The sequence below is a fragment of the uncultured Nostoc sp. genome (assembly GCF_964247315.1).
In the GTDB taxonomy this organism is placed as follows: Bacteria; Cyanobacteriota; Cyanobacteriia; order Cyanobacteriales; family Nostocaceae; genus Nostoc.
This window is the reverse complement of record NZ_CAXTTT010000021.1, coordinates 1-57671: the sequence shown is the minus strand read 5'-3', so window position 1 is coordinate 57671 and position 57671 is coordinate 1. Positions and strand designations below refer to the sequence as shown.

The following is a 57671-nucleotide window of genomic DNA, read 5'->3' as shown; positions in this document are numbered from 1 at the left end:
GAGGCGATCGCCTAATGATGTTTCCTCTGGCAATTTTAGTGATGCCTGTTTATTCACCGCTTCCGCTTCACCAGTCAATGCCGACTCACACACTTGTAAATTAGACTCTTCTATCAAGCGTCCATCTGCGGCTATCTGCATCCCAGCTTCCAGCTGCATTACATCCCCTGGAACTAGTTCCTTGGCTGCTATCTCCACCAGTCTGCCGTCGCGGATTACCCGCACTAGGGGAGAGGTCATTTTTTTCAGAGCTGCCAATGCTTTTTCGGCACGACTTTCTTGGACATAGCCGAGTATGCCATTGAGGATGACAATTGCTAAGATAGCGATGGTATCTTTGAATGGCACTTCACCAGGCTTCAAACGACCCTCCCGCAAAGCCATCAGGTCTAGAAACCCAGAAATGAGAGCTACGCCAATCAGCATCAACAACATAATGTTCTTGAACTGATCCAGCAGAATTTCCCAAGCACTACGGCCAGCAGTTTCTTCAAGCTCATTGGGGCCGTATTTTTTTAATCTCTGTTGAATTTCTTGGGGTGTTAAGCCGCTGTCTGCGTTACTATCAAGCAGGTCTAGCGCTTTATCAACTTCTAAACTATGCCAAACGGCGGCACCTTCAGGCAGAGAATTAGCAGACATCGTGTAGGTCACAGCAAATGGTTACAAAATTCGATCATAATTTAGTGATGGCAGGAATTCCATCTTCTAAAGTTACATTAAGCCGATCGCCCAGTTGTATGAGTGTATATGTAATTCTTAATATTTGTAAATTCCTCCTCTTTTGACATAGTATTATTTCTCACGAAAGAGTTTATCGGAACATATTGTACCGATAATTATTAGTACCTCGCGTAAACGTGGCGATCGAGAACCACTAATTGATGTACTTGGTAAGAGCAACGCCCATTGTGGGCAGTCTTTTAACTCAGCACTCTTCATCCACCCCAATCGGGTGAGCCATTGCTCGACTAGGATTTTTCCATCTCAAGCAATTGGTGTTACCACGCTAAAACCGTTTGAGTCATGTTTCCTCCCCTACCTAAAGGTGAGGGTTTTTTACACTTACCATAAGGTTTTATGAGTTTTGCACTCCCCACTTTGACCGTTAGCCAGATGTTTGGGCAAAGAACAATTCGACCGCTTACTGCTGCTGCCCTGTGTGGCATTACTTTCATTAAAGATAGACTGATTGCCATTGACAGTATTAAAGGGCATCTACTGGAGATCGATCCCACCTCTGACAACAGCAAAATTCTCAATCCCCATCAAGTTGAAGAATTTATCGATGTCACTGGTCTAGCGGTGTGGGATGATACCCTGTGGGTAAGCCGAGAAAATAGTGTTTATTTGTGCAAGCTCAATGCTTTGGATCTGGAACATTTTGTAACATTGCCTTATGCAGCTGATGGCGTTGCTGTTTGGGAAACAACAGTTTATATCAGTTGTCAAAGGCTGGGCTACATCCTGGTTTTTGACCGGGAAACGCGAAAAGAGATTACTAAATTTTATGCCCCTGGAGTTGGGATAGAGAATTTGGCAGTCAACCAAGAAATGCTCTGGATTTGCGATCGCATTGAACAATCAGTTTACGCGATGGACAGAGCCACGGGAGAGCTGCAATTCAGCGTCCTGACACCCTTTGAATGTCCCACAGGCATAACGATACATAAAAATGCCGAAACAGGCAAAGAAAGTATTTACGTTGCCTACGCCTCAGAGGAGCCTTATATTCGGGATAACCCCAATGCCGATCCGAGTCATGAGCTAACATTCCGCGATCGCACTTTTATTCATCCTCTGTATTATCATTACCAGCCAGATAAGCGTTACGCCCTTTCCAATGGCTATCTGATTGAAATGTCATACGCAGAGGAAATTGCACCTCTAGACGAGGTTTATTTACCTGATGTGGAATGGCGCATCGCCCTACCATCGGAAACTGAGCGTCAAAAGGTGAAACACGTTGAACCTATTGGTATACCTTTTACTGAAGAAGTGATAGAGGGGCAACGTGTAGCAGTCTTTAAATTTGATTCTCTTGCACCAGGAGAACGGCATATATTTGGCTGGAAAGCACTTTTGGAAGTTCGAGGTATTAAGTATCGTATAACACCCAAAGATGTAGAAAATATACCTAAAATATCCCCAGAATTACAAACACGCTACCTAGTGGATGACGACGATTTAGCAATGGATACTACCATTGTTCGCCGTTCTGCCAGAGAAGCGATTGGTTCTGAAACCAATGTGCTGCGGAAAATGCACAGCATCCGCAACTATGTTTATGATGAGTTATCCTACGGTATTAAACCTTACATTGATGCGCCAGATACAGTTTTAGAACGGGGCGTTGGTTCCTGTGGCGAATATGTCGGTGTTTTACTTGCCCTATCTCGTTTAAATGGCATCCCTTGCCGCACCGTAGGTAGGTACAAATGTCCTGCCCATAGTGACTTACAAGGAGTACCGCTACAACCTGACTTTAATCATGTTTGGTTGGAGTTCTACGTCCCGAATTTTGGCTGGTTGCCAATGGAATCAAATCCTGACGATGTAGCTGAAGGTGGCCCTTATCCGACGCGCTTTTTTATGGGCTTATGCTGGTATCACATTGAAATTGGCAAAGGCATCACCTTTGAAACCGTGACAAGTCAAGGTGCGCGGCTAACCAAACAAGATATCCCCATCGGTGATTTGGCGATTAATCATATTCGGTTCACAATTCTTAAAGAATTACCACCTTTTTAAATTAGGGTATTGGGAATTCGGGAAAGACGATGAGAAAGTGAGTAGGGTGTGTTAATGCCGTAGGCTAACGCACCTTAATACTCTCTTTTTAACCACAATTTTCGTCTACTTCTGAACTCTTGTTCTTATTCAAGTATTCTTCAAACAATTCAAAAAATTTCTGTAGTGCCTCATGCTCATCTACAGAATAGAAAAGGATTATCTTAGCCCATGACTGACTTGAGTTAATTCCATATTTTTCTTCAATCCATGATTGAAACCCGTCAAATTCCCTTTCTGGCTCGGTTGGAGGTACGCCAACTTCTCTTCGAGCCAGACTATATCCTCGCAGAAGCATATCAAGTCTAGTAATTGAACTTCTGCCTAAATACATTCCTGGTCTTTTCTTTATATTACTTGGAATCTCGTTGTAAATATCAAACCCAGGAAACATCAAATCCTGATGAAGCCTTAAAATGTCTTCACTTTCTTGAGTTTTTGACTGATTTTTCTGTTTTCTAAACTTTTCAAATAGTTCAAAAAAAATATAGAAAGCATTTCTATCGCTACCACCACAGGAAAATATAAGTATTTCGGCCCATGATATTGAAAGATTAGTTTTTTCTCCTTCTTGTATCCATTCTTGAAATCCTTCCATTGGGTAGCCTTCTGGAGTTAATCCTAAGTTACTTAGTTGACTTAAATACCCACCTACAAAAAAATCAAGGCAAGTAATTGATGGCTTATCTATATACATGACGGGATTTTCTTTAATCTTTTGGAGAAGCGTAGAAAGATTCATCATATTGATTACTTCAATTTAATTTAGGGACTGGGGTGTGTTATGACGTAAGCTAATGCACTTTAATACTCCCTGCTTAACCACTAATTTCGTCTACTTCTAAACTCTTATTCCTATTCAAGTATTCTTCAAACAATTCAAAAAATTTATGTAATGCCTCATACTCGTCTACAGAATAGAAAAGAATTATTTTAGACCATGACTGACCTGAGTTAATTCCATATTTTTCTTCAATCCATGATTGAAACCCCTCAAATTCCCTTTCTGGCTCGCTTGGAGATACGCCAACTTCTCTTCGAGACAGACTATATCCTCGCAAAAGCATATCTAGTTCTGTGATTGGACTAATTCTTAAGTACATACCCGGTCTTTTCTTTATGCCCTTTAGAATATCGTTGTAAATATCAAATTGACGAAACTTTGAATTATCTTCAGTAGGGCTAGCTTTTTCTTCACTTTCTGGAATTTTGGAATCATCTTTGTGTTTTAGAAACTGCTCATATTCTTCAAAAAATCTGTAGAAGGCATTTCTCTCAGTCCGACAAAGAAACAGAATTATCTCAGTCCATGATCGTGAAACTGTAGTTTTTGCTCTTTCTTGCATCCACTCGTCAAATCCTTGCATTGGGTAACCTTCTGGATTGAATCCGAAGTGATTTATTTGACTGAAATACCACCCACTTACAAAGGAACTAAGGTGAGTAATTGATGGCTTATCTATATACATGACTGGATTTTCTTTAATATCTTGGAGAAGTCTAGATAGATTCCTCATATTGATTACTCCAATTTAATTTAGCGAGTCGGGTATGTTAGGCTACGGCATAACACACCTTACTATTCTCTGCTTATTACCGATTTTTTTGAAGAACAAAACTGCCGTAAATTATAGATAGTTCAAAGATGTCTGTGGTAATTACAGCAGCTTTCTTATGGGATTCTGCACCGATAGAAAAGCCGATGAGATCAGCTTCTAGTTCATGTACTTCCTCTGAGTCATGCACACTCCACCTTATGTCATGACACTCCTGAAAAACTAGCACATAAGGCAAGCGATCCTCGGTAGGATCGTACACACATTCAACTGATACTTCGTTTCCCCATAGAGACACATTTACACTTGTAATTAGCGATGTCAAACCACCAAGTTTAAGTAAATGGTAATCGTCTGGCATATTAATTTAGCCCCAAAGGATATCTCTATTGCAAAGCTATAGCTGCGATACTTTGCTTCTGCCACTACCCGCTTCCTCTGAACCAAAACTAGGCTTTGTGTCAAGGTACTTCTGGCATATCCCTTCCGCGGCAAAGGGCTTCAATGGCATCAATTCCAGAGTTCCCTACATGAATCAATGTGTCATCGTAGCCTGCGTATACTTTACCATCTTGAGCCATCACTAAAGTCATATGATAGCTGAAAGCCTCGCCGATTATGCAAAGCGGAGCACCTACCCGCTCACTGTAATCTTCAACCCTTTCAGGATAGATATGTGAAGCAGTAACCGTTGGATTAATGTAAAATTCGTCCTTTTCTTCTCTAAGGCGATGATGTGGGTGTACCACTCGTAAGCCCCCAAACTGCCTTAGAAAATCCACTACAACTGCATGAATAGGATACCCTTCTGACTGCAAGCTTTTCTCGTATTCGCTTGTATTCACACAACGGTCTTCGCTCCATCCTGCCTGCTGTAGCAATTCTCTTGTTTCTACTGAAAATACTACCATAAGTAATTGTTTCTTTTCCTATGTCCAAGTTGTTTGTCATTAATTAATCAACGGGCTAGGGGTCGCTAGTCACATTTGCACCATCAATAGTTTTTCAGCAATTTCTACATCGGGGATATGCTTGACCTGATTTAGTCCTAACCGTATGGACTTCTAAATCCCTCATGTTGGCTCCATCTAATGGCGCCTCATTGACTAGGGAAAACTCCTTCAAGGATAAAAAGTAAAAGAAGAGTCCAAATTACAAATAATTTAGATATACTTTTCTTTGTCTTTAATAGCACTGGTTTTAAGTCCTCACAACCAAAGATAAACATGGGTACAATTTACATCTAGGTTGTCTGACATGAGTGGAGAATGAGGTCAGTAAAAATACGCAGGGCGAACGCACGGTATTTCTGAAACCCTTGCTGAACAAGGATATTGACGAAAAAATAGGCTAAATTTAAAAACGCCGAAACCCTTGCTATTAAAGGATTCTTATACTTTAGATGCGTTTGCCCTGTAAAAATACGAGGATTTAGCGGATGTTTATTAGATATTTAAGAATATAAAAACGTAAATCAGACACATTAAAGTTCATGATTATAAATACTTATCAGACAATATTTTCAGGTGTTTACTTGGAATACGATGTCTACGAAAAGCGAACATTGTAAATTATTTCTCCCTTTCCCTATTAGCTATTAACTCTTAAACTAGGTAATGGAGATGATTGATGCTGCTTAAAATCGGCAAACTCACAGATGGAATTAAATGGACAAAAACGGCAGTGAGAACCAGGATTAGGAGGAAATATTTTACTAAAATTAGTAGTTTATTGCTGATATTTTTGCAAATCGTGCTGGTGCTTATGGGCAATATTCGCTAACTCAAACTTTAATGATTCTAACTCACTATTGTTAATACTAATTAACTCTGATTTTTTACATATTTCTAAATTATAAAATGATGCAACAGCTTCCCGTCCAGGGTAAAGATAACGAGCAGCTAACAAGTAAACTAATGCCTGTCGTTTGTCAAAAGCGGACTTACCAGTTTTGAAATCCAAAATATGTAAAGTGCTATCAGACTCAATAAAAACGCAGTCCATAGCCGCGTATAAGCGAAAGCAATAATCTTCTTGTTCAACTACTATCGGTTTGGGAAAGCCTTCATCACCCGGAGTCAATTGGATAATATCTTTATCCAAAAGCAACGGAGCATCGTGATATTTTTGCAAAATTTGCAGCACGCGTTGCTGGACTTGAACGCTTGAGTTGCCTAATTTCAGTAGCTGGGCAACTCTTTCTACGCCATCTGCTTGCTTCAACAGATACCTGTGATGATGAAACTCATAAATGCCTTTTTGCGCTAGTATGCCAATCCGCTGGGGCGCGGTGGCTTGCGTTAAAAGCGCTTTGACTTGTGGTTCGTGTTGCCGTGCTTTGATAAACCCCCGTCTCATCTGGCAATGCCAGCGTTCTTGCCCAGTCGCTGGGGCAACTAGAGACCAAAGGTGATAACTGGCAAAAGGTCGATCGGGGGTTGACATTGCTCAGAAACAGTGAGAGAAAATACGATGGGGAGAAGTTTAAGCTAAGGCTTCCTTAGAAAAGAACTTCGGAGGATACTTGCTGCTACACACGCTTTGCGGGAAGCTTTTATAGTACTGATAATGTACCGGAGCAAGTGGCAAAAATGTCTAGCAAGATAAAATTTGGTACCGATGGATGGCGAGGGATTATTGCCGATGACTTTACTTTTCCCAACGTGAGAAAAGTAACAAGGGCAATCGCCACTTACTTAGAAACAGCCTACACAAAAGATAGACCAGTACTTATTGCCTACGATACTCGCTTTTTAGCTGACCAGTTTGCCCAAACAGCGGCCCAAGTACTAGCAGACTTGGGTTGGACTGTGAAAATTACCGATCGGGATTGTCCCACACCAGTAATTGCCTACAATGCCCGTCACCTAAATTCCGCTGGGGCGTTAATGTTTACTGCTAGCCATAATCCAGCACCCTACTGTGGAATTAAATATATACCCGATTATGCTGGGCCCGCCACTCCAGAGATTACTGATACTATTGTGGCAAATATAGAAGGTGCATCGGATGAGTTGCCTGGGAGCAACCCATCAGGTTCAATTTCAATTTTCGATCCCAAACCAGATTATCTGCAATTTATCTACACTCTACTTGATGTAGAAAAGATCAAAAGCGCTAATTTAAAGGTGAAGTACGATGCTTTGTATTCTACCTCTCGCGGCTATTTAGATGAAGTTTTGCAACATAGTGGCGTTCAGTTAGAAAGTTTCCACGATTGGAGAGATGTGTTATTTGGGGGTGGAATGCCAGAACCCAAAGGAGAACAATTAGTTGAGTTAGTGGAAGCAGTAGTTCGCGATCAAGCTGATTTGGGCTTGGCAACGGATGGAGATAGCGATCGCTTTGGTATCGTTGATGAACAAGGAAACGTCCTGACTCCGAATACTGTGCTGCTACTCCTAGCACGTCATTTAATCAAAAACAAAGGTAAAACTGGCGCGATAGTCCGCACTGTCGCTACCACCCACCTGTTGGATAATTTCGCTGCTAAAAATGGGCTGCAAATTTACGAAACAGCAGTTGGTTTTAAATACATCGGCGAAAAAATGCGCGAAACTGCCGTATTAATCGGTGGAGAGGAATCAGGTGGTTTGAGTGTTATTGGGCATATTCCTGAAAAAGACGGAGTATTAGCCGATATGCTGGTGGCAGAAGCGATCGCTTATGAAGGCAAACCGTTAAGTCAACTTGTCAAAGAAGCGATCGCCGAAGCCGATGGCCCACTTTATAACAACCGCCTAGACTTGCACCTCACAGAGGCGCACAAAACCGCCGTCATCGACTCCTTTACTAAAAATCCACCTACAGAGGTAGCAGGCATTAAAGTCAAGGAAGTGGGGCGTAAAGACGGGATTAAGCTCTATTTAGAAGAAGGTAGCTGGGTTTTACTACGTCCTTCTGGTACAGAACCACTGGTACGCGTCTACCTAGAAACCAACACTCCCGAAAAACTCACCAAAATCGCCCAAGAGTTAGAAAGTGCCATTACTAAATTAGAGGCAGTAGCAGTTTAATCTGTCAGAGTTAGGAATTAAAAGTTAAGAGTTATGAATTAGGAGTTAAGAATTATTAATTTACAATTCTTAACTCCTGATTTCTCTTTTTGAGCAAAATATAACTGCTAACTTCTCACTTCAATCAAAGTATGAAAACTCTTGCTCCTTTTTTGACATCTCTAGTTGTAGCGATTTGGGTAATCGCGATCGCAATTATTTCAGTCCAAAATGCCACACCTGTATCGTTAAAATTCTTAACATTCCAATCGATTCAGATACCAATGGGTTTGGTGTTAGCTTTTAGTGCCGTTGTCGGGTTAATTGGCATGGCAGTGCTGCAACCTCTGTGGGGACTTGCTGGTATTAGACAGGGTAATTCTAGATTGGAAGACGATGCCGAATTTTTTGTTGATGATGAAGATTTTTAAGGTTTGAATAGCTGTGCAGTACCAAAACATTATTACAATCGAACCAGGAAAACGAGGTGGTAAGCCTTGTATTCGAGGAATGCGAATTACTGTATACGATGTTTTATCTTATCTTGCCTCTGGGATGACCTACGAGGAAGTGCTTAATGACTTTTCTTACTTGACACAAGAGGATATTTTGGCTTGCCTAAGCTATGTGGCTGATCGAGAACGGCTATGAGCGCAACTTATAAAGCAGATTTTAATTTGTGGATTGAACAGACAGCCCAATTATTGCGATCGCATCGCTGGCATCTTCAAAACTTAATACTAGTATCGTTAAAATTTTTAATATTCCAATCAATTCAACTCTCAGCAGTTTTAGTGTTAGCTTTCAATCCTGGTACCGGGTTAATTGGCAATTTAAACTAAAATCATAAAAAGTGAGTGACAGACTTAAATGTATATTAAAAATTTACAGATTCAGAATTACGGCCCTATAGATAATATAAGCTTAAATTTTGAACTTGATAACAATTCCTATCCAATCCCTCCCCTAATATTTCTTGGTAAAAATGGTACAGGTAAAACCTTAATATTATCCTTTATTGTTGATGGAATTATAGAACTAAAAAGAAGTAAATATGGTAAATTACAGGAAGTAGAAGAAAATCACTTTTTCAAAAAAGGCAAAAAGGATTATATAAAAGCTTATAAAGACTTTAGTTATGTAAATATTGATTTTGAAACACATGGCAAAATATTAAGTTATACAGAATTAGTTACTAATTTGTCATTTTCTGCATTTAATTCAAATTATTCGGCAAAAGTATTTTTGAATTTTGATGTTAATGAAAACATATTCCAAGAACATGGTTTTTATAAAAAAACATCTCCAATAAATGAAGTTAAAGAAACTTTAGAAAATAATATTTTTTTATATTTTCCACCAACTAGATATGAAAACCCGGCATGGTTAGGGAAGAGTGCTAACATTGATTTTCAATTTTCGGAAAAAATTGTAGGAGTATCCGATAGGAATATAGTAAAAAACAATGTTTTGAAAAAGATAGAAGCATGGATTTTAAATCTTTTACTAGATCAAGCAATTTATGAAAAAAGAATCCAGCCAAGAATTACACCATTAGGCTTGGTGGAACAATTATGGTTAGGTTATTCTGGCAAGAATACGGATATACTTGAACTGATTAATAAATTACTAACAATAATTTACAAAGTAAAAAATAAAAATATTGAGCATGTTAGAATAGGCGTAAGTGAAAAAAATCAAAGAAATATAGCTATAATAATAAAAAATGAAAATGAAAATGAAATAAATATATCACCTTCATTTTCTCATCTTTCTTCAGGAGAAATAATGCTATTAGCATTATTTGCTTCAATCCTCGAAGAATATGATTATATTAATAATACTCAAGCTCATGACACATCTAATATATCAGGAATTGTATTAATAGATGAAATAGATTTACATCTTCATATAGAACTACAAAAAGAAATACTTCCACAGTTATTAAAGTTATTTCCTAAAATACAATTTATTATTACTACCCATTCTCCGTTTTTTATTTTAGGATTAGACGCAGTTTATAATAATCAAGTTAAACTAATTGATTTACCTATAGGTAATGAAATCACAATTACAGAGTTTAGCGAATTTCAAAAAGCATATGACATATTTGTTGAAAAAAATGAGCAATTTAAGACTTTATATAAGACTCTTAGTCAAGAAATATTAGTATTGAGAAAGCCAAGAATTATCACAGAGGGAAAGACTGATTGGAAGCATCTAAAAACAGCATTAATAAAATTACAGAAACAAGGAAAATTTAAGCAACTAGATGTAGAATTTCTGGAATATGAAAATGAAATACAAATGGGAGATGGTGAATTAATTAAAATGTGCGAACAATTTGCCAAAACACTACATGAGAAAAAAGTAATATTTGTTTTTGATAGAGATAGTCAGGATATTATAAAAAAAGCCAATGGCAATAACATATTTAGGGATTGGGGTAATAATGTTTTTTCTTTTTGTATACCAGTTCCATCACATAGAATAAAGTATTCAAATATTTCTATTGAATTTTATTATAAAGATGACGAAATTAAAACTATAGATAACTTAGGAAAAAAACTTTATTTTTCTAATGAAATCGATATTGTTACTAAACAAAGTGCGACCAATAAATCAGTAGAAAAGCATATTAATGCATTAAATAATCCTAAACTAAATGAAGAATATGATAAAAAAATATATGACCAAGATGTAGATAAAATTCAAAATGACACTGGGAACTTAGTAGCTTTATCCAAAAGTAATTTTGCAAATAATATTTATAATGATAAAGATGGTTTTAAAGAGTTTGAAATAATTGAGTTTGAGAAAATATTTGAGATAATTGAACAAATATTATGCTCATAAAAGTAGGATTTGTGAATATAATTTATACACTAATGCGAGCGCATTATCATCGCACCTTTGGGAGGCTAACAGCTCAATGCAATGGACAAGTGCTCGCACTCGGCTTGACGCTAGAATATTAGTCGCAATCTTGTGGAGATGATTGGCGATGAAAATTAAAGCAGTTATCTGGCAAGAAGACAGTGTGTGGTGTGGTTCTGTACCTTCCCTACCAGGATGTCACACTTGGGGAGACAGCTACGAACATCTATTAGAAATGCTGCAAGATGCGATTCCAGTTTGGTTAGAAGTTGCCAGTCAACGAGAAGATCACCTTGATTTAGGATCATTCTCGTTTCAGTACGCAGCTTCAATTTTCCCTGAAAGTGAAGAGACAGTTTACTGACATTCAATCCCGGTGATATAGTCACAGTTGATTTTCCCGGTGTCACTGTTATGAGTTGAGCAATTTACTCATGAACTACTGCTAATTTCTACAATTGCTTCTCCTTGCCGCAGTCGTTCTATTGCATCAGGTAAAGTGATAGCAAGTAGCCGCTGCAAATTGCGATTTGTGACATTCCCACAGGTCAGCCAAAGGATTTGAGGTGGTATTCCTAACCGACAGGCCAAGTCAACAAAATCGCTGTCTTTGGTCATGATTACCGCCTTGGCAACTCGTGCTGCCTCAAAAATTTCCACATCTTTAGCATCTCGTAATCCAAACTCTCGTAGGGCAGTAGCCTCTATGTCAAAAATCTCAGTCAGCCAAAGTGCTAATGTGGGAGGCAACTGAGCATCAATCCAAATTTTCATGCTATCAGTCGAGGAAAGTCTGTTCGCCGTGCTGCAAACAATAGACAGGCTTGGATATCTTCGAGTTCGAGATCGGGAAAATCCTCTAAAATCTCAGAAACACTGACATTCTCAGCCAACATTTCTAAAATGTCAGTCACACGAATTCTCATGCCTCGAATACAAGGACGACCACCACACTGACCAGGAGTTTGAGTAATGCGAGTCAACAAATCAACCCTTGAGTTCATGCAAGTATTTTAATATCAGGTACTTTTATTTAACTCTAATTCTGCGATCGCAATTATTCCAGCCTAGCAGCTGGGTGTAGCAAAAGGGCAATCGCAGTCATCGCACACTAATACAACAGCAGCTAAGTTGGGCAATTTTAGGTTACTTGTAGCTTTAGGTAATCAATGAAGTCTAGAATTTCTGTATCAGTAAGTTGTAGACGCGATCACTTGCCATATTTCTGCTGCAAATAATCCCTTCCCTGCTCTGGAGTCCAATTTAATTGGGCTAAATATGTGTCACTTTGAGCTATCAAACAATTATTGAATTCACAGGTATTTTATTGGTAGGTATTTGTATTTGTTCTTGATTTAAATTATGATTCTCGTTAATTTTTAAACTTACTTTTTGCCCTAGAGTTTGCCAGTCAATTTTCCTATGTCCATCCCAGCTAACACCTATAGAGCGATAACTGACTGGATCGTAAATATTACAAAAAACTACATTACTATTCCCTGGGCTAACAGCGATCGTCAGTGGATTACGCAGTTGCTCAGAAGTAAGGATATCTAAAGATAATAACAAACTTTTAGAAAAGTAAGATTCACTTCCTGAACGGATTATATAAGGTTTGTCCGCCAAAATATATAAATCATTTTTTTCAACTTCATTAAACGTAGTTTTAACTTTTTTATTAACTTCTATTCCTGTTATCACTCCAGTCAAAGCTTTTTCATTAATTGGTATGCGTCTTCTATCTTCTGCAAGTATATACCAACAATGATCAGGTTCTCTGCTAACAAAAACATATTGAGGTCTTGGGGTTTGTCCAAATCCTAATTTAACTTCCATATTTTTGATGAATATTTTTGTAACCGAATTTGTTTAGCAACAAGCTTTTCCTATTTGTACTATCAAGCTATGAGTTACTTTATATATAATTCCCTAACCAGCAAGCTAATTAACGTTAAGGCAGAGAAAGTTGCGAAATTTAGTTAATCTATGACCCTCAAAGAATTAGAAACACAACTCCTAGCATTAACTCCTACCGAGAAGGCTGAAGCCATACAGATTTTGACCCAAACCTTAAGTCAAAGTTCACATGGAATTAGAAAAACTCCTGGTGTATGTGGCGGTGATGCCTGTATTGCAAATACTCACATCTCAGTTTGGCTACTGATAGAATCTCGTCGTTTTGGTATCAGTGAAGCACAACTTTTAGTCGATTATCCTGATCTGATTGCTGCTGACTTAGTAAATGCTTGGGCTTATGCAAATGCTCACCCTACGGAAATTGAAGAAGCAATCCGAAAAAATGAGTTTGAGCAAGTGCAGTGGTGGTATGTAGTCGGTACTGATTACGACGATGGCAAAAGTTTAGTTTTTGGCCCATGCCTGGAAGAAGCTGAAGCAACCACGCTAATGCACCGAGCAAACAACATACTTTTCTTGCTCAAGCTGCGGGGCATTAATCTAGTTTTAGATGGACTTGTCTTGAGCGTTGAGCGATTGCCGACTTGCAAACCTGGATGGATAACTGAATGGATACAGAGAGAGGGAATCAAATGAACATTATTACTTTATTGCAAAAAATAGATTTATTTTCTCCTTTAACCAGAGCAATCAAAATTTCAAGCCAAAGTTTCTGGATCGACACCTAGCGCATTCAACCTTTCAATTAACATTTTCACCTGTTGTTCTGCTGCGACACGTTGCTGTTCTTCAAAAGCTGCGAGTTCTTCCGCTTCCCTGATGCGTTCTTCTGGTGTCAGGAATCTTTGCCCTTCTTCGTCATACCAGTACAGCCACTCCCGCACTATACCTTGATAAATTCCCCGTTCCTGCCCAATTCCTAAACCAATTTCTGGTAGCCAAACAGGATTTCCTGACATTAAGATATATTCCCCATCAACTAAGCGATACACTTCCAAAGGCGACTTTTTACACCGAAGGGGACTATACACAACGTAGTACAAAATTCCTAATTCTTTGGCATAAAATTCTTTCTTGATGTTATATTCTTCTCGATATATTTGGGAAACAACTTCTAGCGCTAAAATTGGCAGTTTATTTTCTTCCCACAGTACATAACTCAGGCGTAAGTCCTCATCAATGAAGCGTTTAACTCCTAAGCTGAGAAACCCATCAGGGACAATGGCCGGTTTGTCTGGGTGATAATAAATACCCATATCAACACCAAAAAACCAATCCCAGCGATCGCACCAAACTAAAGCTAGTATCGTTTTTAGCAAGCCGGGAATTAAATTTTGGAGTTCATTATCCACAGCAGTATCATCTGAGTCGGGTAATTCTTCGGAAGATGGCAAACAATGCAGTGGATCGTAGTTTAACATGAGCGGTTTTGCTAAATCTGATTCTAGATAAATTGTACGTAATCTATTGATGTGCGATCGCATAGCAAAAATCAAAAACCATTTTTAGCGTAGGCGTAGCCTGTCGTAGACATCGCCTTGTGTCTTGCTTATCAGTACTTCTGTACTCATAAATGTAAAATATTTCTATTAAATAAATGTTTTTTCGGTACTGACTACTAGAGTGTCTAACTGACAATAGCAAAAAAGGGTGGATTTTGGTTGAGATTCCAATTTGGTAAAGTTGTAAACTAGCTACTACAAATGTTGCGACTCTATCCAGAATTTGATGCTACTTTGGGCAAATGACAAATGATATGATCAATGTTAGCGATCGCGCTGATTTTGATAGTCCTTGAAAATAAATTATATAAGCTTATTTTCCCCAAGCAAAGCGCAACCCAACCTACAATTTTTCACAAAGCCAACCGTATTGCATCTCATCATTTACCAATGCAAAATTTTTTAACTCAGGTCGATGATTTGTTTTTTACTTTACAGAATTAAAAATTACGAGTGAGTAATAAAAAGGGCAGGTACAAAACCCGCCCTCAAAGTAATCAATATTTAAACTCGCAACTTAATTAGCGATTTGAGGCGCACTCAAAGAAACCTTTAGTGCATCGTCTTTTTGCTGTGCTAATGTCGGCACGGAATCACGCAATCTTGCGGTCAATTGTACAGTTGTAGCGTCGTACATCTGAGTCAGCAATTTTGGATAGAAACCAATACCAATAATTGGAATTAACAAACAGGCAATGATAAATACTTCACGGGGTTCGGCATCTATCAAAGCTTGGTGAGAAACTAATTCCTCGTTCTCTTTACCGTAAAAAATTTCTCGCAACATCGACAGCAGATAAATCGGAGTTAAAATCACTCCCACTGCCATCAAAAACACCACGATAACTTTGAAGGTAGAGCTATAAGCATCGCTAGTAGCAAAGCCCACAAATACCATTAATTCTGCCACGAAACCGCTCATCCCTGGCAATGCCAAAGAAGCCATTGAACAGGTGGTGAACATAGCGAAAATCTTCGGCATTCTCTTAGCAACACCGCCCATTTCATCCAACATCAGGGTGTGTGTGCGATCGTAAGTTGCTCCTACAAGGAAGAACAAACTTGCCCCAATTAACCCGTGGGAAACCATTTGTAATACTGCCCCACTCAATCCCAAATCGGTGAAGGAGGCGATACCAATCATCACAAAGCCCATGTGAGAAATTGAGGAGTAGGCAATTTTTCGCTTCAGGTTACGTTGGGCAAAGGATGTCAAGGCAGCGTAGATGATATTAACTACCCCCAAAACTACGAACACTGGTGCAAAATAAGCGTGGGCATCAGGGAGCATTTGGGCATTCATCCGAACTAAGGCGTAACCGCCCATTTTCAAGAGAATACCTGCCAATAACATGTGTACTGGGGCTGTAGCTTCACCGTGGGCATCAGGTAGCCAGGTGTGCAAGGGAATAATCGGCAACTTGACGGCGTAAGCAATCAGGAAGCCAGCATAGAGGGCAAGTTGGAAATTGAGGGCGAAATCTTTTAAGGCGAGCGATCGCATATCGAATGTCACCGTATCGCCGTAAAATCCCATTGTCAGGGCAGACAGCAAAATAAACAGCGAACCGCCAGCGGTGTATAAAATAAATTTGGTTGCTGCATATTGCCGCCTTTTGCCTCCCCAAATCGACAGCAGAAAGTATATCGGTACTAGTTCCAGTTCCCAGACCAGGAAAAACAACAGCATATCCTGGACAGCGAACACGGCAATCTGACCGCCATACATCGCCAAAATCAAGAAGTAAAATAGCTTCGGCTTGAAGGTAACAGGCCAAGCTGCTAAAATCGCCAGCGTAGTAATGAATCCAGTCAAAATAATTAGGGGCATGGACAAGCCATCTGCCCCTACTGACCAATTCAAACCCAATTGTGGTACCCAGGGGTAACTCTCCACTAACTGCAAATCTGGATTGGAAAAATCATACCCAGTATAAAAAGCGTAAACAATTAGTGCAAAATCTATCAGCCCCACGATCAGGGAGTACCAGCGCACTGTTTTGCCTTCTTTGTCAGGGATGATGGGAAGAAGTAGCGACGCCGCTATCGGAAACAGAATAATCGTCGTCAGCCACGGGAAATTAGCTGTATTCATCACAATTCGTCTGCTATCAAAATCATGTTTGGCAAAAAGTCACTAGTTATTAAGTAACAGCTTTTTGGGGATTTCGTCTTCCTCGTTAGGTTGATTTAATTAAATTAGCAATCCCCCATTTCTTTTCTTGGGAGTCTTTTTTGACATTTGGGGGTGCAGAATGTGCGTTGTGATACTCCAAGTCTTGTCAAAAATTTACCCTAAAAACTGTACGTTCGCTTATTTTGAGATGGCAAAAGGAATTAATACCTTGAGAGGAAAGGAATAGGACAATTTTCTAACCGAATCGCATAATGCCTCTCATTTCTCAGTAATGTGGAGAAAAACAATAGGGCAATTCTTGGATAAAAGCGATCGGTTCACTCCTAAACTTTGAATGACTTCGCTTTATGTAGAGGATTCACTCAGTTTGAATTTATCACCATGCTTCCTGGGTCGGCCCTTACCAGCTTATCAACTCACTATGAGTCATTCGTTGGTTTAAATAAACCCAGTACCATATTAGACTTGTCACGCTAATATCTGTTTTCTACCTCTGTTTGGAACTTGCTAGTTTATCTGCAAGTTTGACATTGGCTGGCGACCCTTCCTCAAAAATCGAGCCAACGATCGCATGATCTAGACGCAATCGCACCTTTGCTAGCAAATTATCTGGCAAAGGAACGTAGCCACTTTCTGAGATTAAGGAACGGTTAGCAGCATTTAGGTGGTAATCTGCAAAAACTTTGACGGCAGGATTTTCTTTAAGAGCTGTCTTGCTGACGTATATAAATAGAGGACGGGAAAGGGGATTATAGCTGCTGTTGGCGATCGTTTCTGGGCTTGGCTGTACGCATTTACCTTCCTTGTTCTCAATAGCAAGAGCTTTGAGAATGTTCTGATTTTTTAGGTAGCGGGAAAAGGCTGTAAAGCCAAGACCTCCCGGCTCAGACGCTACTGTCTGAACAGTTACGCTTTCCTCTTCACTGGTTTTGTAGTCGTTGCGGATTTTCCCACTTTTGCCAATTATCACCTCACTAAAATAGTCTACAGTACCAGTGCCTACAGCAGGGCCAGCCAGTATTAGGGGATATTGATCGGGGTAATCATTACGAACTTGGTTCCAGTTAACGATTTTGCCTGATGCCGCAGACTCCCATATTTTGCTCAGTTCTTGAGGTTTGAGGCAAGTAGCCCAAGTGTTGGTGCGATTGACTACAAGGGAGATGCCATCAAGGGCGAGGGGCAATTCAACGAATTCAATGTTGTTTTTTTGGCAGGCTTCAATCTCTGACTTTTTTATCGGACGGGCTGCCATTGAGATATCAGTTACGCCAAGGCAAAACCTTGTAAAACCGTCTCCAGTACCGTTCTTCCCAATAGCTATTCTTACATTGGGGTTTACTTTTCTAAATTGTTCTTTCATTGCTTCACTAATGACAGAAACCGTACCCGAACCGTCAATCAGTACATTTTTACTTGCATCTAAGGCAGTATTGCCACTTACTCTGCTGTCTAGTGGCGTATAAACTTGCCTTTGCTCGCTGGTACAAGCAGTCAAACTCACCAATAAGATAGTTGCTAAAAAACACTTAATATGTATCATTATTTTAACTATAAATAGATACAGCCAATTTATATGTAGATTATATGGAAAAGTGTCAGAATACTTTACGAGAAAATTTATTTACGCTTTTGATAAATGGCATTCATGGAAAAGAATAAAAAGCAAAAAATACTATTCTTTGCATTACTAACCCTTTGTGGTATCACTCTTGCATTAGCTCTATTTGGGTTTTACACCTATTGGCACACTGCACAGCAGAGACTTCAAAAAGCTAAAAACCAAGCCCAGCGAGAAGCTGTGCTAACGACTCTGGAAATCGAGAACGAACTGCGTAACACTCAAGATAATTCTCTTGCTCTTGCTAACTCCCTCACAACAGGTGAAATCAACGATAAGCAACTATCAGCGCAACTCCAACAAAAAATCGAAAAAAACCCTTATCTTGCTACCTTCGGTGCAGCTTATGAAGCTGGTGTTAGTAGAAGCAAATCCCAAAAGCTAGATGCACCTGTCTATTTCAGGGTAAATAACAGTGTGCAATTAGAGCAACAAGAGAAGAATGATGACAACACAAAATATCCCTGGTATCGCAAGACGTTGCAGGATGGAGCATCTTGGGGAGAACCGTACCGCAGGTCACAGCAGTCTCTCTTGACTGAACCCGTAGTGGGATTTTATGCTCCGTTCTATCGTTTGCAGGGCAAACAAAAATTGCCGCAAGGAGTGCTTTTTAGTGAATATTCCTTAAGTCAAATACAACAGTTGATTGATTCCTTAAAACTGGAATTGGGAAAAACGGGCTACGCCTTTGTTCTTTCTAAAAATGGAACTTTTGTCTATCATACGATTACTGATAATGTAAAACAGCAAAACAACTTGGTTGAAATTGCTGCCAAGCAGAACAACAAACAACTCTTAGCATTAGTTAAACAGGCGCTTCAAGGTAAGGAAGGCGAAGCGGAGTTGTTCGATGAAACCACAGGTCAAAATTCTTGGTTTTTCCTGCAACCAACTAAGCTGAATAATTGGGTGGTGGGAGTGGTCTTTCTCAAACAAGAAGTTTTGCTAGATGACCAAACTAAGCGGCAAACGCTAATCTTAAGCTGTTTAGCCTTGGTCTGGTTTTTCATTTGTTTGTCAGTTCTAATGTTGCGGGCTTATGAGTTTCGTGCTAGCCGAGTGTGGATAGTGTCGTCAATCTCTAGTATCTTGTTTGCCACAGAAATCGGAATGATTTGGAAATTAGCTTTGGGCGATCGCAATTATATAGCCAATCACAACGTCCTGCTTAATCAAGCACAAGTTGATAAATTATTGGCTCCCCAAGTCAAGTTAAATAAAAACTTAAACCGAAAGCCGCCGTTATATGTGCCTACTGGAATTTTCATTCAGTCCTTAGAATTTGAAAGTGCTAAAAAAGTTTTTATGACGGGTTACATCTGGCAGAAGTATACCAAAGGCATTCACGATGGGTTGACTCGCGGTTTTATTATGCCGGATGCTGTCAGTGTCAACGATGTACAAGTGAAGGAAGCTTACCATTATACCCAAGGAAATGTTGAGGTTATTGGCTGGTATGTGGAAGCTACAGTGCTGCAAAATTTGGATTACTCTCACTATCCCTTTGACTACAAAGATATTCAAATTCGGCTATGGCACAGCGATTTTAACGCTCAAAGTAATTTAAACCGCCAAGTATTTCTCACGCCCGATTTTGAGAGTTATAAAATTATTAACCCCAGCGCCCATCCTGGTTTGGATAAGAGACTAGTCTTGGATGGCTGGCAGATTGAAGATAGTTTTTTTGAATATCTTTATGCAACATACGATAGCAATTTTGGGATACAAAATACTATTTTTAAAACAAATGTTCCTGAACTGAATTTTAATATTACTACCAAACGCCAAGTTATCAGTATTTTTATCTCCAGAATCGGCCCACTGTTTGTAGTCGTTGTCATGCTGTTTGCCATGCTGGTGATTGCCGATAGAGATAAGGCTATGGAGGTTTTGGCAGCTTGTGCTGGTTTTATTTTTATTGTCATTCTTGACCAAGTTTCGCTTAGGGAACAAGTCCTTGCTAAAGAACTTGTTTATTTCGAGTTTTTCTACTTAGTTATTTATTTCTACATTTTCTTGATAACTATTAACGCTGTTTTAATGCTCGTAAAACCGGATTTAAAGCTGTTACAGTATAAAGATAACTTGATAGCTAAAATTTTTTACTGGCCTTCTCTTCTGAAGCTGTTGCTGTTAATTACTATTTTTATATTTTTCTAAAGCAATTTGTTAGAGAAGCCTATTATGTTATTCCTGAAATTAGAGACTTGAGCAAAGATTTAAAAATCCTTCTCCCAAAGGCAGCTTGTAAATTTCGATTCACGGGTATTGTTTTGAAAAGAATCGTCAAATGACTTACCAGAAATCTTGATGAGATATCTCATTAACGTGAAAATGCCTAAATCACAAAATTCAAAAAATAATGTAGAGGCAAAGGGGCAGACAGCCGCCCCTTTGCTCCTATGAAAATCAGGTAACACCAAAGACAATCACTAAGCCCAAAACCGCCCCAAATACAATCAAGGCATAAAATTGAGCGCGACCGTTTTCTAGGTACTTCAGACCTTCACCGCTAACAAGGGTAAAAAAGCCTGTGAGGTTAACAGCACCATCTACAACACGGAAGTCAACTTCCATAACTTGTCTAGCTACGCGACGCAAGCCGAGGACAAAAACCCGATGATAAATGTCATCAAAGTACCACTTGTTGAGAGATAACTCGTAAAGTGGTTCGATTTTAGCAGCGATCGCAGCCGGATCAATTTTACGGCGCAAATACATCAGCGAAGCCAGGGTAATCGCAATCAAAGAAATTCCAACTGAGGCACCCGCCATGATGTAGAATTCCGTCGGATTGAACTCGGAAGTCTTTTCTATAACTTCGGAGAGAGTTTCGCTAGGAGGAAAGATAAACTCTTCAAAATAATTGGCGTAGGGAGTTCCCACCAAACCAATCAAAATCGAAGGCACAGCCAACAGTGCCAACGGCAGCGTCATCGTCCACGGCGATTCATGAGGAGAGTCGCTGTGATGCCCGTGAGAGTCATGGGAGTCATGGGAGTCATGGTGTTCACCAGTGGCAGCCAATTCTCCTTTTTTCATTGCCCCAGGCCCAAAATTCGGGGCTAGTTCTTCTGACTCTAATTCCAGGACAATTGTCGCCGCAGCCTTCTTGAGTTTTTCCTTGATTTTCTCGTCAGTACCCTGGAATTTGCCTTCAAATGTCATGAAATACATTCTAAACATATAGAAAGCTGTAATCCCGGCAGTTAGCCAGCCGATAAACCAAAGGAGTGGGTTAGCCTCAAAAGCATTCCCTAAAATTTCATCTTTTGACCAGAAACCAGCAAAGGGTGGAATACCAGAAATTGCCAAGCAACCAATCAAAAAGGTAGTTGCTGTGACAGGCATATACTTTCGCAGTCCACCCATCAAGCGCATATCTTGCGCTAAGGCGGGGTTGTGTCCAACGACACCTTCCATACCATGAATTACTGAACCTGAACCCAAGAACAGCATCGCTTTGAAATAGGCGTGGGTCATCAGGTGGAATAGTCCAGCACTGTAGGAACCTATTCCCATTGCCATCACCATGTAACCAAGTTGGGAAATGGTGGAGTAAGCCAAGCCTTTTTTGATGTCGTTTTGGGTAATGGCAATGCTAGCCCCCAAAAACGCCGTAAACGCCCCAGTAAAGGCAATGACATTCATTGCGGCTGGAACGTCTTCAAATACTGGGTACATCCGGGCAATCAGGAAAACACCCGCCGCCACCATCGTTGCTGCGTGAATCAAGGCAGAAATGGGGGTGGGGCCTTCCATTGCGTCTGGTAGCCAGACGTGGAGGGGGAATTGGGCTGATTTCGCTACTGGCCCTAAGAAAACTAAAATCGCAAACAGGACAGCGAGAAAATTGCTGATCGAACCTGATTCGACAAGTTGGGCGAGGCGATCGCCCATGATATTAAAATCAAAGCTTCCTGTTGCCCAGAACAGCCCCAAAATACCGAGTAACAAACCAAAGTCGCCTACGCGGTTGGTCACAAAAGCTTTTTGCGCGGCATCGGCTGCTGACTTGCGATCGTACCAAAAGCCGACCAGCAAGTAAGAACACATCCCCACAAGTTCCCAGAAGATATAAATCTGTACTAGGTTGGGGCTGACCACCAGACCTAACATTGAGGAGCCAAACAAACTGAGATAAGCGTAAAACCTCACGTAACCGGGATCGTGAGCCATGTAGCCATCGGTGTAAACCATGACTAAACAGGCTACCGTTGTGACAATCACCAGCATTAGGGCTGTCAGGTGGTCAATAGTGTAGCCCATGCTCAAGTGAAAATTACCTGCTGCCGCCCACTCAAAGGTGCGAAGATAAGGCGCGTGTCCTTGAATTTGACTCCATAACAAGGCAAACGACAGCCCCATAGCTGCTGCCATCATGGAGATAATCACCACAGCGTTAAGCTGCCGTAGGCGGTTTGTCACCTGATTCAACGAGATTAACCCTAGACCGACCAGCATTGCCCCAAAAAGAGGGAACACCGGAATCAGCCAGGCATACTGATAGATTACTTCCATCACTGACGCCTACTTTTAGAATTCTTGATTAGCGTGTCTAAACTGTTAATAATTGTGACACACACCCTTTAGGATAAAATAACCCACCCAAGGCTGATTGGGTGGGGTATTAAGCATGGTTTTAGATTTGGTCATTAGTCATTGGTCATTAGTCATTGGTCATTGGTCATTAGCCCCATGCCCTATGCCCTATGCCCCATGCTCAATATCCATCAAGCTGACCGACACTCTAAGTCCACTGTTTTTGAACTTTTGTAGATTTTGGGGTAACTGCTGTAGCTGGCTTTAATCTCTTCTAAAGCTAGACGTAAATCTTCTCTGCCACGAAAGCATTCCAAGCGATGGCGAATAGTGCCATTTTCAATCAATAGTAAAGTGGGTAGTGATTTTAGCCTATAGGTAGTAGACAATTTAAAATTTTGATCGGCGTTAACCCCGACTAATTTAATTTCATCCCCGCACTGGGCTTGAAATTGCAACAATAGTGGGTGAATAACTCGACACAAGCCACACCAAGGTGCTTCAAAGTTAACTAAAACAGGAATAGGAGATTCTAAAACTTCTTCAGTAAATGTCCGCTCACTAACCGACAACACCATGACGCCTCTTGGATTATAAGGTTTTTATTTTTATATCAAACTAGCTATCAGTACTGAATTAAGTAGTACTGAGTCCGAGTTCTGGTTGCTGAGTAGAAGTCCATAACTAAAGTTAGCGGATTGAATGAGGAACTCGTTTATTTTGCTTTTAGAGTTAAACCGGGGATTGGGATCAATTACCAAGCTGTGAATACTAAGTTATTTGCTTTTACTCAGGACTCAGGACTCAGCTACTGCTTCAGAGGAGGGTTGGCAAGTCGCTAACTGCCGATAGATGCTTTCAGGACACAGAATAATTGGCAAAAATTGAGCGCGTTAATGTGTCTCTGACTCAAAAGCGACCTTAGAAGTCGCGTTGGCTTTTTTTAGATGTTAAACTCCTGATTGCCGTGACCGCCTGGGGATTTGACTGAATCTGCCACTTTCTTTCAAGGAAAGGCAACTGACCAACGACTACCAATATAAAATCTCAAGCTGACTGAACGCACCCCCCACTGATAGATGTTTGAATTTATCCTACATTGATTTGGAGCAATTGATAAGCTGAAATTTCCATCTATTTCGGATTTTCTGCTGACACTGGGGATCGTCTAAGATTACCATCCTATGCTACTAGTTGCTTCCAGTAACAGAGGGTGCGACCACCAAAGCAAAGCTATAAAAATGGTAACTCCCAAATAGGCAGGGCGGAGAAATTCCCGCCATCTGAGAGATTGACGCCCGTCAATAATTGCTTTAAAGGGAATAATTGAAGTCCGCTGTCTGGCAATTTCAAAAGCTTCTCCATAACGATCGCTCAAACGGCGATCCCCATGCCAAACCCCAAACAAGTGATGCAATATTAATCCAATGGAAGTCACAAGGGTAAAGGTAGTACCCAGCCAGAGAGTATGGGCAACACACCAAATTATTTGTCCTACCATCTGGGGATGACGGGTAATCCGAATAATTCCTGTTTCGTAGAGATGAACTTGGGGCTTTTGAATAGCAGCAATTTCTAGTAGATTGAAGGTAGCAGGATATAAAAACAAAAACGAGATTGCTGATAGCAGCCAAACAAATTCTCGAACTCCTGGCACCCCTTGTACCTGCCAAATTTGCAAACCATCATAACGGTGCCCAAAAAAGTAAATAATTAATATCACAGCCAACAGTAGGCTGACTAATGCAAAGAGAATGCGATAAAACCTTGGGCCAATGTATTTTTCTGCCCAAGGGCGTAAAGCAGCGCCTCCACTGTGAGCGATCGCAAAAACTATTTGTAACCCTAGTATGACAAAATGACTGGGTGTCAACCAAGAAATCAGCAGCATATACACAGGTGAAGTAATTTAAAGAAAACTGAATTCAGTACAACCAATACCACAAAGTATTCAAAAGGGGACTTTAGTCAAGATGTTGTGCTACTGTCTTTTTCGAGTCAATCCTTCAAGTTTAATATGCAATAAATCATGTCCGGCTGATTGCTGCCAAACCGGATTTATTACGTGCATCTACTCCTTTAAAAGTTTGTGGGTTGAGCCTTATGTCTGACCTTCCTTTCACTTTAGATCAGTTACGTATCCTGAAAGCGATCGCCCAAGAAGGAAGCTTCAAGCGTGCCGCTGATAGTCTTTACGTCTCCCAGCCTGCCGTCAGTTTGCAAGTCCAAAATCTTGAACGGCAACTCGATGTCCCCTTATTCGATCGTGGAGGACGACGCGCCCAATTAACCGAAGCTGGGCATCTACTCTTAAACTATGGTGAAAAAATCCTCAGTCTCTGTCAGGAAACTTGCCGCGCGATCGAGGATTTACAAAATCTCCAAGGTGGTACTTTAATTGTCGGTGCTTCTCAAACCACTGGCACTTATCTTTTGCCCAGAATGATCGGTATGTTCCGACAAAAATATCCAGATGTGGCAGTGCAATTACACGTCCACTCTACCCGGCGGACTGCTTGGAGTGTCGCTAACGGACAAGTCGATCTGGCGATTATCGGTGGTGAAATTCCTGGTGAACTGTCAGAATCTTTAGAAGTTATTCCTTACGCTGAGGATGAACTAGCGCTGATTTTACCTGTCTTTCATCCTTTTACCAAACTTGAAAAAATCCAGAAAGAAGACCTATATAAATTACAATTCATTGCTTTAGATTCCCAATCAACTATCCGCAAAGTAATTGACCAAGTGTTAGCACGTTGTGAAATCGATACCAGACGTTTTAAAGTTGAAATGGAATTGAATTCCATTGAAGCGATTAAAAATGCTGTGCAATCTGGTTTAGGAGCTGCCTTTGTTTCAACTAGTGCGATCGCTAAAGAGTTACAAATGGGCGTTCTACACCGTACTCCCATTGAAGGCGTTGTCGTCAAAAGGACGCTGTGGCTGATTTGTAATCCCAATCGCTATAGATCCAAGGCCGCAGAAGCCTTTAGTCAAGAAATTTTGCCCCAGTTTGCTAACCCAGGATGGAATCAAAATGTGTTAAAATTAACACAAAAAAGTTTAGTGTTAACTACATTGGAGGTAGCAACACCCACCTCATCTGGCGAAGACTAAAATCAGGTTATTAGTCCCTTGTCATTTGTCCTTTGTTTTTTGTAAATGACCAAATAATTCGTAATGACGCTTCTCTGTCGCTAACTTAATTCGTAATTATTAACCCATTGTGTTCGTGCAGGGTGCTGTAGACAAGCCAAGGGTTTGACATCAGGAAAAAAATTTCCTGTTCCTTATTAACAAATTTAGTTACTCTGTAACCAGAACTAATTACGAATTACGTAGCTTGCTTCTTGCCATTGGCGTAGCATCTCGTAGAGAAGGCGAGTATTATCAATTGCGAATTATTTTGACTAATCACGAAAATGGAAGTTTACTGCACTCGTCCACGTTGTCCACGCCCACAAAACTATTTTGCCGATTTAGATGATGTTACGACACTGAAAACAACCCAGCAAAAGTATTGCACTACCTGTGGTATGCCATTGATGCTAGATGGTCGATACGTGCCAACAAAACTGCTGGGAAGGGGCGGGTTTGGAGCAGCATTTTTGGCACGCGATCGCCGAATACCGGGAATGCGTCAATGCGTGGTTAAACAGTTTCAACCAGCGGGAAATTTAACCTTAACTCAACTGCAACAAGCGCAGTTAATGTTTGAAAGAGAAGCAGAAGTTTTAGCACAGCTTGGTAACGATCACGAGCAAATTCCTGATTTATTTGCCTTCTTCCCAGTGATAGTTAATAGCTTGCAACCAGGAGAGCAAGACCAATTTTTTTACTTAGTGCAAGAATACATTGACGGGCAAACCTTAGAGGAAGAATTAATTCAACAGGGCAAATTTTCTGAACAGCAAGTGTTAGAGGTATTGCAAGGAATTCTGCGGGTTCTAGAGTTTGTCCATGATAGAGGCATTATCCACAGAGACATTAAACCTTCAAACATCATGCGTCGTCGTGATGGGAAACTTTTCTTACTAGACTTTGGCGCAGTCAAGCAAGTAACAAATGTTGCACTTTGTTCTGCGGCTTCTTCCACAGGAATTTATTCTATGGGATTTGCACCGCCTGAACAAATGGCTGGTGGGCAAGTATTTCCATCTACAGATTTATACGCTTTAGCTGTAACTCTGATTACCTTGTTAACAAACCAGGAAGCAATTCAACTATTTGATGCCTATAGCAACCAGTGGAAATGGCGAACTCAAGTGAGTGTCAACCCTCACCTTGCTGACATTTTAGACAAGATGTTGCTACCTGCGGCTAATCAGCGCTTCCAGTCAGCCCAGGAGGTTCTACGCGCACTTAACTCACAGGAGGCTCAAGCCCCTACACAACTTCATTCGCCCTCTGTAACCCTCCCGCCACAACCACCCCAAGGTTTTAGCCCTGTTGTTCCCCGTCGTCCACCAACTCAGCCAGCGTTTTCTACATTGGAATTATTGGGTGGGGCGGCATTTAGTGGATTTGAGGGTGCATTGATCGCGATCGCCCTGTTCAGTCTAGTCAAATCACCAATAGTTACTTTGATTATTTCCGCCCTAATTTTAGGTATACTTATTTTTGCCCAAACTCGGCGATGGATTGAAAAGTTCGATTTATTAATTATTCCTACAATTACTTTTGCAATTATTTTTTTTATCCCCTTTTTACGCGGAGGTATTGACCTTCCGTCAATGGTAATTTTAGCAGTTGGGGCAGGCTTAGTAGCTATTTCATTGACAGCTGTATTTCGACTTATTTATAAATTGCTATCTCTCTTACTTTAAAAAATTTCTGAATTCAAATTTGTTCATGTCACAAAAGAATGAAACTGCAATTTTAGCCTTGGCCCTGCTGCTGACAGTTGGTATAGTTGGCGGTGGTTTTTGGTGGTTTACTAACAATGGGGTCAAAATTGGTAATACCAACATTCAAAATCAACAACCAGGCAACAATTCATCCTTACAAGACCGCATTAGTTTTGGAGAAAAAGCCTTTACTCCGGGTGACATTTCTGCTGTGAAAAAAGAAGGAGTACAGGCGATCGCAGCTAAAAATTACGAGCGAGCGATCGCCAATTTCACAGCTGCCCTAAAACTCAACCGTAACGATCCAGAAGCATTAATTTTTCTTAACAATGCCCGCATCGGTTCTTCCAAGAGCTATACCATTGTGGCTTCTGTACCATTTGGCACTGACCCCAATGTTTCTTTAGAAATTTTACGTGGGATAGCCCAAGCCCAAAATCAAGTTAATAGCTCTGGAGGAGTCAAGGGAGTATCGTTGAGGGTAGGGATAGCTAGCGATGACGACAATCCAGAAATAGCCAAGCAAATCGCTTCTGGCCTAGTCAGTAATTCCGAAGTATTGGGTGTAGTTGGGCCGAATACCAGCGATTCCACCTTAGCCGCAGGTGCTATCTATACTTCTGGACAACTTGTAGCCATATCTCCCACCAGTACATCTGTCAAAATTTCTAACTTTAGCCGCTACGTTTTTCGCACAGTTCCCAGTGATTTTATGGCTGCGAGAACTTTAGCCAACTATATGGTGAGAACCTTGCAGAAAAAAAATGCAGTGGTTTTCTTTAATTCCCAGAGTAACTATAGCCAGTCTTTAAAATCAGAGTTTGTCTCATCCGTTTCCTTAGAGGGTGGACAGGTAGCCAGCGAATTTGACTTATCCAGGGCGGATTTTAGTGCGGCTAAAAGCGTAGAACAAGCAACTAAACAAGGTACAGAAGTGGTGATGTTAGCTGCTAACACTGAAACTCTCGATAAAGCGCTGCAAGTAATTCAGATTAACCAGAAAAAGTTAACTCTGTTGGCGGGAGATGATGTTTACACCGCTAAAACTTTGGAAATTGGCAGAGAACAAGCTGTGGGGATGGTATTAGCAGTTCCCTGGCATATTGATAGCGATCCAAAGTCAGATTTTCCCCAGAAATCGCGGCAATTATGGGGCGCTGATGTGAGTTGGCGAAGTGCCCTCAGTTATGATGCCACTGTCGCTCTAATTGCGGCATTAGAACGCAATCCCACGCGAGCTGGAGTCCAACAAGCACTCTTGTCATCTGACTTTTCTGCCGCTGGTGCTTCTGGTACAATTCGGTTTTTAGCATCAGGCGATCGCAATGCGCCAGTCCAACTTGTAAAAATTGTTCCTGGTTCTCGCTCTCGCACTGGTTATGACTTTGAACCAGTGCGTTAACCAGTAATAAAAAATTAAAAGTTAACCAATTGTTAACCTGGAAAAACCCTGAAGATGAGAAATTAAGCTTTATGGGGAAAAATCTTAGTATCAACTAACAATTTATCCTCACCAATACTCAAGCCTTGAGAAAACAGACGAATAATCCAGGGGAAATTTATTATACCTTGGGTTTTAAAGTAGTCAGAAGTGAGGGTTTGTCAGCATTTTTAGTAAAACACCCGTCCTCCAAATACAATCTCAAGTAGCAAGCACTTGTCAAGTCAAGCACTTATATTGAATGGACGCGCGCGTAATTATACTATGTCCCAAAAAAATGAAACAACTATTCTTGTATTATCCATCCTAATCACCGTCGGGCTAATAGCTGGCGGTTTTTGGTGGTTTACTAGAAAATCTGGTGTCGATCTAAATACAATTAATTCTGGTAGCACCAAAACGCCCCAAACCGGATCGGAACAACCTAGTGCCAATACTTTCACTTCAGTAAAGGATGTTCCTACAGGATTATTTAATTACGGAGGCAGTACATCTTGGGCACCAATTCGATTAGTAGTTGATCCAGCAATTCAAGCCGTGCGGCCAGAGTTACGGCTACGCTATGTACAACCCAGTAATGCATCTCCTGGGTCTGGTACTGGCATTCAGTCCTTGATAGATGGTCAACTCGCCTTTGCCCAGTCCTCCCGACCAGTTCTAGATCAAGAATTAAGCCGTGCCCAGTAGCGTGGGTTTAGTTTAAAACAAATTCCTGTGGCAATTGATGGTTTAGCGGTTGCAGTTAATCCCAACCTGAATATTCCAGGATTAACAGTAGAACAGTTAAAGTCAATTTACATAGGCAAAATCAATAATTGGAGCCAGGTGGGCGGCCCCAATATCTCAATCAAGCCCTATTCTCGCCGTATTGCTGATGGCGGTACTGTCGAACTTTTTGTCCAAGACATTTTGGGTGGTCAAGCTTTCAGCTCCAATGTAGAATTTATCTCCACAACCACCCAAGCCTTGCAAAAATTGGCTGATAGTCCTGGTAGCATCTACTACGCTTCTGCCCCAGAGGTGATTCCTCAATGCTCAATCAAGGCCTTGCCGTTGGGGCGCACGCAAGGGCAATACATAGCTCCATACCAAGAACCTTCTGTCCTCCCGTCTGAATGTCCTGGTAAACGGAACAAGTTGAACATTGAGGCTTTCCAATCAGGAAAATACCCGATTACCCGCAATCTGTTTGTGGTGGTCAAACAGAATGGTCAGACTGAGCAGCAAGCAGGTGTCGCTTACGCCAACTTACTGCTGACTGAGCAGGGACAGGAACTAATTACCCAAGCGGGATTTGTCAAAATTCGCTGACACCTACGATTGCCTGTGGTGGGGTCTAGCCCATCACATTCAAGACAGAGTGGCGGAAATCGCCGCTCTGAACTGTACCTTAACCAGCTCTATTAATCGACTCTGCTGGCAAGCATATTAGATTATCGCCTTGAGTCAGGATTAAACCACGTTGACGCAGCTTACCCATCAAGCGGGTGACAGTGACACGAGTAGAACCAATCGCGCTACCAATTTGGGCATGGGTGAGGGGAAAGGGCAGACAATAACCGCGAATCACATCAGGATCGGTGTCGCTCATTGCTGGCTCTCCATATTCCTCAATTAACAATGTGAGAAATCCTAAGAGTCGGTCAATTGTGCGGCGTTGTCCCAAGGCACTCAGCCACAGCAGCTTACGCTGGTGCTGATACCTAAAGGCATCCATAACTTCGCGACGGAAGTGAGGCCAGTTGTCTAAATCATGCCAGTACATCCACAGCACCGCAGTTTGATCGACATGGGCGTAAGCCTGGAGCGTGAATGGTGACTGAGCAACAATTTCAAATGGCTGTCCCGCTCCCACAAAACCCAAGAACGCTTCTTCAGGAGTTCTGTTGATTCGTCGAGACGTTAGCTGACTGGCAGTCGCACTAACTTGGGCAGTTCCTACCATACGGATCGCACCCCTTTGCACCAAATACAGCAATCCAGGCCGGGCTGGAATGCGCTCATCTTTGCTAAAGGTGCGGCAGCGATAGTGTTCTTGAGCCCAGTCAAGAATGCGTTGCCAAGTCAAAAAAGGCCGTGATGCCTCAGAAAAGGAGGATGGAGATTGCATAGGTAACAAAGAGCGTTCGGCTGAAGACAAAGACGTAAATAAAAGGGTGCAAGGAGTGTCTTTGTGTTGACGAGGCAGGCTTAACGCCTAACAGCGCCAGCCAATCCAAAGAATAGAAAGCAAATTACTCTCTACTCTTTTGTTATACTTCCTACTGTACAATGGTGGTAGTAAAGTTTACTTACTATTCATCGATTATTCATCAAATTTTATCCTCTTCTCATTTTTCTTCATCTAAATTAAATTTATACCGCAAGATAGATGGCAAAAATGTAACAAATATATCTTACATTACTATTTAAATAATATTACGTGCATTATAAATTACCAGTTAGCAAATATACGTCAATTAAACAGCTATTATATAGTTATATAATAAAACCAATAAGCATTAATACTTACAGAGAAGACAATAGATGCATAAAAGACGAAAAAATTACTCTACATAAAGGTAGAGATGATAAAAAATTTTTCTATACCTCAAGTGTGTCTCTGCGACTATCAAAATCTCAGAATCGAAAAGCGATGGAGCTTGCCAGTGCGATCGCTTCAGATTTATCAGGGATTTGTGAGGGTGTTTTTAGCATCCAAATAGTTCCCCCTGGTTGGATAAATTTTGAATTAACTCACTCAACCTTAGCGACTTGGTTACAAAGTCTCGTAGTTGGGAGTTCGGAAAGAGCAGGCGAGCAGGGGAGCAGGGGAGCAGAGGAGACAATTGATGCCCAATCCCCAATAACCAATTCATTGTTTGCTGTTGAATATGCTCATGCACGCTGCTGTTCGCTAGTGCTGCTGGCTCATCGAGAGGGATTGATTAAACTTAGAGAACCAGCTCCAAATACTAGTCCAGCTTTTTGGGATGTTATTTTTCCTAACCCCCTACCTTGGCTTAATTGCGACGGAATATTGCAGCTAAATCACCCAGATGAGCGTCGTCTAATTGGCGAGTTAATACAAGTGGTAGACAACATAGAGTGCCCTGATGTTAGCGGTTCTGTGAAATGGGAAAAAGTAGCGCTGAATTTGAGCCAAGCTTTTGAAAAGTTTTGGTCTAATTGCCGGATTTGGGGTGAGGTGAAAATTACGTCACCAGAACTGGCCCAAGCTAGACTTGGATTGCTCATGGCTACTCAGTCAGTATTAAAATTTGTCTTAGAAGAGAATCTAGGGGTTTTTGCGCCTTTGGAGTTATAAATCGGTAATCTCGCTTAGGCAAAAATAAAAACTTTTTATATAGCTATTGACTCAATGCACCACCTCGGATACATTAGCAGGTGTGTGAGGAGCGAACCAGCAGGGGCACCGAGACGAAACACGGCCAGTCGTCGGTGTCCTTTCTGATTTGTATCGGTTAGATTTGAAAAAATGCCTTCACTACAACAAAAACTTTTCAATTGCTACTGCTGCCCCATCTTCCTCTACGCTAGGAGCTACCCACTTTGCGATCGCTTGTACTCCTGCTGGTGCGTTGCCCATAGCTACACCAAGTCCCGCATACTCCAGCATTTCCACATCATTGAAGTTATCGCCAATCGCCATAACATTGGCTAACTGTAATCCCAGCAATTCTTCGGCTAGGTAACGTACAGCAGTCCCCTTATTCACAAAGGCGTTAGTTGCTTCAAAAAAGGTAGCAACAGATGTCGTCAGATAAAGTTCAGCAGGTGTGTATTGGCGGCGCAAATTTCCTAATAGCTTGTCGATTACATCAATGTCATCAGACAATGCAAGAATTTTTGTCGGTTCATTCGTTAAGGCTTGACGCAAATCACCCACAGGAATCGGGATAACATCAGAACGTTCTGCATAAATTTGAGTTTCTCTGGTTAACTCACGGACGTATAGCTGATCGTTGATGTAAAAGTGAACAGATAGAAGCGATCGCAACTCCGGCTGTTCAAAATAGTCGAGTAGCTGGTAGGCGATTTCCCTGGAAACAACCCAATGGCGATGAATTTTTTGAGCGATCGGGTCTTGAATCCAGGCTCCCTGATAGGCCATTAATGGTAGTGTAGAGCCGATATCTTGGTGAAAACGCAAAGCTGAACGATACATTCGACCTGTAGCGATCGCCACTTGAATTCCTCGTGCTTGCGCTGCAACAATAGCTTGCTTTACAGGTTCGCTGATAGTGTTAGAGTGTCCAGCGATCGTACCATCTATATCCAAAACTAGTAGTTTAATGTCTTTTGCAGCAGCCTGATTGTCAGTAGATGCTTTCTGCATAATTTCCTAGATTTTAAGTTCCAGTAAGAGGTTAACAGGCTCTAGCGACCAGTGGGGAGTAGTAGAAAAAATTGGGTTCTCCAGTCAACTCAATTTCCCTACGGTGAGGATGCTAAGTCACACAATTTTAGATTTTAGATTTTAGATTGACCCCAGCGCGCAATCCACTTACTCTAAGTATTTTGGATTTCTAGCAAAAGCCTTGGTGATTAGGACATCGATAGATGATAAAACTTAGACACAAAAAGACTTTTCGCCCAGTCCCCACTCCCCTGCTATACTTAAAAGTATTAAAATTTATGGCTAATAGGCGCAACAAAAAACCCGATTATCGAAAAAATCGGGCATTTTAATTTCAATTAGATAGCCTGATCGATAGATAGAATGGGAAAAACTTATTTATTCAAAAAAGTCTATGAATTGGACACCTTGATCCAGCTTTTTTTGCGTTGTGATAATAGACAAAGCCCAGCAATTAAACCAACTCCAAGTGTGCTGGAGGGTTCAGGTACTGATTTCACCTCATCGTAGTCGTAAGTTACTGTGATACCTGCTTTGGCAAATGTATCAACATAGGAACTTATGTTACCCGATCCCGAAACTACTGAGCTAGCTATGGCTGAGAACAAAAAGTCTATGTTGCCATTACCAATGAAAGACTTCAAGAATTGGGTATTAGTGAAAGACTGAGTACCAGATTGTGTAGCAGTTAAGTTAGAAACAATCTTTCCAGAGGTGCCACTATAATCAGTCTTGCCGTCATATTTAGCAACTTGATAACTGAAGCTATCTTGTGGATTAAGCGCAAACAGAGACTGATTATTTAGTTCTAAGCTGAGTTCACTGGCAAGCTTTACTGTTACCGGAGTCGAGGTTTTACTCCTATTTTCAAACCCTGCATTAGCAAGTATGTCGCCAGTAAATCCTATCGTTACACCCTTGAGTGTGCCTAAAGATGAGTCAAATTTTTGGATGCTCAGAGGTGCATCAGTGATATCTGTCAAATCGTAATCAAGGGAAGTAGTGTAGGAGAGAGAAGCTGCATTAGCTGCTCCAGATGTTGCAACAATTCCTGCCAAAGTTGTGGCAGCAGCTAGAGTGTTGAATAGTTTTGTTGTCATGATGGAAGATGCTTTTCTGAAACGAAGCATTACGGGATTGGTAACTTATTTTTAACTCTAAAGTTTTGGTTATAGGCTTGATAAATACACGTAAACTTATGTAAAGTTTTTATGTTAAAACTCCTTCGATAAATATACCTTTGCGTAGTCATATATAAAGTTTTGTTAAGGCAAAGAGGCTTTATGATAGTGGCGATCATGTGTTGAAAGATTAAACTACTTTTTGTTGGTTTCTGAGAATTGAATTTTAGTCAGCAGGCTAACCTGACTTCCGATGAGAAGTTGGGGTTCTGGTTATTATGTTTCTTTATACTCATGTAGTTATATTTGCCAAAAGTTAGTTCTACTGGGTTTCCGTACTAAAGCTACAAACACGCAGGTATGCATTGTATAAAAATATCAGAAATATCAAAAATATATAAAAACTGGGCTATTGTCATCAAAGCCAAGCTAAACGAGCATCTGAAATTGCTAACTATGTGACAAAGCTTCTGGCTAAAATAGGGCTATGTCTGAAATCACTTCTGCAACTGCAACACGCCCCACGTTCATCCTCGTAGATGGGCACTCGCTGGCTTATCGTTCATACTTTGCTTTCGCCAAAGGGCGAGATGGAGGACTGCATACGAAAGCAGGCATTCCTACCAGTATATGTTTTGGTTTTGTCAAGTGCCTGTTGGAGGTAATGGCAACACAACAGCCCCAAGCAATGGCGATCGCTTTTGATTTGAGTGAGGCAACTTTTCGCCACGAAGCTGACGAGACTTATAAAGCCGATCGCAAAGAAACGCCAGAAGACTTCATTCCTGACTTAGCAAACCTGCATGAGTTGCTGAATGGCTTCAATCTACCAATTTTCACTGCCCCTGGTTTCGAGGCTGATGATGTTTTGGGAACCTTAGCACAACGAGTAATTGCTGCTGGATATAGAGTGAAGATTTTGACTGGCGATCGCGATTTATTTCAACTGATCGATTCTGACAAAGAAATCACTGTTCTGAATTTTAGTCCAGATGCCCTAAAGCGCTCTACAAATAGCATCACTGAATTTGAAGCAGAACAAGTCAAAGAAAAAATGGGCGTTTTACCTTCACAAATTGTTGATTTCAAAGCTCTTTGTGGTGATAAATCAGATAATATTCCTGGTGTCAAGGGAATTGGCGAAAAAACAGCGGTGCAACTGCTAAATACCTATGGTTCACTTGAGAATGTTTATGCTGCGTTAGATGAAATTAAAGGCGCAACTCAGAAAAAACTGGCAGATGGTAAAAAAGATGCCGAGAAGTCTCGCTATTTAGCAACTATAGTTTTAGATGTTCCTATAGAATTTGATTTAGAAGATTGCAAATTAAAAGGGTTTGATACAAACGTTTTATTACCAATTTTAGAAAAATTAGAATTTAAGTCTTTTTTAGGTAAAATCAACGACCTCCAGCAACGTTTTGGTGGCAAAGTTGAAGAAAAACAACAAGCCCAAACAGAGCCAACTAATCCCAATACTAACTCAGAATTAAACTCTGATGAAGATAATGATTTGTGGTTTTTCAGTGCTAGCGATACAGCAGCAGTTACACAACAATCTACTTCCCCAATTACACCACGCATCATCAACACCGAAGCAAAATTAACTGAGTTAGTGAAAATTTTGCAAAAATTCACTAATCCAGAAACTCCCGTTGCTTGGGACACTGAAACCACCGATTTAGAACCAAGAGATGCTGAGTTAGTAGGAATTGGTTGCTGCTGGGGAACGAAACCAGATGAGGTAGCTTATATTCCTGTCGGGCACAAAACTGGGGAAAATTTGCATAAAGATTTGGTGCTAGAAACACTACGTCCAATTCTTGAAAGTACCGATTATCCCAAAGCTTTACAGAATGCCAAATTTGACCGCTTAGTTCTTAGATGTCAAGGAATTAGTTTGACGGGAGTGGTCTTTGATCCCATGCTGGCAAGTTACATTCTAAATCCAGATTCTAGCCATAATTTGATGGATTTAGCGCAGCGATATTTGGGATTGATAGCAAAAAGTTACTTAGATTTAGTTCCTAAAGGCAAAACCATCGCTGATATAGATATTCCCGCCGTCGCAGATTACTGCGGTATGGATGCTTATTCTACCTTTGGTTTAGTGGCGAAATTGCGTGATGAACTGGATAAAATTCCAGCTTTATCTAAGCTATTAGTGCAAGTGGAACAGCCGCTAGAAGCAGTTTTAGCTCAAATGGAATATACAGGCGTTCGGATTAATTCAGCTTATTTACAAGAACTTTCGCAGCATTTAGAAACTGAGTTAGCCAGGTTAAAAGAGGAAGCAACTGAAATAGCTGGGGAAAATTTTAACTTGGGTTCTCCTAAGCAATTGAGCCAAATTTTGTTTGAAAAATTGGGGTTAAGCACCAGACATTCTCGTAAAATTCAAACAGGCTACTCTACAGATGCAGCAACACTAGAAAGACTTCAAGAAGATGATAACACTGGATTTGTTGAAGCGATCGTTGAGTATCGCACCCTATCCAAATTAAAATCTACTTATGTTGATGCACTACCTGCATTAGTACGTCCAGATACCCAGCGAGTGCATACTGATTTTAATCAAGCAGCAACATCAACTGGTAGGTTATCTTCTTCTAATCCGAATTTGCAAAATATTCCCATTCGTACAGCTTTTAGTCGCCAAATTCGCAAGGCATTTTTGCCTGAACCTGGCTGGTTAATGGTGGCTGCTGATTACTCACAAATTGAATTACGGATTTTGGCTCATTTGAGTCAAGAGCCGATATTAGTGCAAGCATACCAGCAAAATGAAGATGTTCACACTGTTACAGCGCGGTTAGTGTTTGAAAAAGAAAATATCACATCAGAAGAACGAGGGATGGCAAAAACTATCAATTTTGGTGTGATTTATGGAATGGGTTCTCTAAGGTTTTCGCGCTCAACTGGGATAGATAAGACCGTTGCCAACGAGTTCATTAAGCGGTTTAATGAACGATATCCGAAAGTATTTGCATATTTGGAGCGAGTAAAAAAAGAAGCGATCGCTCTTGGTTATGTAGAAACTATTTTCGGTCGCCGTCGTTACTTTGATTTTACTAATAACAGTTTACGCAAATTAAAAGGCAGTAATCCTGAAGATATTGAACTGAGTAAATTGAAAAATTTGGGTGCTTATGATGCAGGTTTATTACGCTCTGCGGCTAATGCACCAATTCAAGGTTCCAACGCTGATATTATCAAAATTGCAATGGTAAGATTACATGAGGTTTTGAAGAACTATCAGGCGCGTTTATTGTTGCAAGTTCACGATGAATTAGTGTTTGAAATTCCCCCTCATGAGTGGGAAGAATTACAACTACAAATTAAGTCGGTGATGGAAAATGCTGTCCAGTTGAGTGTGCCGTTATTGGTAGAGGCGCGTGTTGGTGACAATTGGATGGAGACCAAATAAGTTTAACTGGGGATTGGAAGAACTACATTATTTATTTGTAATTCGTAATTCGTAATTCGTAATTCGTAATTCGTAATTCGTAATTAAATCGATAACGTCGTTAGTAATTACGAATTACGAATACTAATATTTTACTATTCTTACTCATATAAGGAATTTTAATATGTATCGTCGTTGGCTTTTATCTGCTTTTGCAGTTTTGTTGAGTATATTTTTAGTTGCTTGCACCACTGCAAATACTCAGCAACTACAAACAAAGGTGGAAAATACCACTGAGACGACTAACAGGAACTCTCAGCAATTACCAAAAGGATCGGCAAAAAGAGTGGTTGCTCTTTCTTCTCTATCGGCTGATATTATCTCTCGACTCGATCAAACAAAAATTGTTGGAATCACTGGTAGCAAATTATTTAAGAATGACTCAAGATTCAAAGAGATTCCCCGCGTTAGTGAAGGTCAAAGTCCGCCAAATTTAGAGAAAGTGGTAGCACTCAAACCAGATTTAGTTATTGGTGCTGAAGGTTTTTCTAACATTCCAATTCAAAAACTTCAGCAGCTAGGAATTCAAACTTTGCTCACTAAGGTGAATAGCTGGAAATCTTTAGAAGAACTTACAAAGACACTGGCTCAGTCAATTAATGCCGATCCTCAGCTTTTGTTAAATCGTTATAAAACTTTCTTGCCAGATAAGTCAACTCAGAGTCCTTCTACTCTAGCGCTGGTTAGTCGTCAACCAATTTTAGCGCCGAATAAAAACAGTTGGGCAGGAGATTTGCTGGCGAAATTTCAGGCGAAAAATATCGCAGCAGATTTACAAGGAAAAAGTCCAGTTGGCGGCTATGTGACGCTTTCGGCGGAGAAAGTTTTAGAAGCAAATCCAGAGGTGATAATTTTAGTTAATCCTCCACAAGGAAATTCGGAAGCAGCACTTTTAGATTCTTTGAAAAAGGAAGCTTTTTGGCAACAACTGCAAGCAACTAAAAATAACCGAGTCTATGTGTTTGATTATTTTGGTCTGGTAAATCCAGGTAGTATAGATGCAATAGAAAAGGCTTGTCAGCAGCTTAAGCAAGCGTTGTTTACACCACAGGGCACAGTTAAATAAGGGCGCTTCAGCTTTTCTATCTAAAAACTAGCTATTTACAGTGTTGTTGAAGAAGAGATACAGCTAATTCAAAACTATTAGGTTGAGTTTGTACTGCATAGGCTTCTTTTTCTAAATCTTGTCGTTTGACATCGGTATAGTGGCTAAAAAACGGTCGAGCATAATGACTTGGTTGAATGTGTAAACCTAAAATTTTGATTTTTCCTTTTCCGGCACATACCTGTGCTGCATGAACAGTTTCATGGATTAGTGTTTGAGTCCCAATATGTAATTCAAACACTACGGGATTAATCCAGATTTTTTTGTCAGCTTCTCTTAGTAACCCATAAGCTCCTCGCTTTGGTGGTAGTGCAATGATTACCTGAAACCCTTTCTTTTCTAGTTTCTTTTTTAAATCTAAAAATTTTGCATCTGGATTAGGTATTTGAGAAAGCAACAGTAAGGAATTTAATATAAAAATTTTGCTCATTGCCTTTTTGATTACTTGAAAACATTTGTATTCAATTTTAATGGCAAAATCTTAACTGTAGCTTTAACTAAAGCAGCTATTTATACCTCGACATCAACGCTAGCCAAAGTTTAGACTGTGAGCAATCCGTAGTCCTGCAACCTGTTGAGAATGCGATCGCAAAGACAATTCCCAGTCTATGACTGGGAATAAGGGAGACTGGAAACGAGGAACTGACTGTGCTTTTAATCTTTTGCAGAATTAATTGGTTTTTGAGCAAAGGGGATATTCTTTCTACCTTCAGGAGAAGCACCTCCTAGGCTACGAAAATACAGTCCTCCAATGGTGAGTAAAAATGCCACATATCCTACTGCTTGAACAAGATAGAGATTGTCTCTATAGCCAAATAAAGATTTGAGAATAATCCCAGGAAACTGTTCGTCAGGCAAGATTGTGGAAGTATTGGAAACCATTGGCCCCAAAATACAGGAGTGGACTTTTGTAAAACGTTCGTAATAGAAACAAAGATTTTCTGTAGCACGACTGCTAAGGGCAAGGTTAGCTACAGCTTCGTCAAAATGTTTTAAGGCTGAAACTACCAACCCAGCGACAATCAGCACCAATAAAACGCCCATTACCTGGAAAAACTGGCGGATGTTAATTTTGACACCCCATTTAAATAGCAGCACCCCAATAGCAGATGCCCCTATCAAACCAGCAATAGCGCCCAATGCTGGCATTAATCCCTGTTGAAAATTAGCTGCAACGAAGAGAACAGTTTCAAAGCCTTCGCGGACAACGGCAATTAAAATTAAAGTAAAAACACCCCAGCCAGCATTTGAGTTTTGTGTCAGCGCTTCTGTTACTGCTCCCTCAACTGTAGCTTTCATGAATCTGGCTTGTTTTGTCATCCAGATTAGCATCCAACTGAGCATTGCGATCGCTAATACACTAAACACACCTTCTAGCGCTGGCTCAACTACAGTGGTGTATTGAGGATTCGCAGCTCCCAGTACTTGAATTATCCAACTAAATAGCACACCGATTAAGGCGCTGACGACAATGCCAACGCCGACACCAGCATATACCCAAGAGTTGAGCCGGGATTGTTTAGCTTTTTTCAGTAAAGCTAGCACAATCCCAACGACAAGGGCAGCTTCTACTCCTTCTCGGAGTGTTATTACAAAAGTAGGTAGAGCAGTACTAAAATCCATCTTTTATCCTTTGTCTTTTGTCCTTTGTCATTAGTCAGTTGTCCTCTCTTACAAAGTTCTGATCGGAGGAAACCTCCGCTCAGACTTTGCGCTTTGTCATTAGTCAGTTGTCCTTTGAATTTGTTTTTGACTAATGACTAATGACTAATGACTAATGACTATTAACCAAAATCGCGTAGCATCTTTTTCAGTTCGAGATTATGCATCTCTTCTTGTCCAATCATGCCGCGAGCGAATTCTTCAAGATAAATGCTGGCATTGGTGACAGTTTCAAGCAGGTCTTTATACAGATCCAATGCCTTTTTTTCATGGGATAAGCTTTCTGCCAAGATATCCTTGACTTTATGCTGGTAGGTTTCTTCCATTGGGGCGATTTTCAGGGAGGGATGCCCATCTAAACCGGTAAGAATTTCTCCCACTTGTTCGGCATGAAGTAAAGATTCACTTGCCTGTGCTTTGAAAAAAGCCACAATCGGAATACGGTTAGGGCCAGTTACCATCAAAGAATAATGTGTGTAGCGCACTACCCCTGCTAGTTCAAATTCCATGATGGCGTTCAGCAGGTCAATAGTCTTTTTCTGGTCAAGTTCTTGCATCAGTTGTTAGTTAATGTAACGAATGGAGTGTAATTAGTTAGGAGTTAGGAGTTCGTAATTCGTAATTCGTAACTCCTAATGATTTCCTCATTTTAAACTCCTTAACCTATACTTTCCATTAAATTAAAGTGTTATCGCTGTGCTTGGGTATTGGATTTGTCAACCACTTTTTGAGAGTTTTCCTCAATGGTTTTCACTAGCTTGGTAACATCATTAGGAATTTTTACTGCTTTTGCTGGTGGGATGGCGGCGGGCCAAACTTTTATTAGTTCAGCAAAACTAGTGTCGATAGCTTTGTGGGCTTCAGGATCTGCTTGAGCTACTTGACTAGAAATTCCTTTGTATAATTCATTGGCGTAAAAGACAAAACCACGGGAGTCTTGATACTCAATTGGGGCGGTTACTTTACCATTTGCGATCGCCGCACCATATTCGGAGTTAGCTGAATCTAGTAGTTCGTTAATTATCTGTAACGCAAATCCTGGTTTTGAGCGTTGATCTGCTGGCAAAGCTGCGATCGCTCCATCAACTGCTTGCATTGAAGAAGTAAAATTAGTTTTAACTTTGCTATTCTTCGGACTAGATTTTACTAAATCTTGCAAACTCACCAAAGTTGTCTTAAATTCTTTGACTTTGCGCTCATTCAATTGGTCTTCTACATCAACGTAAATCTCCTCAACTGGATGTCCTATATGAGGTTCTGCCTGTTTCGGCTGATTCTGATCCAGCAGTTCTTGTGCTACCAAAAGATGTCCTTTCATTAAGCCTAATTTAGACATATAGTCAACATCTTTTGCCTCACCTGTGAGTACCACTTCTTGAACACCAACCTGGTCTTTAATTTGGTCGAACTGTTCTTGAGTAATTACTTTCTTAGTAACTAAATCTTCTGGTCTGCCGTAGGGACGACTTGCCTGAATTTTGTTGGATAAAGCCGGGACACCTAGCTTGGCTTCAAACTTATCCAATTCTGACAATATTGCACTGTTAATGTTAATTTTTTCTTTGCCACCGTGACCACTATGACTGTTCTCACTTACTGCCTCTGTAGCTTGAGGGCTAGTGACTGGTGCTGAGGGATTTTCTGCGGTTGGTGTACTGCTACAGGAACTTAAGGTAACTATTGCCGCAGCTGCCACTGTTAAACAGATATAGCGAAATTTTTTCATTTCTGATCCTGGCACAATTTAAAAGGTATTGGTTCAAATGCTTCAAACTATTACTCAAAGATAGTTTGTTTGACAAATTGTCATAAATTTTACTTTCGCATATAATGATATTTTTTATCAACTATTTGATTTAAAATTTTATTAATTACCAATTAAGTACCTTGTACTTAGCTTGAATAGAAATTACTATTTATTTTGTTATGAATTGTTAACAGTCTTTTGATTGCTCTGGGCAAGTACTTCAAATTGACCCATGCAACCGTTTTCTGCGATCGCATCCTGATGGGGATGGAACATATACTTACCTGGGTAGCGAAAAGCAAATTCCAAAATGTGCCTTTCGGCCATACCCATCGTAATCACATCAGTTTTCTCGCTAGGAGTCATACTCATGCCATAGCGATAGACATCAAAGAAATTGGCGTGGAGATGAAACGTCACTACCGGATCGTATTCAATGATGTTGAGAACATATAGCCGAATCAACTGATCTTGGTAAATGCGAATGGGATGATGCATGTAATAGTGGGGCACACCGTTGAAAGCGTAATAATCATTATGGCTATCATCATTCACGTCATACCCAGCCATCACTAGTACGATTTCATCAGCCGGGGGACGGGGAGTCGGTGGATCGATGATAAACATCCCGTACAGCCCCTTAGCGATGTGACGGGTAACTGGTTCAATATGGCAGTGGTACAAGTGAACCCCATAGGGTTCAGCATCAAATTCATAAATTGTGGCTTTGCCGTTGCTGATTGGGCGAACACCATCCATTTGTGCCGGATGAACGCCATGAAAATGCAAAGAGTGAGAATGTCCGGCGTTGTTGAGAAAAAGCACTCGCACGCGATCGCCCTGTTTTGCCCGTAGCGTTGGCCCTGGAATGCGACCGTTTAAATCCCAGATGTTGTAAGAGACAGCACTATTGAGATTTATGATGGAAGTACCCGCAGTTAACTGAAATTCTCGGATAGTCCGCCCATTTTCTTGCTTCACCGTCCCATAATCAAAATCCCTTAACATCTTCATCGGGTTAGTAGCGTCGTCTGGTGCTTCCATATCGAGTGGTGGCACTTTGACGATTGACTTACTTTGTAGATTTAGCATTTGCCAAAGTCCGGCTGCACCAGTCACTCCAGCACCTGCTAGCCCCAGCTTCAGTAATTCACGGCGGCTCCAAGGTTTTCCGTCACTTAGAGCGAAGTTGTTGGGCATGACATTTAGTTACGGTTAGTGCTAATTAATTGCAAATATTTTGTAATTAATATTAATATTTTAGATGAATTAGTAATTATTGTCAATAATTTTGATGTCTTGAAAATAGGGAGTAGGGTATTCCTTTTTCGTTCTTGGTTGTGGGATTTTACCGTGATTAGCTGTCTTGCAAAACTCTAGGCAATTTTTCTCCTTTTAATAGTATTTTTACTGAAATTAAAAGTATAAATAAGTTAAAAAATAGTTTTTTGTATCTATTTCTGCTCTGACTAATGCTTTAACAGTAATTGGATTACAAACAATACATATCATATTACTTAGGAACTAAATGCCAGCAATAAACTATTGGTAAGGTGTAAGATATTTAATTAGCTTAGAGATAAAATACATCGCATTTCAAGAAAATTTCGATACTTAGCAGTATGACTATTTTTAATCTTTAATTAATTTTGTTCATAAAAAATTAAGTTAAATTCTAGAGCAATTTTGTGTTGTCTTTGTCTGATGCCATCTGGCAATTGGTTTTGAAGTGCTTTATTTAAATCCAACTCCAAAGAATTCAACTCCTTATATTTTTCTAAATGGTAATGAACGCCATTACTCATGAAAGCAAAAAGTACTGATATAAGTGTTTAGGGAACTTAGTAAAATGTTTATTGACACGGCGACAGAGGTGGAATCCGTGCGATCGCTCCGGCTCTGAGCAGTTCCGGGCGCTTGGCGTATGGAAGCAAACCATCTGGCTTGGCGTGATACTGACTAGCACAGTCAAGTACGGCAGCTGCTGTCTTCTCTACACCTTCAGCATCAGCAGGTAGATCGCCGAATAAGTAGGTGTGTTTGTTATAAGAAACGAAAGCAATTGCACAAGCCTGGTCACAAACACCCATGCATTCAACGGGTTGAATCGAGAACTTGTCTTGCAACATCCAATCATGATATAGGGTTTGTAGTTTCTCTAGCAGCCGTTCACCGCTGCTTTTAGCAACATACTGTTTTGTGCGATCGCTACTTCCACAATTCGTGCAGACGAATATAACGTGTTGATGATTCATAGATAAATTGCAGGGTTCAATTTCTGATGCTGTATCGATAAAAATCCATGTCGAATACTCAATAGTATCCGACATGGATTTTAGGCAATCAGCCTGTCCAGTGATTGGGCAAACAAACTAAGGGCAAATGTATTTACAACCGAATGGCATAACAATAAGGCCCTTTGACACTGACTTACGAAACACTACGATTCCAAGTCAACCCAGTGCGCGGAGTCTGCCGATGTCGCAACCACAGTCCCAGCAGCAAACCAATTACCACAATTCCGGTGAAGTAAGTCAGCGAAATCAACCGGACAGACATCGGTGGAGCGACACCTTCGACTGGAATATTCTCTGCAACTTGGAATGGCTGAAATTGCCGGGTTGCGTTTGCTTGCGCCGCAACCTCGACAACAATGCTATGTGGGGCACCGTCAAAGAACTCCTGCTCCCACGCCAATTTTCCGTTGCTGTCTGGAGTCCCCTGATAAGCAAACGCCAGCCAATTATTTTCGAGTTGGGTGGTTGTTACCTTCAATACTACATCTGTCACAGGTTGGCTGGTTTTGGGATCGCTGACACTAACCTGCAATCTGGCAGGTTGACCCACCGTTGCGCCCTCGTCACCCGATAGTTGCATATAAAGTCCTTGAGACTGCAATTTGGCGGGCTTACCAGAGGGCGGAATTTCTTCTCCCATGCCTGACATCGACATCGTATGGTGTGATTCGGCAAGTTCAGCGCTGATGTTGACCCAGAGGAGTGCAGCGATCGCTACCACAATCAATCCACTTAACAACAATCGCACCCGTTGCGGGGCAATTTCTCCTGGTTGAATTGGTTGTCTGCCCCCAATCACCCAACCTCCTAGTAGCCCAACTGCTAGCAAAATCACAACTAGGATACCAAAGTAGCGGAACTTTAAAGAATTTTCAGGCAGCGTCAGCGTCAGCGTTTGCTGAATCGGCTCAAATGCATTGGCAACAAGCGGAGTAACTGCTACCTGGAGTTGATACGTTCCCCGGATCGGCAGGGTTTGTTGAACCTGCAACTGACCTGTTGGTGCATTGCCCTCAATATCCAGCAACTTTGTTCCTTCGACGATCGGAAAATCTGTTGTGAACCAGGGGTTTTTAGGAGGGGTGAACAATTGCAAGTGGATTTTGGCATCCTTTAAAGATTGCCCTTGAGCATCTACGGCTTGCAATATCAGCTGCACTGGCGGATTATAGTGTCCCGAACCCAACACTGTAGTGGCTTCAGCCTCAAGGGGTTGAACCTGATTAATCGGTGGATTGGTTGTTAGCCGCACCGATGGTTGAGGAGATTGGGAAAGTCCGATCCAACCATACAGAACAATTCCGAGGGTGCAAATCACACCGATCAGCTTAGACCACTTAAATAAAGTCATTTGATTTGTGAACTCCTGCTAATCATTGACTCAATCAACTAATGGCAACTCACCATCAGTGTGTGGTGACGCAGAGTATGAGTTGTGTCATGGATAGCGGGGTATGTACTGAAATAAATTGTCCACAGAGTCAAAGAACACAATGCAACATAGAGCGCTGATTGTACAGGTACTGATAGTACTTGACGGCTGACTTGTTGCTGAATCGAACTAGAAGATTGAACTGTCATTTTGTACCTCGTAGATAAAAAGATATTTAATGATTGATTCGGTAGGCATTCTGACTTCTACAGTTAGCAGTGAACAGTAAATCACTGAAAACAGATGAATAAGACTCTGTATGAGCCGTATTAGCATACTGAGCCAGCTATTTCGTTTTCATTCATGAAGATTACCTATATTAACACTGACGTAAGGTTTAGTAAAACCTATCTAGATGACAGAGGCATTGCAATCTTATGTCCTAAGTGTGACTAGTTGTGTCGCTTCCTACTCACGGATGGTGAGAGAGCTACCCTTACCTTTTTGGTTAATTTATTAGTTTTACTTATCTTGAATTTCTCAACAAATTTCTAAAAAATGTATCTTAGAATATGGTTTTTTGTACAATAATTGTGTAGGTAGCTATCCATCACAAAGCTATACCTTCTCTGCGAGACGCTACGCGTAGCTTGCTTCCCCGTAGGGGTACGGTGAGCTTTGCTAACGCAGAACTTTTCAGCATACTGGAAATTAATTATACGAGGTCAAAAATAAGTACTTCATCTCATATTTCACGATTGCAGAAAACCGCAAGTATTACTATAGGTGAAGGATACCGTCACAGGATAACCGATCGCAGATGTAGCGTTGCAGATAAAAGCGATCGCACCACCAATTTACATTCGATTGATTGGTTTATTTTACTTTACAGCCTTTGTCGGTATTGGCATGGCGATTGGATTGCTAATACAACATCGACGAAAACCCCAAGCAAGGGCAAATTAGTAATATCAGAGCTTTACTAAAGATTTTTGCCAATACAAAGATGTAGATTAATCAATCAAAATAGTTGTGGTAAAACCACACTATTTTTTTTTAATGGGTTGTATAAACTATAAAAAGGTAGTGTGATAGAACAAGGTAAGCGATTGCAATAGCTTTAAAGGTAAAACTTCTATTCGAGCTTGGGATTTTCTAGAAATTGGTATATTTATTAAGTAGAATTTTATTATTTCCAAGCTCATAAAATTAAGATTTACCGAAAAATTAAAAAAGTAATGCTGACAAAAATTACGTTTGAAACAATTCTGGAACGTGCTTTGATGGGATACGACTTATCCCCCGAAGAGGGAGTGGTATTGTTACAACAAACTGAGCCAGAGGCGATCGCAGCAATACGTACTACATCTGACACACTCCGCCACACTCAAGCAGGCGATACTGTCACCTACATAATTAACCGTAATATCAACTTTACTAACATTTGTGAGCAGCACTGTAGTTTTTGTGCTTTCCGTCGAGATAATGGTGATGCCGATGCATACTGGTTAGATTCGGCGCAAATTTTGGAAAAAGCCACAGATGCAGTACAACGGGGTGCGACAGAAATCTGTATGCAGGGGGGGTTAAATCCACAAGCACAGATAAATGGTAAATCTTTGCCCTACTACCTCAAAGTCATAGAAACCATCAAACAGGAATTTCCTCAGATACACCTTCACGCTTTCTCTCCCCAAGAAGTGCAATTTATCGCCAGACTTGACGGACTGGAATATGCTGAGGTGATTACTGCTTTGCGCGATGCTGGTGTTGGCTCAATGCCGGGAACAGCAGCGGAAGTATTAGACGATGATGTAAGGCGGGTATTGTGTCCAGAGAAGATTGACACAGCGACTTGGCTAGAAATTGTTAGCACTGCTCACAAATTAGGTTTGCATACCACTAGCACCATGTTATCTGGGCATATTGAAACCCACGAACAGCAAATCGGACATTTAGAAAAATTGCGATCGCTTCAAAAAACCGCCATCAATCAGGGATATCCAGCCAGGATCACAGAGTTTATTTTATTACCCTTTGTTGGGCAAGAAGCACCCAAATCCTTACGTCGCCGTGTTGGACGCGATCAACCAGTTTTAACCGATGCACTGCTGCTAGGAGCTGTAGCGCGGATTTACTTAGGGAATTGGATTCCCAACCATCAGCAGAGTTGGGTAAAACTGGGGCTTGCAGGTGCGACAGAAGCCTTAGTTTGGGGTTGCAACGATATCGGCGGCACTTTGATGGAGGAGCATATTACCACAATGGCAGGTGCTTTGGGTGGTACGTGTATGGAAGTGGAAACCTTGCAAACTGCGATCGCTTCTTTAGGAAGACCTTACCAACAACGAGATACTCTTTATCAGAAAATTAAGAGTTAGGAAAAAAATTCCTTTTCAATCTCCTTACCTTGTGTTCTCTGCGACTCTGTGGTTAAATAAATCACTTTTAAACCGCAGAGGTACAAAGAGATCAGAGAGAAAAACAGATTTTACGAGTCCGCTTAAAAAAGCTAATCTTCAACGCTTAACTGATTTGCTTGCGTTGTCTCCATAGACAGACAGGTAACATTAAAGTATGCTCCGACAAATTTCTAATTTCTGGTTGCATCATATACATCCTCGTTTAGCTCCCTTAATTGCGACAATTGGTATTGTTGGACTTGCTAGTTGTCTGTTAGTACTTTTTGTTTTAGCACAACTGGCTGAAGAGGTTCTGGAGCGAGATGCTTTTAAATTTGATACTACTTTTTTGTTATGGCTACATCAGTTTGCCAATCCAAATTTAGATAATTTAATGCTGTTTATTACAAATCTTGGTAATCCTAGTACAGTGGTTGAAGTTGCAGGCATTACTATCTTGTTACTTTGGTGGCGACGTTATCAAGAAGAAGCGAAAGCTTTTGTATTTACTTGCTTAGGAGGGTTAATTTTAAATACAGGGCTAAAGTTGTTTTTTTCTAAACCTCGCCCGGAATTATGGCATCGCTTGATTTCTGAAAAATCTTTTAGTTTTCCTAGCGGTCATGCGCTAGGTTCTATGGTAATTTATGGTTTTATTGCTTACGAATTAGCAATTCACTATCCTACTTTTGCCAAAGTTATTTATAGTTTGACGGTTATTTTAATTGCTGTTATTGGTATCAGCCGCTTATATTTAGGAGTCCATTGGCCCACAGACATAATTGCAGGTTATGGAGTCGGTTTTTTGTGGCTGATGATATGTATTACGATGCTGAAATTGCAAAGATTGAGGTAGGGAAAGTTAGTTGATTAAATCCTATCAACCTCTAATTTCATAACTTCGCAAAGAAAATATAGCGACGATAATTGTTCAATCAGATTTTTTAATCACCTGATTTTTGCCCAAGATGCTTGTAGATGAGTGCTTTTGAGGAAGTGAAACAGCACTTTTAACTCCCTAATACAGACGCGATTAATCACGTCTCTCCTTACTCCCCACTCCCCACTCCCCATTCAATTGATCCCCAAGTTACCAATCCAAGATAGGATGGACGTTGATTTACGTATTCTTTTACTTAATGCATATGAAGCGCTATTGGTCGCGTTTGCTTGCGCTGGTTTTGGTTGTAGCTATCGGCTTAATGGGTTGTTCTGGCAGTCCAGATAGTTTGACTGGGGATTATCGTCAAGACACCTTAGCTGTGGTCAATATTATGAGACAAGCTCTGGATCTTTCACAAGATTCACCAGACAAAGCAGCAATTCAAGCACAAGCGCGTCAAAAAATTAATGACTTTTCAGCTCGCTACCAGCGAGTTAACTCTGTTTCTGGTCTTGGCTCGTTTACAACCATACGAACAGCCCTCAATTCCCTAGCTGGACATTACAGCTCTTATCCAAATCGCCCTGTACCTGAAAAACTCAAAAATCGTCTAGAGAAAGAGTTGCAGCAGGTAGAGGTGGCGTTGAAACGTGGCGGTTAGCTATTAACTATTGCTTACTCCATCATCAATAGTCAGGTGTCACAAGTTTTGACTCCTGACTATTTTGTTTGTCAAGGCAGGAGGCAGGAAGTAGAAACTTTTTATGTCTGATGCCTAAGTTCTGGATTAGACATCTCCGATAACTATCAAAGCCTCGCTGTGACTAGCTATTAAAGTGCAAATGCAAACATTGCTAATCACCTAGTCTATAGGAGAAAATAAGGGGTTGAGATATTTATTGTAGAGAACAAGATAAAAATATATGGTGATGTGCGTTAATTTCAGATCATGCGATGGTCGCTTTGCGAACCGTCGCAGGCATCGCGTGGATTTTTGGTGATAATAGTGGTAATATAAGTGCCCCAATTCGGAATCTTACTATTCCACAAATGTCTATTACCTTGATTCTTTTTTAAAGTAATCACGTAGTCAGCATAATGCTAGAGTAATTAACTTCACTATCTCTTTTTGGCAGCCTATCGCATCTATTGTCACAATACATCCAGCCTGAAAGCTTATTACCGTGGCTTTAGATATGTCCATGAAATATTAAAAATGCTTTCAAAAACCCTTGAGCCTATTTTATTAACCCAGATTTTTGCCAAGCTTACTTTTTTAGGACGTATTCATCTCGCTTCTACGGGCGTTGAACCCTCGTAAATTGGCAACGGTATTGTTAAATACAATATTATTTTACGTAAAAAAGTGGGAAAGGTGGGAAAAGTAGGATATTTTGTAGTTTATCTTGATTATCCTGTTGATAAGCTTTAACTTGATAGCTAGTAAATAGTCATTATTCTGACGATTGACACATCTATTCTTTTTTGTCAACACGACTTCAATCAAGACAATAAGCTTAAGATGATAGGTTTAAATAGACAATGAGCAAGCAACCTTTTAAGTTGCCAAGTTTTTATGTACCTTGGCCGGCACGGCTGAACCCAAACCTAGAAGCGGCACGGGTACATTCTAAAGCTTGGGCTTATGAAATGGGAATTTTGGGTGGGGCAGAGGGATCGGAAGATTATGGAATTTGGGATGAGCGCAAGTTTGATGCCCATGACTATGCACTATTGTGTTCATATACCCATCCAGATGTCGATGAATTTATGCTCAATCTGGTAACTGACTGGTATGTTTGGGTATTTTTCTTCGACGACCACTTCCTTGAGCTTTACAAGCGTAGCCAAGATATGGCTGGGGCTAAAAAGTACCTCAATGCACTACCAGCGTTTATGCCTGTGCAGCCCCAACAAACGCCGCCAGAACCCACTAATGCCGTAGAAAGGGGTTTAGTAGACCTCTGGAATCGTACCATCCCCCAAGCCTCCCAAGACTGGGTAATCCGATTTTCTGAAAGTACCATCAATCTTCTCAAAGAATCTCTCTGGGAACTCGCCAATATCAGCCAGGATCGAGTCGCTAACCCCATTGAGTACATTGAGATGCGCCGTAAAGTGGGAGGAGCGCCCTGGTCAGCTAACCTAGTGGAACATGCGGTTGGGGCAGAAATTCCGGCTGTGATCGCCCCTACTCGACCAATGCGTGTCCTCAAAGACACCTTTTCTGATGGGGTACATCTGCGAAATGACATCTTCTCTTACCAAAGAGAAGTTGAAGAAGAAGGAGAAAATGCTAACTGTATCCTGGTCTTGGAACGATTCCTTGATGTCAGTACTCAAGAGGCGGCCAACCTCACTAACGACTTGCTAACGTCTAGGGTGCAACAGTTCGAGAACACCTTTGTTACTGAGCTTCCTTCCTTGTTCGAGGAATATAGTCTGAGTCCCGATGAGCGTCTGAAAGTAGTCCTATATGCCAAAGGACTTCAGGACTGGCAGTCGGGGGGTCATGAGTGGCACATGAGATCGAACCGCTACATGAACCAGACATCAGACAAATCTTCGACAGCAAGCTGGCTTTTAGGTGGCCCTACTGGACTAGGTACATCGGCGGCTCGTTTAGGAGCCTTATACGATAGTTTGGGACTAAAACGGTTCAAAAGCTTCACCCATGTCCCCTATCAGCCTGTAGGGACAGTAATCTTGCCGCAGTTTTATATGCCCTTCTCTACTAATTTGAATCCCCATCTAGCAGAGGCTCGGCGGCATTCTAAAGAATGGGCGCGTCAAATGGGGATGCTGGACGTACTGCCAGGGATGCCCAGCATTTACATCTGGGATGACCACAAATTTGATGTGGCCGACGTAGCTTTATGCGGTGCCTATATTCATCCCAAAGGGTCTAGTGCTGAGTTGAATATCACAGCCTGCTGGCTGGTTTGGGGAACCTATGCTGATGACTACTTCCCTGCACTGTACAGCTATAGCCGCAACATGCCAGGGGCAAAAGTTTTCAACGCTCGGCTATCAGCGTTTATGCCCCTTGATGGGAGTCCTATTCCCGTACCAACAAACCCAGTTGAACGGGGTTTAGCTGATATTTGGGCGCGGACGGCTGACCCCATGACCGCTAATGCTCGTCGCCAGTTTCGTCAGGCGATCGAGGATATGACGCAAAGTTGGTTATGGGAACTGGCTAACCAGATCCAGAATCGCATTCCCGACCCGATAGACTATGTGGAAATGCGTCGTAAGACCTTTGGCTCCGATCTAACTATGAGCCTGTCTCGACTTTCCCAAGGGGACGAGATCCCACCAGAGATTTACCGTACCCGAACCATGCAGGCAATTGATAATTCAGCTGCCGACTTCGCCTGTTTGACGAACGATATTTTTTCTTATCAGAAAGAAATCGAATTTGAGGGCGAGATTAATAACGGTGTGCTGGCGATTCAGAATTTCCTGAACTGCGATATTCCCCACGCTGTCGCCATTGTTAACGACCTGATGACCTCCCGTGCCTTTCAGTTTCAACATATCGTTGCGACTGAACTCCCTATCTTGTGTGATGATTTCGACCTGGATAGCAGTGCCCGTAAGAAATTGTACGGTTATATCAAGAAACTAGAGCAGTGGATGTGTGGGGTACTCAAATGGCATAGGGCGGTAGACCGCTATAAGGAATTTGAGTTGCGGAATAACTCAACAGAAAAACGCTTACTCCAAGGCCCTACAGGCTTAGGCACTGCGGCGACCAAAATTAGACCAAGTGTCGGTCAGGAAAAAACTCAAACCAATGTTCAGCCGGTGGTGCAGAACTTACTGAGTAGTCCAACAGGGTTAGGGACTTCAGCTATGCAAATCAGATCGCTGTTAGGAACGAAAAGTTAGCTCAATCTGAGTTCTAATTACGCTCAATCAAATCACTTGTCAACAAATATTATCAATGGAGATTAATCATGACTAATGCAGCAAACACTCCCCTAGAAAATCAAATTGAGCAATTGCCAATGAGTTTGCAGACCGAAGCAGCGCGTAATTTGGCAACGACCACCAAAACCCAACCCCAAATGCAGGGAATTACCTCACGGTGGCTCTTAAAACTGCTGCCTTGGGTAGAAGCAGTGGGTGGTAGCTTTCGGGTCAACCGTCGCTTAACCTATACGGTTGGGGATGAACGAGTCAGCTTTACCAATACAGGGTCCCAGATACAGGTCATTCCTCAAGAACTCTGTGAGTTACCTTTGTTGCGGGGATTTGAAGATGTCGAGGTCTTAAACGCCTTGGCTAGTCAATTTGTGCAACAAGAATTTGCTGCAGGAGATGTCATTATACGAGCAGGCCAACAAGCTAATCAAGTATTGCTGATTGCCCACGGCAAGGTAAATAAAATTGGCCCAGGTAAGTATGACGATCAAGTTGTTTTGGCTGTATTAGCTGATGGCGACCATTTTGGCGACTACGCTTTAGTTGAATCCCAAGATACTTGGGATGTCACCCTCAGTGCCATTACCCGTTGCACGATCTTGTCTTTACCTCAAGCAGCCTTTCAAAACCTGGTTAATCAGTCTGAGGCTCTGCAAGCGCAAGTGGATCAATTTAGAGCAAAATTGCGCCAACCCAAAAACGAAGAAGGGGAAGCCTCAATTGATATTACCTCCGGCCACCTCGCAGAGGCAATATTACCTGGGACTTTTGCAGATTATGAAATCAATCCACGGGAATATGAGTTAAGCGTCGCTCAAACCATTTTGCAAATCAATACACGGGTTGCTGACCTCTACAACGAACCCATGAACCAGACGGAGGAACAATTACGGCTCACCATCGAAGCATTACGGGAACGCCAAGAACACGAAATGGTTAACAATCGTAACTTTGGACTGTTACACAATGCCGATCTCAAACAACGCATCTTTACCCGCAGTGGCCCCCCAACTCCTGACGATCTTGATGAATTGATCTCCATTGTTTGGAAAGAACCGAGCTTTTTCTTAGCTCATCCCCGCACCATTGCCGCGTTTGGTCGGGAATGCAACCGCCTTGGACTTTATCCCAACCCTATCCCTATGGGTAACAGTGCAATTCCGGCTTGGCGTGGTATTCCCATCTATCCTTGCAATAAGATTCCCGTTACGAAAGAGCGTACTAGCTCCATCATGTTAATGCGTGTGGGAGCAACCAACCAGGGTGTTATTGGTCTGCATAAAACTGGCATTCCTGATGAATATCAACCTAGTTTGTCTGTCCGCTTCATGGGTATTAACGAAAAGGCCGTTATTTCCTACCTGGTTAGTGCTTACTACTCTACAGCCATTCTCGTCCCTGATGCACTGGGCATCCTTGAAGATGTAGAAATTGGTATCTAAGTAATCGGATATCCTCTTCAACAATAATTACTAATTCGTAATGTGCAAATCACGGGTGGGGCCTATCGGGTTAACCGTCGCTTGACTTATGATGTTGGCAATGGACGGGTTAGCTTTACCAATACAGGGAGCCAGGTGCGGGTCATTCCCCAAGCTCTTTGTGAACTATCTTTACTGCGTGGGTTTGAGGATATTGAGGTACTCAACGCCTTAGCAGATCGCTTTGTCCAACAAGAATTTGCCTCTGGTGAGGTCATTGTACAGGAAGGTCAACCAGCCGACCAGGTGTTCTTAATTGCTCATGGTAAAGTTAATAAGCTGAAGGCAGGCAAATATGAGGCGGAAGCTTTACGAGATATCTTAGCTGACGGCGATTGTTTTGGTGGCGAAGCTATAGTTCTATCTCAGGACACTTGGGAGGTTAGCCTAAGAGCCGTTACGCGCTGTATAATTTTGTCTTTGTCAGTACAGGCGTTTCGGGAGTTGATGAACCAGTCTGCAACGCTTCAGACTCAAGTCGATCGTTTTAGAGCTATATTGAGCAAACCCCAGGACAAGCACAATCAAGCCGAGATCGTTATGTCTGCAGGTCATAGTCAGGAGACTGAGTTACCCAGAACCTTTGTTAATTACGACTTGAATCCACGGGAGTATGAGTTAAGCGTCGCTCAAACCATTTTACGGGTGAATGCGCGAGTTGCTGACATCTACAACGAACCCATGAACCAGACAGAGCAACAATTACGGCTGACTATCGAAGCGTTGCGGGAACGGCAAGAATACGAAATGCTGAATAATCCTGATTTCGGGTTATTGCATAATGCCGATCTTAAGCAACGCATTTATACCCGCACTGGGCCACCGACTCCAGATGATTTTGATGAATTGCTCTCTCGACGGCGCAAAACCCATTTTTTCCTAGCTCACCCTCGCGCGATCGCTGCTTTTGGCCGGGAGTGTAACCGTCGTGGCATCTATTCCCCAAGCAGGGAGGTCAATGGAAAGATTGTACCTGCATGGCGCAACTATCCGATTTTTCCTTGTAACAAAATTCCGATCACCAAGGAGGGTACTAGCTCTATTTTGGTACTCCGTACTGGAGAAGAAAACCAAGGGGTGATAGGTTTACATAAAACGGGTATCCCTGATGAATACCAGCCCAGCTTGTCCGTCAAATTCATGGGTATCAACGAAAAAGCTGTCATTTCTTATCTTGTCAGCGCCTACTACTGTGCAGCCATTCTCATCCCCGATGCACTCGGCATCCTTGAAGACGTAGAAATCGGGCGCTGAAGCAAGGGTAATACCGTTTCACTTTAAGGTTGATACAAATAGGAGGCAGGGAGCAGGGGGAAAGAGAGTTTTCCTATTTCTGGATAGATTACGGTAATTATAAGTAATCAAACAAACATGATATTAATTCCTAAAGCAGCGTTGTTTAATAGTTTCTGTCAGCCAGATTTTGTCGATTAGGTGGACTACTGTAATTTTGAAGATAAATATTTATGGTGAATACTCAAATCTTTGAATGGTCATCTGTTAAAGAAACTACTTTTGACCTTAAAGCCTATTTATCAGAACGGCGATCGCAAGTTGAAGCAGCGCTTGAAGAGTCAATTACTGTAGTCTATCCAGAAATACTCTACGAATCTATGCGCTATTCTCTGCTGGCTGGAGGAAAGCGCCTACGCCCGATTCTATGTCTTGCCGGTTGTGAACTTGCTGGAGGCACTATTGAGATGGCGATGCCTACTGCTTGTACGCTGGAAATGATTCACACCTTTTCTCTAATCCATGACGACTTACCTGGAATGGATAATGATGACTATCGACGCGGAAAGTTAACTAACCATAAAATTTATGGCGAAAACATTGCCATTCTAGCTGGTGATGCACTTTTAGCCTACGCTTTTGAGTTTCTTGTGGTTCAAACTAAAGGAGTTGCTGCCCAGCAGTTGTTGCAGGTTGTTGCTAAGTTGGCTCATGCAGTAGCAGCAACAGGTCTAGTTGGCGGTCAAGTTGTTGATTTACAATCTGAAGGATTGCAGAATATTGACATCGAAACCCTCAACTTTATTCATGCCCACAAAACTGGTGCTTTATTAGAAACGTCTGTTTTATCAGGAGCATTATTGGCGGGAGTGGATAATAAAATTCTGCTGCCGCTTTCTCACTATGCTCGTAATATTGGTTTAGCTTTTCAAATTATTGATGATGTGCTTGATATGACTGGTACTCAGGAGGAACTCGGTAAAACTCCGGGCAAAGATCAAAAGGCGCAAAAAGTAACTTATCCCAGTTTGTGGGGTATTGAGGAATCAAAACTCAAAGTGCAAAAATTGGTTGACTCAGCGAAAGCAGAATTAGCTTGCTTTGGCGAAAAGGCTCAACCTCTAATGGCGATCGCAGACTATATCACAGCTAGAACACATTAGTTAGCGCTCACTCTGCCAAGTTTTTTAACTTTCTATGGTTCGTAACTGGCTATTTTTTGGGTAAAAGCATATATATGGTACAGGAGTCTTTGGCACTAATAAAAGCTGAAAGGAATGCTAGATAATCATTACAGGCTGTAATATCAAGTCCGGCTAATTAGTTATAATTCCCGAATCTATGCAGAAACCCAAAAACCCTTCCCCTCTGCCCCTCTGCCCCC

The 57671-nt window shown here is 41.3% G+C and carries 47 protein-coding genes and 5 pseudogenes (1 of these 52 running past the window's edge); 25 read left to right on the top strand and 27 right to left on the bottom strand.

The genetic code is table 11. From position 1 onward, the window contains the following. Window positions 1-642, bottom strand: the start of a protein-coding gene (locus tag ACFE93_RS08925) for a cation-translocating P-type ATPase (protein WP_375472970.1). 2241 nt of this gene lie to the left of the window's left edge; 642 of the gene's 2883 nt are visible here — the first part of the coding sequence; the start codon lies at window positions 640-642; its stop codon lies beyond the left edge, outside the window. A 438-nt stretch (window positions 643-1080) separates the two neighbouring features. Here ACFE93_RS08925 and ACFE93_RS08920 point away from each other — a divergent pair, with 438 nt between their 5' ends. Then, window positions 1081-2751 (top strand): transglutaminase domain-containing protein, encoded by a 1671-nt coding sequence (locus ACFE93_RS08920; protein ID WP_375472965.1) that lies wholly within the window; start codon window positions 1081-1083, stop codon window positions 2749-2751. 88 nt (window positions 2752-2839) lie between these two features. Here ACFE93_RS08920 and ACFE93_RS08915 read toward each other — a convergent pair whose 3' ends face one another. From ACFE93_RS08915 to ACFE93_RS08895, 5 genes and pseudogenes are all read right to left on the bottom strand, one after another. Next, complete coding sequence (locus tag ACFE93_RS08915) at window positions 2840-3535, bottom strand: hypothetical protein (RefSeq protein WP_375472964.1); 696 nt, start codon at window positions 3533-3535, stop codon at window positions 2840-2842. 73 nt (window positions 3536-3608) lie between these two features. Further along, entirely contained in the window at window positions 3609-4307 is a 699-nt protein-coding gene (locus ACFE93_RS08910) for a hypothetical protein (RefSeq protein WP_375472963.1), read from the bottom strand. A 76-nt stretch (window positions 4308-4383) separates the two neighbouring features. After that, window positions 4384-4707 carry a hypothetical protein gene (locus tag ACFE93_RS08905; RefSeq protein ID WP_104906945.1) on the bottom strand — a complete coding sequence of 108 codons (324 nt, stop codon included), beginning with the start codon at window positions 4705-4707 and terminating at the stop codon, window positions 4384-4386. A 100-nt stretch (window positions 4708-4807) separates the two neighbouring features. Continuing rightward, a complete protein-coding gene (locus ACFE93_RS08900; RefSeq protein WP_375472962.1) occupies window positions 4808-5257 on the bottom strand; it encodes an SUKH-3 domain-containing protein in 450 nt (149 codons plus the stop codon). A gap of 679 nt (window positions 5258-5936) precedes the next feature. Then, window positions 5937-6791, bottom strand: a pseudogene (locus ACFE93_RS08895) (PD-(D/E)XK nuclease family protein). Between the two features lie 146 nt (window positions 6792-6937). On the opposite strand from ACFE93_RS08895, the gene ACFE93_RS08890 reads away from it, so the two are divergent. The 6 genes from ACFE93_RS08890 (at window position 6938) to ACFE93_RS08865 (ending at window position 11582) form a co-directional block, all read left to right on the top strand. Next, on the top strand, window positions 6938-8362 hold the full coding sequence (locus ACFE93_RS08890) for a phosphoglucomutase/phosphomannomutase family protein (protein ID WP_375472961.1): 1425 nt from the start codon (window positions 6938-6940) through the stop codon (window positions 8360-8362). Between the two features lie 131 nt (window positions 8363-8493). Continuing rightward, a complete protein-coding gene (locus tag ACFE93_RS08885; RefSeq protein ID WP_375472960.1) occupies window positions 8494-8772 on the top strand; it encodes a LapA family protein in 279 nt (92 codons plus the stop codon). Between the two features lie 13 nt (window positions 8773-8785). Then, complete coding sequence (locus ACFE93_RS08880) at window positions 8786-8992, top strand: DUF433 domain-containing protein (protein ID WP_375472959.1); 207 nt, start codon at window positions 8786-8788, stop codon at window positions 8990-8992. Then, window positions 8989-9183: a hypothetical protein gene (locus ACFE93_RS08875; protein WP_375472958.1), complete on the top strand. Its 195-nt coding sequence runs from the start codon at window positions 8989-8991 to the stop codon at window positions 9181-9183. Before ACFE93_RS08880 ends, ACFE93_RS08875 begins: the two co-directional genes overlap by 4 nt. Before the next feature lie 28 nt (window positions 9184-9211). Next, window positions 9212-11197, top strand: coding sequence for an AAA family ATPase (locus ACFE93_RS08870; protein ID WP_375472957.1), 1986 nt, complete (start codon window positions 9212-9214; stop codon window positions 11195-11197). A gap of 148 nt (window positions 11198-11345) precedes the next feature. Beyond that, on the top strand, window positions 11346-11582 hold the full coding sequence (locus tag ACFE93_RS08865; protein ID WP_375472956.1) for a type II toxin-antitoxin system HicB family antitoxin: 237 nt from the start codon (window positions 11346-11348) through the stop codon (window positions 11580-11582). A 68-nt stretch (window positions 11583-11650) separates the two neighbouring features. Here the strand turns inward: ACFE93_RS08865 and ACFE93_RS08860 are convergent, their stop codons facing one another. The 3 genes and pseudogenes from ACFE93_RS08860 to ACFE93_RS08850 form a co-directional block, all read right to left on the bottom strand. Then, window positions 11651-11992, bottom strand: coding sequence for a DUF5615 family PIN-like protein (locus ACFE93_RS08860; protein ID WP_375472955.1), 342 nt, complete (start codon window positions 11990-11992; stop codon window positions 11651-11653). Beyond that, window positions 11989-12222, bottom strand: a complete 234-nt coding sequence (locus ACFE93_RS08855) for a DUF433 domain-containing protein (protein WP_375472954.1) — start codon at window positions 12220-12222, stop codon at window positions 11989-11991. The genes ACFE93_RS08860 and ACFE93_RS08855 overlap by 4 nt, the downstream gene beginning before the upstream one ends. Window positions 12223-12431: 209 nt before the next feature. Further along, window positions 12432-13054: pseudogene (locus tag ACFE93_RS08850) on the bottom strand (hypothetical protein); the annotation flags it as partial. Window positions 13055-13204: 150 nt separating this feature from the next. Here ACFE93_RS08850 and ACFE93_RS08845 point away from each other — a divergent pair. After that, a pseudogene (locus ACFE93_RS08845) lies at window positions 13205-13522 on the top strand (DUF433 domain-containing protein); the annotation flags it as partial. Window positions 13523-13833: 311 nt separating this feature from the next. Here ACFE93_RS08845 and ACFE93_RS08840 read toward each other — a convergent pair. From ACFE93_RS08840 to ACFE93_RS08830, 3 genes are all read right to left on the bottom strand, one after another. Then, window positions 13834-14556: a Uma2 family endonuclease gene (locus ACFE93_RS08840; RefSeq protein ID WP_375472969.1), complete on the bottom strand. Its 723-nt coding sequence runs from the start codon at window positions 14554-14556 to the stop codon at window positions 13834-13836. A 598-nt stretch (window positions 14557-15154) separates the two neighbouring features. Next, complete coding sequence (locus ACFE93_RS08835; RefSeq protein ID WP_375472953.1) at window positions 15155-16732, bottom strand: NAD(P)H-quinone oxidoreductase subunit 4; 1578 nt, start codon at window positions 16730-16732, stop codon at window positions 15155-15157. A 529-nt stretch (window positions 16733-17261) separates the two neighbouring features. Continuing rightward, on the bottom strand, window positions 17262-18317 hold the full coding sequence (locus tag ACFE93_RS08830; RefSeq protein WP_375472952.1) for a PstS family phosphate ABC transporter substrate-binding protein: 1056 nt from the start codon (window positions 18315-18317) through the stop codon (window positions 17262-17264). Window positions 18318-18422: 105 nt separating this feature from the next. Here ACFE93_RS08830 and ACFE93_RS08825 point away from each other — a divergent pair, with 105 nt between their 5' ends. Continuing rightward, a complete protein-coding gene (locus ACFE93_RS08825; RefSeq protein ID WP_375472951.1) occupies window positions 18423-20558 on the top strand; it encodes a cache domain-containing protein in 2136 nt (711 codons plus the stop codon). 249 nt (window positions 20559-20807) lie between these two features. Here the strand turns inward: ACFE93_RS08825 and ACFE93_RS08820 are convergent, their stop codons facing one another. The 3 genes from ACFE93_RS08820 to ACFE93_RS08810 all read right to left on the bottom strand — a co-directional run bounded on the left by ACFE93_RS08820 (window position 20808) and on the right by ACFE93_RS08810 (window position 24831). Beyond that, a complete protein-coding gene (locus ACFE93_RS08820; RefSeq protein WP_375472950.1) occupies window positions 20808-22919 on the bottom strand; it encodes an NAD(P)H-quinone oxidoreductase subunit 5 in 2112 nt (703 codons plus the stop codon). A gap of 212 nt (window positions 22920-23131) precedes the next feature. Continuing rightward, a complete protein-coding gene (locus ACFE93_RS08815; protein ID WP_375472949.1) occupies window positions 23132-23518 on the bottom strand; it encodes a thioredoxin family protein in 387 nt (128 codons plus the stop codon). 596 nt (window positions 23519-24114) lie between these two features. After that, window positions 24115-24831: an NnrU family protein gene (locus ACFE93_RS08810; RefSeq protein WP_375472948.1), complete on the bottom strand. Its 717-nt coding sequence runs from the start codon at window positions 24829-24831 to the stop codon at window positions 24115-24117. Window positions 24832-25043: 212 nt separating this feature from the next. On the opposite strand from ACFE93_RS08810, the gene ACFE93_RS08805 reads away from it, so the two are divergent. The 4 genes and pseudogenes from ACFE93_RS08805 to ACFE93_RS08790 all read left to right on the top strand — a co-directional run bounded on the left by ACFE93_RS08805 (window position 25044) and on the right by ACFE93_RS08790 (window position 30539). After that, the gene (locus ACFE93_RS08805; RefSeq protein WP_375472947.1) at window positions 25044-26057 is read left to right on the top strand and encodes a LysR family transcriptional regulator; all 1014 of its coding nucleotides are present in this window, start codon (window positions 25044-25046) and stop codon (window positions 26055-26057) included. A gap of 305 nt (window positions 26058-26362) precedes the next feature. Continuing rightward, entirely contained in the window at window positions 26363-27766 is a 1404-nt protein-coding gene (locus tag ACFE93_RS08800) for a protein kinase (protein ID WP_375472946.1), read from the top strand. Window positions 27767-27791: 25 nt separating this feature from the next. Then, window positions 27792-29189 carry an ABC transporter substrate-binding protein gene (locus ACFE93_RS08795; RefSeq protein ID WP_375472945.1) on the top strand — a complete coding sequence of 466 codons (1398 nt, stop codon included), beginning with the start codon at window positions 27792-27794 and terminating at the stop codon, window positions 29187-29189. 303 nt (window positions 29190-29492) lie between these two features. Further along, a pseudogene (locus ACFE93_RS08790) lies at window positions 29493-30539 on the top strand (PstS family phosphate ABC transporter substrate-binding protein). Between the two features lie 79 nt (window positions 30540-30618). Here the strand turns inward: ACFE93_RS08790 and ACFE93_RS08785 are convergent. After that, window positions 30619-31338 carry a Crp/Fnr family transcriptional regulator gene (locus ACFE93_RS08785; RefSeq protein WP_012412419.1) on the bottom strand — a complete coding sequence of 240 codons (720 nt, stop codon included), beginning with the start codon at window positions 31336-31338 and terminating at the stop codon, window positions 30619-30621. Between the two features lie 312 nt (window positions 31339-31650). Between ACFE93_RS08785 and ACFE93_RS08780 the strand changes: the two genes are divergently transcribed. Then, entirely contained in the window at window positions 31651-32535 is an 885-nt protein-coding gene (locus ACFE93_RS08780; protein ID WP_375472944.1) for a DALR anticodon-binding domain-containing protein, read from the top strand. Between the two features lie 180 nt (window positions 32536-32715). Here the strand turns inward: ACFE93_RS08780 and ACFE93_RS08775 are convergent, their stop codons facing one another. Together ACFE93_RS08775 and ACFE93_RS08770 are read right to left on the bottom strand one after the other, a co-directional pair. Continuing rightward, window positions 32716-33567, bottom strand: coding sequence for a Cof-type HAD-IIB family hydrolase (locus ACFE93_RS08775; RefSeq protein ID WP_375472943.1), 852 nt, complete (start codon window positions 33565-33567; stop codon window positions 32716-32718). 413 nt (window positions 33568-33980) lie between these two features. After that, on the bottom strand, window positions 33981-34688 hold the full coding sequence (locus ACFE93_RS08770; protein WP_375472942.1) for a choice-of-anchor E domain-containing protein: 708 nt from the start codon (window positions 34686-34688) through the stop codon (window positions 33981-33983). Window positions 34689-35196: 508 nt separating this feature from the next. Between ACFE93_RS08770 and polA the strand changes: the two genes are divergently transcribed. After that, window positions 35197-38136, top strand: coding sequence for a DNA polymerase I (gene polA / locus ACFE93_RS08765; protein ID WP_375472941.1), 2940 nt, complete (start codon window positions 35197-35199; stop codon window positions 38134-38136). Window positions 38137-38299: 163 nt separating this feature from the next. After that, window positions 38300-39241, top strand: a complete 942-nt coding sequence (locus ACFE93_RS08760; RefSeq protein ID WP_375472940.1) for an ABC transporter substrate-binding protein — start codon at window positions 38300-38302, stop codon at window positions 39239-39241. A 31-nt stretch (window positions 39242-39272) separates the two neighbouring features. Here the strand turns inward: ACFE93_RS08760 and ACFE93_RS08755 are convergent, their stop codons facing one another. The 9 genes from ACFE93_RS08755 to ACFE93_RS08715 all read right to left on the bottom strand — a co-directional run bounded on the left by ACFE93_RS08755 (window position 39273) and on the right by ACFE93_RS08715 (window position 46567). Further along, on the bottom strand, window positions 39273-39710 hold the full coding sequence (locus ACFE93_RS08755; protein WP_375472939.1) for a hypothetical protein: 438 nt from the start codon (window positions 39708-39710) through the stop codon (window positions 39273-39275). A 224-nt stretch (window positions 39711-39934) separates the two neighbouring features. Continuing rightward, window positions 39935-40903 carry an FTR1 family protein gene (locus ACFE93_RS08750; RefSeq protein ID WP_375472938.1) on the bottom strand — a complete coding sequence of 323 codons (969 nt, stop codon included), beginning with the start codon at window positions 40901-40903 and terminating at the stop codon, window positions 39935-39937. A 161-nt stretch (window positions 40904-41064) separates the two neighbouring features. Beyond that, window positions 41065-41499 (bottom strand): bacterioferritin, encoded by a 435-nt coding sequence (locus ACFE93_RS08745; protein ID WP_104906910.1) that lies wholly within the window; start codon window positions 41497-41499, stop codon window positions 41065-41067. A 131-nt stretch (window positions 41500-41630) separates the two neighbouring features. Further along, window positions 41631-42668: a helix-hairpin-helix domain-containing protein gene (locus tag ACFE93_RS08740; RefSeq protein WP_375472937.1), complete on the bottom strand. Its 1038-nt coding sequence runs from the start codon at window positions 42666-42668 to the stop codon at window positions 41631-41633. A 198-nt stretch (window positions 42669-42866) separates the two neighbouring features. Further along, window positions 42867-43889: a multicopper oxidase domain-containing protein gene (locus ACFE93_RS08735; protein WP_375472936.1), complete on the bottom strand. Its 1023-nt coding sequence runs from the start codon at window positions 43887-43889 to the stop codon at window positions 42867-42869. A gap of 443 nt (window positions 43890-44332) precedes the next feature. Next, on the bottom strand, window positions 44333-44494 hold the full coding sequence (locus tag ACFE93_RS08730; RefSeq protein ID WP_375472935.1) for a hypothetical protein: 162 nt from the start codon (window positions 44492-44494) through the stop codon (window positions 44333-44335). A gap of 48 nt (window positions 44495-44542) precedes the next feature. Then, window positions 44543-45019, bottom strand: coding sequence for a DUF1636 family protein (locus tag ACFE93_RS08725; RefSeq protein ID WP_375472934.1), 477 nt, complete (start codon window positions 45017-45019; stop codon window positions 44543-44545). A gap of 100 nt (window positions 45020-45119) precedes the next feature. Next, a complete protein-coding gene (locus ACFE93_RS08720) occupies window positions 45120-46337 on the bottom strand; it encodes a hypothetical protein (RefSeq protein ID WP_375472933.1) in 1218 nt (405 codons plus the stop codon). Between the two features lie 38 nt (window positions 46338-46375). After that, window positions 46376-46567 (bottom strand): CbtB-domain containing protein, encoded by a 192-nt coding sequence (locus ACFE93_RS08715; protein WP_375472932.1) that lies wholly within the window; start codon window positions 46565-46567, stop codon window positions 46376-46378. Between the two features lie 619 nt (window positions 46568-47186). Here ACFE93_RS08715 and ACFE93_RS08710 point away from each other — a divergent pair. The 9 genes and pseudogenes from ACFE93_RS08710 to crtE all read left to right on the top strand — a co-directional run bounded on the left by ACFE93_RS08710 (window position 47187) and on the right by crtE (window position 57450). Next, on the top strand, window positions 47187-47324 hold the full coding sequence (locus tag ACFE93_RS08710; protein WP_375472972.1) for a hypothetical protein: 138 nt from the start codon (window positions 47187-47189) through the stop codon (window positions 47322-47324). A gap of 272 nt (window positions 47325-47596) precedes the next feature. Beyond that, the gene (gene cofH / locus ACFE93_RS08705; protein WP_375472931.1) at window positions 47597-48739 is read left to right on the top strand and encodes a 7,8-didemethyl-8-hydroxy-5-deazariboflavin synthase subunit CofH; all 1143 of its coding nucleotides are present in this window, start codon (window positions 47597-47599) and stop codon (window positions 48737-48739) included. A 196-nt stretch (window positions 48740-48935) separates the two neighbouring features. Then, window positions 48936-49616, top strand: coding sequence for a phosphatase PAP2 family protein (locus ACFE93_RS08700; RefSeq protein WP_375472930.1), 681 nt, complete (start codon window positions 48936-48938; stop codon window positions 49614-49616). 283 nt (window positions 49617-49899) lie between these two features. After that, on the top strand, window positions 49900-50304 hold the full coding sequence (psb27, locus tag ACFE93_RS08695) for a photosystem II protein Psb27 (RefSeq protein WP_375472929.1): 405 nt from the start codon (window positions 49900-49902) through the stop codon (window positions 50302-50304). 507 nt (window positions 50305-50811) lie between these two features. Then, window positions 50812-50964: pseudogene (locus tag ACFE93_RS08690) on the top strand (IS4 family transposase); the annotation flags it as partial. A gap of 221 nt (window positions 50965-51185) precedes the next feature. Further along, on the top strand, window positions 51186-53537 hold the full coding sequence (locus ACFE93_RS08685; protein WP_375472928.1) for a family 2 encapsulin nanocompartment cargo protein terpene cyclase: 2352 nt from the start codon (window positions 51186-51188) through the stop codon (window positions 53535-53537). Window positions 53538-53605: 68 nt separating this feature from the next. After that, window positions 53606-55015 carry a family 2B encapsulin nanocompartment shell protein gene (locus ACFE93_RS08680; RefSeq protein ID WP_375472927.1) on the top strand — a complete coding sequence of 470 codons (1410 nt, stop codon included), beginning with the start codon at window positions 53606-53608 and terminating at the stop codon, window positions 55013-55015. 42 nt (window positions 55016-55057) lie between these two features. Then, a complete protein-coding gene (locus ACFE93_RS08675; RefSeq protein ID WP_375472926.1) occupies window positions 55058-56308 on the top strand; it encodes a family 2B encapsulin nanocompartment shell protein in 1251 nt (416 codons plus the stop codon). A 212-nt stretch (window positions 56309-56520) separates the two neighbouring features. Beyond that, entirely contained in the window at window positions 56521-57450 is a 930-nt protein-coding gene (gene crtE / locus ACFE93_RS08670) for a geranylgeranyl diphosphate synthase CrtE (RefSeq protein WP_375472925.1), read from the top strand. Window positions 57451-57671: the final 221 nt, after the last annotated feature.

What these genes read in the sequence shown, in the direction of transcription:
- ACFE93_RS08920 (WP_375472965.1), top strand. Translation starts at nt 1,081, where the DNA reads ATGAGTTTTGCACTCCCCACTTTGACCGTTAGCCAGATGTTTGGGCAA.
- ACFE93_RS08915 (WP_375472964.1), bottom strand. Translation starts at nt 3,535, where the DNA reads ATGATGAATCTTTCTACGCTTCTCCAAAAGATTAAAGAAAATCCCGTC.
- ACFE93_RS08910 (WP_375472963.1), bottom strand. Translation starts at nt 4,307, where the DNA reads ATGAGGAATCTATCTAGACTTCTCCAAGATATTAAAGAAAATCCAGTC.
- ACFE93_RS08905 (WP_104906945.1), bottom strand. Translation starts at nt 4,707, where the DNA reads ATGCCAGACGATTACCATTTACTTAAACTTGGTGGTTTGACATCGCTA.
- ACFE93_RS08900 (WP_375472962.1), bottom strand. Translation starts at nt 5,257, where the DNA reads ATGGTAGTATTTTCAGTAGAAACAAGAGAATTGCTACAGCAGGCAGGA.
- ACFE93_RS08890 (WP_375472961.1), top strand. Translation starts at nt 6,938, where the DNA reads ATGTCTAGCAAGATAAAATTTGGTACCGATGGATGGCGAGGGATTATT.
- ACFE93_RS08885 (WP_375472960.1), top strand. Translation starts at nt 8,494, where the DNA reads ATGAAAACTCTTGCTCCTTTTTTGACATCTCTAGTTGTAGCGATTTGG.
- ACFE93_RS08875 (WP_375472958.1), top strand. Translation starts at nt 8,989, where the DNA reads ATGAGCGCAACTTATAAAGCAGATTTTAATTTGTGGATTGAACAGACA.
- ACFE93_RS08870 (WP_375472957.1), top strand. Translation starts at nt 9,212, where the DNA reads ATGTATATTAAAAATTTACAGATTCAGAATTACGGCCCTATAGATAAT.
- ACFE93_RS08865 (WP_375472956.1), top strand. Translation starts at nt 11,346, where the DNA reads ATGAAAATTAAAGCAGTTATCTGGCAAGAAGACAGTGTGTGGTGTGGT.
- ACFE93_RS08860 (WP_375472955.1), bottom strand. Translation starts at nt 11,992, where the DNA reads ATGAAAATTTGGATTGATGCTCAGTTGCCTCCCACATTAGCACTTTGG.
- ACFE93_RS08855 (WP_375472954.1), bottom strand. Translation starts at nt 12,222, where the DNA reads ATGAACTCAAGGGTTGATTTGTTGACTCGCATTACTCAAACTCCTGGT.
- ACFE93_RS08840 (WP_375472969.1), bottom strand. Translation starts at nt 14,556, where the DNA reads ATGTTAAACTACGATCCACTGCATTGTTTGCCATCTTCCGAAGAATTA.
- ACFE93_RS08835 (WP_375472953.1), bottom strand. Translation starts at nt 16,732, where the DNA reads ATGAATACAGCTAATTTCCCGTGGCTGACGACGATTATTCTGTTTCCG.
- ACFE93_RS08830 (WP_375472952.1), bottom strand. Translation starts at nt 18,317, where the DNA reads ATGATACATATTAAGTGTTTTTTAGCAACTATCTTATTGGTGAGTTTG.
- ACFE93_RS08825 (WP_375472951.1), top strand. Translation starts at nt 18,423, where the DNA reads ATGGAAAAGAATAAAAAGCAAAAAATACTATTCTTTGCATTACTAACC.
- ACFE93_RS08820 (WP_375472950.1), bottom strand. Translation starts at nt 22,919, where the DNA reads ATGGAAGTAATCTATCAGTATGCCTGGCTGATTCCGGTGTTCCCTCTT.
- ACFE93_RS08815 (WP_375472949.1), bottom strand. Translation starts at nt 23,518, where the DNA reads ATGGTGTTGTCGGTTAGTGAGCGGACATTTACTGAAGAAGTTTTAGAA.
- ACFE93_RS08810 (WP_375472948.1), bottom strand. Translation starts at nt 24,831, where the DNA reads ATGCTGCTGATTTCTTGGTTGACACCCAGTCATTTTGTCATACTAGGG.
- ACFE93_RS08805 (WP_375472947.1), top strand. Translation starts at nt 25,044, where the DNA reads ATGTCTGACCTTCCTTTCACTTTAGATCAGTTACGTATCCTGAAAGCG.
- ACFE93_RS08800 (WP_375472946.1), top strand. Translation starts at nt 26,363, where the DNA reads ATGGAAGTTTACTGCACTCGTCCACGTTGTCCACGCCCACAAAACTAT.
- ACFE93_RS08795 (WP_375472945.1), top strand. Translation starts at nt 27,792, where the DNA reads ATGTCACAAAAGAATGAAACTGCAATTTTAGCCTTGGCCCTGCTGCTG.
- ACFE93_RS08785 (WP_012412419.1), bottom strand. Translation starts at nt 31,338, where the DNA reads ATGCAATCTCCATCCTCCTTTTCTGAGGCATCACGGCCTTTTTTGACT.
- ACFE93_RS08775 (WP_375472943.1), bottom strand. Translation starts at nt 33,567, where the DNA reads ATGCAGAAAGCATCTACTGACAATCAGGCTGCTGCAAAAGACATTAAA.
- ACFE93_RS08770 (WP_375472942.1), bottom strand. Translation starts at nt 34,688, where the DNA reads ATGACAACAAAACTATTCAACACTCTAGCTGCTGCCACAACTTTGGCA.
- polA (WP_375472941.1), top strand. Translation starts at nt 35,197, where the DNA reads ATGTCTGAAATCACTTCTGCAACTGCAACACGCCCCACGTTCATCCTC.
- ACFE93_RS08760 (WP_375472940.1), top strand. Translation starts at nt 38,300, where the DNA reads ATGTATCGTCGTTGGCTTTTATCTGCTTTTGCAGTTTTGTTGAGTATA.
- ACFE93_RS08755 (WP_375472939.1), bottom strand. Translation starts at nt 39,710, where the DNA reads ATGAGCAAAATTTTTATATTAAATTCCTTACTGTTGCTTTCTCAAATA.
- ACFE93_RS08750 (WP_375472938.1), bottom strand. Translation starts at nt 40,903, where the DNA reads ATGGATTTTAGTACTGCTCTACCTACTTTTGTAATAACACTCCGAGAA.
- ACFE93_RS08745 (WP_104906910.1), bottom strand. Translation starts at nt 41,499, where the DNA reads ATGCAAGAACTTGACCAGAAAAAGACTATTGACCTGCTGAACGCCATC.
- ACFE93_RS08740 (WP_375472937.1), bottom strand. Translation starts at nt 42,668, where the DNA reads ATGAAAAAATTTCGCTATATCTGTTTAACAGTGGCAGCTGCGGCAATA.
- ACFE93_RS08735 (WP_375472936.1), bottom strand. Translation starts at nt 43,889, where the DNA reads ATGCCCAACAACTTCGCTCTAAGTGACGGAAAACCTTGGAGCCGCCGT.
- ACFE93_RS08730 (WP_375472935.1), bottom strand. Translation starts at nt 44,494, where the DNA reads ATGAGTAATGGCGTTCATTACCATTTAGAAAAATATAAGGAGTTGAAT.
- ACFE93_RS08725 (WP_375472934.1), bottom strand. Translation starts at nt 45,019, where the DNA reads ATGTCGGATACTATTGAGTATTCGACATGGATTTTTATCGATACAGCA.
- ACFE93_RS08720 (WP_375472933.1), bottom strand. Translation starts at nt 46,337, where the DNA reads ATGACTTTATTTAAGTGGTCTAAGCTGATCGGTGTGATTTGCACCCTC.
- ACFE93_RS08715 (WP_375472932.1), bottom strand. Translation starts at nt 46,567, where the DNA reads ATGACAGTTCAATCTTCTAGTTCGATTCAGCAACAAGTCAGCCGTCAA.
- cofH (WP_375472931.1), top strand. Translation starts at nt 47,597, where the DNA reads ATGCTGACAAAAATTACGTTTGAAACAATTCTGGAACGTGCTTTGATG.
- ACFE93_RS08700 (WP_375472930.1), top strand. Translation starts at nt 48,936, where the DNA reads ATGCTCCGACAAATTTCTAATTTCTGGTTGCATCATATACATCCTCGT.
- psb27 (WP_375472929.1), top strand. Translation starts at nt 49,900, where the DNA reads ATGCATATGAAGCGCTATTGGTCGCGTTTGCTTGCGCTGGTTTTGGTT.
- ACFE93_RS08685 (WP_375472928.1), top strand. Translation starts at nt 51,186, where the DNA reads ATGAGCAAGCAACCTTTTAAGTTGCCAAGTTTTTATGTACCTTGGCCG.
- ACFE93_RS08680 (WP_375472927.1), top strand. Translation starts at nt 53,606, where the DNA reads ATGACTAATGCAGCAAACACTCCCCTAGAAAATCAAATTGAGCAATTG.
- crtE (WP_375472925.1), top strand. Translation starts at nt 56,521, where the DNA reads ATGGTGAATACTCAAATCTTTGAATGGTCATCTGTTAAAGAAACTACT.